The sequence below is a fragment of the Sediminicola sp. 1XM1-17 genome (genome assembly GCF_037203765.1).
Taxonomy (GTDB): Bacteria; Bacteroidota; Bacteroidia; order Flavobacteriales; family Flavobacteriaceae; genus Sediminicola.
The window spans coordinates 1-57671 of the sequence record NZ_JBBCAS010000010.1 but is presented as its reverse complement, the minus strand read 5'-3'; the positions used below and the strand labels follow the sequence as shown (position 1 = coordinate 57671).

58 protein-coding genes and 2 tRNA genes (1 of these 60 running past the window's edge) are annotated in these 57671 nt (G+C 39.8%); 38 read left to right on the top strand and 22 right to left on the bottom strand.

Annotation, left to right across the window (positions count from 1 at the left end; translation table 11 throughout):
• Positions 1-404 carry the 5' portion of a secondary thiamine-phosphate synthase enzyme YjbQ gene (locus WAA86_RS14145; protein WP_337301667.1) on the bottom strand. It extends 19 nt beyond the left edge of the window, so 404 of the gene's 423 nt are visible here — the first part of the coding sequence; the start codon lies at positions 402-404; its stop codon lies beyond the left edge, outside the window.
• 133 nt (positions 405-537) lie between these two features.
• Here WAA86_RS14145 and WAA86_RS14140 point away from each other — a divergent pair, with 133 nt between their 5' ends.
• Positions 538-1338: an HAD family hydrolase gene (locus tag WAA86_RS14140; RefSeq protein ID WP_337301666.1), complete on the top strand. Its 801-nt coding sequence runs from the start codon at positions 538-540 to the stop codon at positions 1336-1338.
• A gap of 2 nt (positions 1339-1340) precedes the next feature.
• On the opposite strand, the gene WAA86_RS14135 is transcribed toward WAA86_RS14140, so the two are convergent.
• From WAA86_RS14135 to tgt, 6 genes are all read right to left on the bottom strand, one after another.
• Entirely contained in the window at positions 1341-2582 is a 1242-nt protein-coding gene (locus tag WAA86_RS14135) for an asparagine synthetase B (protein ID WP_337301680.1), read from the bottom strand.
• Between the two features lie 49 nt (positions 2583-2631).
• Positions 2632-4179, bottom strand: a complete 1548-nt coding sequence (dnaB, locus tag WAA86_RS14130) for a replicative DNA helicase (RefSeq protein WP_337301665.1) — start codon at positions 4177-4179, stop codon at positions 2632-2634.
• Positions 4180-4348: 169 nt separating this feature from the next.
• Entirely contained in the window at positions 4349-5302 is a 954-nt protein-coding gene (locus tag WAA86_RS14125; protein ID WP_337301664.1) for an acetyl-CoA carboxylase carboxyltransferase subunit alpha, read from the bottom strand.
• Positions 5303-5357: 55 nt separating this feature from the next.
• On the bottom strand, positions 5358-6254 hold the full coding sequence (locus WAA86_RS14120) for a DMT family transporter (protein ID WP_337301663.1): 897 nt from the start codon (positions 6252-6254) through the stop codon (positions 5358-5360).
• Positions 6241-7323, bottom strand: coding sequence for an LptF/LptG family permease (locus WAA86_RS14115; RefSeq protein ID WP_337301662.1), 1083 nt, complete (start codon positions 7321-7323; stop codon positions 6241-6243). The genes WAA86_RS14120 and WAA86_RS14115 overlap by 14 nt, the downstream gene beginning before the upstream one ends.
• Positions 7323-8453, bottom strand: coding sequence for a tRNA guanosine(34) transglycosylase Tgt (gene tgt / locus WAA86_RS14110; protein WP_337301661.1), 1131 nt, complete (start codon positions 8451-8453; stop codon positions 7323-7325). The genes WAA86_RS14115 and tgt overlap by 1 nt, the downstream gene beginning before the upstream one ends.
• A gap of 162 nt (positions 8454-8615) precedes the next feature.
• Between tgt and WAA86_RS14105 the strand changes: the two genes are divergently transcribed.
• The 3 genes from WAA86_RS14105 to WAA86_RS14095 all read left to right on the top strand — a co-directional run bounded on the left by WAA86_RS14105 (position 8616) and on the right by WAA86_RS14095 (position 11287).
• Complete coding sequence (locus WAA86_RS14105) at positions 8616-9461, top strand: transketolase (RefSeq protein WP_337301660.1); 846 nt, start codon at positions 8616-8618, stop codon at positions 9459-9461.
• A gap of 62 nt (positions 9462-9523) precedes the next feature.
• A complete protein-coding gene (locus WAA86_RS14100; RefSeq protein WP_337301659.1) occupies positions 9524-10477 on the top strand; it encodes a transketolase family protein in 954 nt (317 codons plus the stop codon).
• Between the two features lie 231 nt (positions 10478-10708).
• Entirely contained in the window at positions 10709-11287 is a 579-nt protein-coding gene (locus WAA86_RS14095) for an outer membrane beta-barrel protein (RefSeq protein WP_337301658.1), read from the top strand.
• 70 nt (positions 11288-11357) lie between these two features.
• On the opposite strand, the gene WAA86_RS14090 is transcribed toward WAA86_RS14095, so the two are convergent.
• Positions 11358-12305 (bottom strand): FKBP-type peptidyl-prolyl cis-trans isomerase, encoded by a 948-nt coding sequence (locus WAA86_RS14090; RefSeq protein WP_337301657.1) that lies wholly within the window; start codon positions 12303-12305, stop codon positions 11358-11360.
• Between the two features lie 78 nt (positions 12306-12383).
• Between WAA86_RS14090 and WAA86_RS14085 the strand changes: the two genes are divergently transcribed.
• From WAA86_RS14085 to WAA86_RS14075, 3 genes are read left to right on the top strand one after another with little or no spacing between them, the layout of a single operon-like run.
• Positions 12384-12755 (top strand): RNA-binding S4 domain-containing protein, encoded by a 372-nt coding sequence (locus WAA86_RS14085; RefSeq protein WP_337301656.1) that lies wholly within the window; start codon positions 12384-12386, stop codon positions 12753-12755.
• On the top strand, positions 12742-13323 hold the full coding sequence (locus WAA86_RS14080) for a methyltransferase domain-containing protein (RefSeq protein ID WP_337301655.1): 582 nt from the start codon (positions 12742-12744) through the stop codon (positions 13321-13323). The genes WAA86_RS14085 and WAA86_RS14080 overlap by 14 nt, the downstream gene beginning before the upstream one ends.
• A gap of 11 nt (positions 13324-13334) precedes the next feature.
• Entirely contained in the window at positions 13335-13832 is a 498-nt protein-coding gene (locus WAA86_RS14075) for a phosphoribosyltransferase domain-containing protein (RefSeq protein ID WP_337301654.1), read from the top strand.
• On the opposite strand, the gene WAA86_RS14070 is transcribed toward WAA86_RS14075, so the two are convergent.
• Positions 13824-14336 carry a shikimate kinase gene (locus tag WAA86_RS14070; RefSeq protein ID WP_337301653.1) on the bottom strand — a complete coding sequence of 171 codons (513 nt, stop codon included), beginning with the start codon at positions 14334-14336 and terminating at the stop codon, positions 13824-13826. The two genes, WAA86_RS14075 and WAA86_RS14070, sit on opposite strands and share 9 nt — an antisense overlap.
• 138 nt (positions 14337-14474) lie before the next feature.
• Between WAA86_RS14070 and WAA86_RS14065 the strand changes: the two genes are divergently transcribed.
• Positions 14475-14547: transfer RNA gene (locus tag WAA86_RS14065), tRNA-Lys, on the top strand.
• Between the two features lie 114 nt (positions 14548-14661).
• On the opposite strand, the gene WAA86_RS14060 is transcribed toward WAA86_RS14065, so the two are convergent.
• On the bottom strand, positions 14662-15069 hold the full coding sequence (locus WAA86_RS14060; RefSeq protein ID WP_337301652.1) for a response regulator: 408 nt from the start codon (positions 15067-15069) through the stop codon (positions 14662-14664).
• A 324-nt stretch (positions 15070-15393) separates the two neighbouring features.
• Between WAA86_RS14060 and WAA86_RS14055 the strand changes: the two genes are divergently transcribed.
• The 7 genes from WAA86_RS14055 to WAA86_RS14025 all read left to right on the top strand — a co-directional run bounded on the left by WAA86_RS14055 (position 15394) and on the right by WAA86_RS14025 (position 23723).
• Entirely contained in the window at positions 15394-16584 is a 1191-nt protein-coding gene (locus WAA86_RS14055; RefSeq protein WP_337301651.1) for a GAF domain-containing sensor histidine kinase, read from the top strand.
• Between the two features lie 531 nt (positions 16585-17115).
• Positions 17116-17619, top strand: a complete 504-nt coding sequence (locus WAA86_RS14050; RefSeq protein WP_337301650.1) for a DUF4402 domain-containing protein — start codon at positions 17116-17118, stop codon at positions 17617-17619.
• A 20-nt stretch (positions 17620-17639) separates the two neighbouring features.
• Positions 17640-18482: a molecular chaperone gene (locus WAA86_RS14045; RefSeq protein ID WP_337301649.1), complete on the top strand. Its 843-nt coding sequence runs from the start codon at positions 17640-17642 to the stop codon at positions 18480-18482.
• A gap of 11 nt (positions 18483-18493) precedes the next feature.
• On the top strand, positions 18494-19018 hold the full coding sequence (locus WAA86_RS14040) for a DUF4402 domain-containing protein (RefSeq protein WP_337301648.1): 525 nt from the start codon (positions 18494-18496) through the stop codon (positions 19016-19018).
• Positions 19018-21630, top strand: coding sequence for a carboxypeptidase-like regulatory domain-containing protein (locus WAA86_RS14035; RefSeq protein ID WP_337301647.1), 2613 nt, complete (start codon positions 19018-19020; stop codon positions 21628-21630). Before WAA86_RS14040 ends, WAA86_RS14035 begins: the two co-directional genes overlap by 1 nt.
• Before the next feature lie 492 nt (positions 21631-22122).
• The gene (locus tag WAA86_RS14030; protein ID WP_337301646.1) at positions 22123-23295 is read left to right on the top strand and encodes a LytR/AlgR family response regulator transcription factor; all 1173 of its coding nucleotides are present in this window, start codon (positions 22123-22125) and stop codon (positions 23293-23295) included.
• A 38-nt stretch (positions 23296-23333) separates the two neighbouring features.
• Positions 23334-23723 carry a response regulator gene (locus WAA86_RS14025; protein ID WP_337301645.1) on the top strand — a complete coding sequence of 130 codons (390 nt, stop codon included), beginning with the start codon at positions 23334-23336 and terminating at the stop codon, positions 23721-23723.
• A gap of 492 nt (positions 23724-24215) precedes the next feature.
• Here the strand turns inward: WAA86_RS14025 and WAA86_RS14020 are convergent, their stop codons facing one another.
• The 5 genes from WAA86_RS14020 to WAA86_RS14000 all read right to left on the bottom strand — a co-directional run bounded on the left by WAA86_RS14020 (position 24216) and on the right by WAA86_RS14000 (position 31623).
• Positions 24216-24650 carry a response regulator gene (locus WAA86_RS14020; RefSeq protein WP_337301644.1) on the bottom strand — a complete coding sequence of 145 codons (435 nt, stop codon included), beginning with the start codon at positions 24648-24650 and terminating at the stop codon, positions 24216-24218.
• 218 nt (positions 24651-24868) lie between these two features.
• Positions 24869-25273, bottom strand: a complete 405-nt coding sequence (locus WAA86_RS14015; RefSeq protein WP_337301643.1) for a response regulator — start codon at positions 25271-25273, stop codon at positions 24869-24871.
• Position 25274: 1 nt separating this feature from the next.
• A complete protein-coding gene (locus WAA86_RS14010; protein WP_337301642.1) occupies positions 25275-26294 on the bottom strand; it encodes a response regulator in 1020 nt (339 codons plus the stop codon).
• Between the two features lie 126 nt (positions 26295-26420).
• Positions 26421-30821, bottom strand: a complete 4401-nt coding sequence (locus WAA86_RS14005) for a PAS domain-containing protein (RefSeq protein ID WP_337301641.1) — start codon at positions 30819-30821, stop codon at positions 26421-26423.
• Between the two features lie 382 nt (positions 30822-31203).
• Positions 31204-31623 carry a response regulator gene (locus WAA86_RS14000; protein WP_337301640.1) on the bottom strand — a complete coding sequence of 140 codons (420 nt, stop codon included), beginning with the start codon at positions 31621-31623 and terminating at the stop codon, positions 31204-31206.
• Between the two features lie 162 nt (positions 31624-31785).
• Between WAA86_RS14000 and WAA86_RS13995 the strand changes: the two genes are divergently transcribed.
• The 8 genes from WAA86_RS13995 (at position 31786) to WAA86_RS13960 (ending at position 40013) form a co-directional block, all read left to right on the top strand.
• Positions 31786-31869 (top strand) — tRNA-Leu (locus tag WAA86_RS13995).
• Positions 31870-32706: 837 nt separating this feature from the next.
• Positions 32707-33957 carry an NAD(P)/FAD-dependent oxidoreductase gene (locus tag WAA86_RS13990; protein WP_337301639.1) on the top strand — a complete coding sequence of 417 codons (1251 nt, stop codon included), beginning with the start codon at positions 32707-32709 and terminating at the stop codon, positions 33955-33957.
• 253 nt (positions 33958-34210) lie between these two features.
• Entirely contained in the window at positions 34211-35110 is a 900-nt protein-coding gene (locus tag WAA86_RS13985) for a MerR family transcriptional regulator (RefSeq protein ID WP_337301679.1), read from the top strand.
• Between the two features lie 29 nt (positions 35111-35139).
• On the top strand, positions 35140-36597 hold the full coding sequence (locus WAA86_RS13980; RefSeq protein ID WP_337301638.1) for a phytoene desaturase family protein: 1458 nt from the start codon (positions 35140-35142) through the stop codon (positions 36595-36597).
• Positions 36598-36607: 10 nt separating this feature from the next.
• Entirely contained in the window at positions 36608-37447 is an 840-nt protein-coding gene (locus tag WAA86_RS13975; RefSeq protein WP_337301637.1) for a phytoene/squalene synthase family protein, read from the top strand.
• Positions 37447-37896, top strand: a complete 450-nt coding sequence (locus WAA86_RS13970; protein WP_337301636.1) for a beta-carotene hydroxylase — start codon at positions 37447-37449, stop codon at positions 37894-37896. Before WAA86_RS13975 ends, WAA86_RS13970 begins: the two co-directional genes overlap by 1 nt.
• A 2-nt stretch (positions 37897-37898) precedes the next feature.
• Positions 37899-39365 (top strand): 1-hydroxycarotenoid 3,4-desaturase CrtD, encoded by a 1467-nt coding sequence (gene crtD, locus WAA86_RS13965; protein WP_337301635.1) that lies wholly within the window; start codon positions 37899-37901, stop codon positions 39363-39365.
• A gap of 3 nt (positions 39366-39368) precedes the next feature.
• A complete protein-coding gene (locus tag WAA86_RS13960) occupies positions 39369-40013 on the top strand; it encodes a carotenoid biosynthesis protein (RefSeq protein ID WP_337301634.1) in 645 nt (214 codons plus the stop codon).
• Here WAA86_RS13960 and WAA86_RS13955 read toward each other — a convergent pair.
• From WAA86_RS13955 to WAA86_RS13925, 7 genes are all read right to left on the bottom strand, one after another.
• Complete coding sequence (locus WAA86_RS13955; RefSeq protein ID WP_337301633.1) at positions 39999-40709, bottom strand: DUF3291 domain-containing protein; 711 nt, start codon at positions 40707-40709, stop codon at positions 39999-40001. The two genes, WAA86_RS13960 and WAA86_RS13955, sit on opposite strands and share 15 nt — an antisense overlap.
• Positions 40710-40713: 4 nt before the next feature.
• A complete protein-coding gene (locus WAA86_RS13950) occupies positions 40714-41280 on the bottom strand; it encodes a TlpA family protein disulfide reductase (protein WP_337301632.1) in 567 nt (188 codons plus the stop codon).
• Positions 41280-41843: a TlpA family protein disulfide reductase gene (locus WAA86_RS13945; protein ID WP_337301631.1), complete on the bottom strand. Its 564-nt coding sequence runs from the start codon at positions 41841-41843 to the stop codon at positions 41280-41282. The genes WAA86_RS13950 and WAA86_RS13945 overlap by 1 nt, the downstream gene beginning before the upstream one ends.
• Positions 41844-41922: 79 nt before the next feature.
• Positions 41923-44190, bottom strand: a complete 2268-nt coding sequence (locus WAA86_RS13940; protein WP_337301630.1) for an aconitate hydratase — start codon at positions 44188-44190, stop codon at positions 41923-41925.
• Positions 44191-44388: 198 nt separating this feature from the next.
• The gene (locus tag WAA86_RS13935) at positions 44389-45342 is read right to left on the bottom strand and encodes an AAA family ATPase (protein WP_337301629.1); all 954 of its coding nucleotides are present in this window, start codon (positions 45340-45342) and stop codon (positions 44389-44391) included.
• Between the two features lie 4 nt (positions 45343-45346).
• Positions 45347-46798, bottom strand: a complete 1452-nt coding sequence (locus WAA86_RS13930) for a peptidylprolyl isomerase (RefSeq protein WP_443217593.1) — start codon at positions 46796-46798, stop codon at positions 45347-45349.
• On the bottom strand, positions 46782-47678 hold the full coding sequence (locus WAA86_RS13925; RefSeq protein WP_337301628.1) for a peptidyl-prolyl cis-trans isomerase: 897 nt from the start codon (positions 47676-47678) through the stop codon (positions 46782-46784). Before WAA86_RS13925 ends, WAA86_RS13930 begins: the two co-directional genes overlap by 17 nt.
• 135 nt (positions 47679-47813) lie before the next feature.
• On the opposite strand from WAA86_RS13925, the gene WAA86_RS13920 reads away from it, so the two are divergent.
• From WAA86_RS13920 to WAA86_RS13850, 15 genes are all read left to right on the top strand, one after another.
• Positions 47814-48056, top strand: coding sequence for a hypothetical protein (locus tag WAA86_RS13920; RefSeq protein ID WP_337301627.1), 243 nt, complete (start codon positions 47814-47816; stop codon positions 48054-48056).
• Between the two features lie 63 nt (positions 48057-48119).
• Positions 48120-49265 (top strand): serine hydrolase, encoded by a 1146-nt coding sequence (locus tag WAA86_RS13915; protein WP_337301626.1) that lies wholly within the window; start codon positions 48120-48122, stop codon positions 49263-49265.
• The gene (locus WAA86_RS13910; RefSeq protein ID WP_337301625.1) at positions 49246-49761 is read left to right on the top strand and encodes an SRPBCC family protein; all 516 of its coding nucleotides are present in this window, start codon (positions 49246-49248) and stop codon (positions 49759-49761) included. The genes WAA86_RS13915 and WAA86_RS13910 overlap by 20 nt, the downstream gene beginning before the upstream one ends.
• A gap of 221 nt (positions 49762-49982) precedes the next feature.
• A complete protein-coding gene (locus WAA86_RS13905; protein WP_337301624.1) occupies positions 49983-50423 on the top strand; it encodes a KTSC domain-containing protein in 441 nt (146 codons plus the stop codon).
• 87 nt (positions 50424-50510) lie between these two features.
• Positions 50511-50705 carry a cold-shock protein gene (locus tag WAA86_RS13900; RefSeq protein ID WP_337301623.1) on the top strand — a complete coding sequence of 65 codons (195 nt, stop codon included), beginning with the start codon at positions 50511-50513 and terminating at the stop codon, positions 50703-50705.
• 132 nt (positions 50706-50837) lie between these two features.
• The gene (locus tag WAA86_RS13895) at positions 50838-51227 is read left to right on the top strand and encodes a hypothetical protein (protein ID WP_337301622.1); all 390 of its coding nucleotides are present in this window, start codon (positions 50838-50840) and stop codon (positions 51225-51227) included.
• Between the two features lie 209 nt (positions 51228-51436).
• Positions 51437-51790, top strand: a complete 354-nt coding sequence (locus tag WAA86_RS13890; protein ID WP_337301621.1) for a hypothetical protein — start codon at positions 51437-51439, stop codon at positions 51788-51790.
• 230 nt (positions 51791-52020) lie between these two features.
• Positions 52021-52467 carry a hypothetical protein gene (locus WAA86_RS13885; RefSeq protein WP_337301620.1) on the top strand — a complete coding sequence of 149 codons (447 nt, stop codon included), beginning with the start codon at positions 52021-52023 and terminating at the stop codon, positions 52465-52467.
• Entirely contained in the window at positions 52464-52901 is a 438-nt protein-coding gene (locus WAA86_RS13880) for an SRPBCC family protein (protein ID WP_337301619.1), read from the top strand. Before WAA86_RS13885 ends, WAA86_RS13880 begins: the two co-directional genes overlap by 4 nt.
• 72 nt (positions 52902-52973) lie before the next feature.
• The gene (locus tag WAA86_RS13875) at positions 52974-53642 is read left to right on the top strand and encodes a dioxygenase family protein (RefSeq protein WP_337301618.1); all 669 of its coding nucleotides are present in this window, start codon (positions 52974-52976) and stop codon (positions 53640-53642) included.
• Between the two features lie 689 nt (positions 53643-54331).
• The gene (locus WAA86_RS13870; protein WP_337301617.1) at positions 54332-54520 is read left to right on the top strand and encodes a hypothetical protein; all 189 of its coding nucleotides are present in this window, start codon (positions 54332-54334) and stop codon (positions 54518-54520) included.
• A gap of 197 nt (positions 54521-54717) precedes the next feature.
• Positions 54718-55359: a VTT domain-containing protein gene (locus WAA86_RS13865; RefSeq protein WP_337301616.1), complete on the top strand. Its 642-nt coding sequence runs from the start codon at positions 54718-54720 to the stop codon at positions 55357-55359.
• A 48-nt stretch (positions 55360-55407) separates the two neighbouring features.
• Entirely contained in the window at positions 55408-56292 is an 885-nt protein-coding gene (locus WAA86_RS13860; protein ID WP_337301615.1) for a hypothetical protein, read from the top strand.
• Positions 56293-56670: 378 nt separating this feature from the next.
• Entirely contained in the window at positions 56671-57186 is a 516-nt protein-coding gene (locus WAA86_RS13855; protein WP_337301614.1) for a RidA family protein, read from the top strand.
• A gap of 37 nt (positions 57187-57223) precedes the next feature.
• Positions 57224-57463 (top strand): DUF1059 domain-containing protein, encoded by a 240-nt coding sequence (locus WAA86_RS13850; RefSeq protein ID WP_337301613.1) that lies wholly within the window; start codon positions 57224-57226, stop codon positions 57461-57463.
• Positions 57464-57671 lie beyond the last annotated feature (208 nt).

The window sequence follows — 57671 nt, the reverse complement described above, 5'->3', positions numbered from 1 at the left end:
ACCACCAACATCCTACCCCCAGCACGGTTCCGATGTTCACAAAGATAGACTCCTTGCCAAATTCCTATATTCAATCTTCCATTGGTAATAGGAATCTGTACCGAAGCCCCCATAAGGGAGGCCTTGATATGAGCAGGCATATCATCGGAACCTTCGTAATCATGCCTGTAATATGGTGCATTTTCCGGTACCATGACATTCATATGGCTTTCAAAATCGATTCGTACCGTAGGATCGGCATTTTCATTGATTGTGAGGCTTGCCGAAGTATGTTTAATGAACACCTGCAACATCCCCATTTTGATTCCTTTTATTTCAGGAATGGCATTGATGATTTCATCCGTGATCAAATGAAAACCCCTCTTATAGGGAGACAAGCGCAATTCTGTTTGATAAAACTCCATCCTATTTTATTTTTCCTATGCCACAAAGATGGCAATGCTCAATGATATTACAAAAATACCACAAACTTAACTTTTCAATTCCCTACAATTACCCATAGAAGAAATACCTTTGCATCCTAAAATGGATATTGCAATGGATTTATCAAAAATAAAAATGGTGGTTACAGATATGGACGGAACACTTTTAAATTCCGACCATCAGGTGAGCGACCGTTTCTTTGAACTTTATGAAGAGTTAAAAAAAAGAAATATCCTTTTTGTTGCCGCAAGTGGAAGACAGTACAACAGTATTGTACACAAGTTGAATCCCATTAAGAATGAAATCATCGTTATTGCGGAAAATGGTGGTTTTGCCATGCAACAAGACCAAGAACTACTTTCCACTCCATTGGAAAAAAAATCGATCGATACCATCTTAAAATCCCTTGACAGTGCCCATGGGGCCCATGCCGTCCTTTGTGGTAAAAAAAATGCCTACCTCAATGGCAATTCTGACAAATTCTTGAGCAAGTTAAAGGAGTATTATTCTGAATATACGGTCATGGATGATATTTCTACCTATGATGGGGAGGTCTTAAAGGTAGCTGTATACCATTTTGAAAGCTCCGAAAAATTCATTTACCCCTCTGTAAAACATTTGGAATCTGATTTAAAAGTCAAGATATCAGGAGAAAACTGGTTGGATCTTTCCCATCTAAACGCCCACAAAGGCTTTGCTCTGGAACAAGTTCAAAAAAGACATAATATATCAAGAGCAGAAACCTTGGTTTTTGGGGATTATAACAATGATCTGGAAATGTTGGCTTTGGCAGATTATAGTTTCGCTATGGCCAATGCGCATCCAAACGTTCTGCAAGCCGCTAATTACAGGACTAAAAGTAATGACGAAAACGGCGTAGAGCACATCTTGGAACAACTACTTGCCCAAAGATAGGATTAGGTTTTCTGTTTCTTTTTCTGGGCGGCAGGAAACAAAACATTGTTCAAGATCAAACGGTAGCCAGGTGAGGTTGGATGCAGTTCCAGTTCCGTTTTGGGATCCCCTACCCTGTGCTGATAATCCTCTGGGTCATGTCCGCCATAAAAAGTAAAAAATCCCTTCCCTTTGATTCCGTGGATGTAGCGGGCTTCTCCATTTATCCTGTTCTCCCCCAAAACCATCACCGTTGGTTTTATTTCATTTCTGGTAAATGCCGTGGTCTGCCCCATAAAACCCTTGACCAGGGAGGTGTGGTTCTGGCACAACATGGTAGGAACCGGGTCCCATTTTGCCGAGAATTCCATCAGTGAAAAATAATCGGATTCCTTGGGCACCATGCCCCTTTTTGTGGTCATATCTATGGAAGAGAATTCGTACTGCAATGGACTCCGTTCCAGCGTAAAATTGGTAAAGGCGAAGGTTCTGCTAAAATCCAATTTACTTTGGTAATTGGCATCAGAAGGGTCACCATCGAACATGGGCTCACAAATATCCACACCGTCTGCCGCAAGGGCTATATCAAAACTATCTGTAGCGGAGCACATGGCAAACATGAATCCGCCCCCAATCACATAATTACGTATGGCATTGGCCACAGCTCTTTTTTCCTCAGAAACCTTGGAGTATCCCAATTTTGCCGCGAGGGCCTCTGCCTGTTCCTTGCCTTCCAAATACCAAGGGGCCGCCCTATATGCTGCGTAAAATTTACCGTATTGGCCCGTAAAATCCTCATGGTGCAGGTGCAGCCAATCGTACAACAACAATTTATTGTTGAGGACCTCTTCATCATAAATGGTTTCGTAGGGAATTTCGGCATAGGTAAGCACCATGGTCACGGCATCGTCCCAGGGCAAATTTTCCTTGGGGGAATAAACGGCAATTTTGGGTGCTTTTTCCAAAATAACGGCTTCTTGATTCTTTGAAGGACTGCTTATTTCATCCAAGATAGCCTCTGCCTGGGCATCCGAAATTATTTCAAAGGAAACCCCCCTAATCTGGCATTCCTTGCGGATATTGTCCCCATCGGGCAACAGAAAAGATCCTCCCCTATAGTTCAACAACCACTGCACCTTTTGTTGTTTGGTGAGCACCCAATAGGTAATTCCGTAAGCTTTTAAATGATTTTTCTGGCTGTCAGCATCCATGGGAATTAGGATATTGGATGCAGAGACGATGAAGGAAAAGAACAAAAAGAACATCAAACACCCTCTCGAGACAAGTCGAGAAGGTATTTTCATGTATTTATTTTTAAAATGGGACCTCACTGTCATCCATATCCATATCATCGTTCATAGAACTTCCAAAGGCTTCATCGGCATTTGGTAAATTTTTGGTTATAAACGGATTATCTTCGTTGGCATTCATTTTTGATTGGAATTCGAAAGGAGAATCGAAATCATCCAGGTTGTCAAATTTACCTAGCTGTCCAATAAATTTCAATCGAATGTTCTCCAGACCACCATTCCTGTGCTTGGCAACAATAAATTCACCTTGCCCAGCGGTTGGGGTACGCTCATCATCATCCCATTCGTCTATCTTGTAATATTCAGGGCGATAGATAAAGGCCACAATATCCGCATCCTGCTCAATAGCTCCAGATTCCCTAAGATCCGAAAGGATTGGTCTCTTACTTCCTCCCCTGGTCTCCACGGCACGGGATAACTGCGATAGTGCAATAACGGGACAGTTCAATTCTTTGGCCAAAGCCTTGAGGTTACGGGAAATGGTAGATATTTCCTGTTCCCTGTTCCCCCCTTTTTGGCTACCTCCTGCGGTCATCAACTGCAAATAATCGATAACGATCATTCGGATGCCGTGCTGGGAGGCCAATCGTCTTGCTTTCGCCCTAAGGTCGAAAATAGAAAGGGACGGGGTATCATCTATAAATAAGGGGGCACTTTCCAATGCCTTAACTTTTACGTTCAATTGCTCCCATTCGTGCTTTTCCAACTTACCGGTTCTCAACTTTTCAGAAGAGAGTCCGGTTTCTGAGGAAATCAGACGGGTGATCAATTGTACCGAGGACATCTCCAAAGAGAAAAAGGCTACGGGAATATTGGAATTTACCGCCATATTCCTTGCCATGGACAAGGTCAGGGCCGTTTTACCCATACCCGGACGGGCTGCCACAATGATCAAATCACTCGGTTGCCATCCAGAGGTCAATTTATCCAATTTATCAAATCCGGAAGGCACGCCACTGAGCCCTTCCTTATTGGCAATCTCTTCAATCCTCTTTTTCGCCTGGATCACCAAATTCTGGGCAGTCTCGGCGGAACGTTTTAAATTTCCTTGGGTAACATCGTATAATTTGGCCTCTGCAGTATCCAAAAGATCAAAAACATCCGTGGCATCTTCATAGGCTTCCTGTATGATCTCACTGGAAATTTTGATCAGACTGCGTTGAATATATTTTTGAAGGATAATACGCGCATGGAACTCAATATGGGCCGAGGAAGCCACCTTTTGCGTAAGTTTCACCAGATAAAAGTCGCCTCCGGCAACCTCCAATTTACCGTCTTTCTTCAATTGGGAAGAAACGGTTAATAAATCCACTGGCTCAGAGGTCTCGAACAGTTTGAAGATGGCCTCGTAGATAAATCGGTGTGCGTCTTTGTAGAACACATCAGGGTGCAGAATGTCTATTACCTCATCGACACCTTTTTTATCTATCATCATCGCTCCGAGAACAACTTCCTCTAAATCAACGGCTTGAGGAGGTATTTTACCTCTCTCCAGGTTGATTAATGCAGACTGGTCTATTTTACGACCGGCAATCGGACTTGGTTTTTCCATGGGTGCTAAAGTATGCTATTTAACCTTTAGTTAACAATGATTAAGGTCATAGGATGTCCACCATTAGTTAACAAAATGGCTGTTGATAAGTTACGAAATTGTGTTGATAACGAAAAAAATCTGGAGTTTGAATCCTCCAGATTTTAAGAAAGTTTTTTAAACGGGCTTATTAGCCGTTAAAGACACCCATATTGGCATATTTATCCATACGGGCATTTACCAAATCTTTTGGTGATAACTTTTTCAACTCCTCATAATGAGAGGCAATTTTATTTTTTACTATTTCAAAAGTCTTCTCCCTATTGGCGTGGGCACCACCTACCGGTTCCTTGACCACCTCATCAATAAGTTTCAACTTTTTCATATCCGTAGAAGTCAATTTTAAGGATTCTGCCGCTTGTTCCTTGTATTCCCAGCTTCTCCATAGGATGGATGAGCACGATTCTGGGGATATTACAGAATACCACGTATTTTCCAACATCAATACCTTATCACCAACACCTATTCCCAAAGCACCACCAGAAGCTCCCTCACCAATAATCAAAACAATGATCGGAACTTTCAAACGGGTCATTTCCAAAATATTCCTGGCAATGGCCTCTCCTTGTCCGCGCTCTTCCGCTTCAATTCCAGGATAGGCACCGGGAGTATCGATCAGACAAACCACAGGTACACCAAATTTTTCTGCAGACTTCATCAATCGCAAAGCCTTTCTATAGCCTTCGGGATTGGCCATCCCAAAGTTCCTGTATTGTCTAGTCTTTGTATTGTATCCTTTTTGTTGGCCAATGAACATAAAACTCTGGTCACCAATTTTTCCAAGACCACCAATCATGGCCTTGTCATCCTTTACCGTTCTATCGCCGTGGAGTTCCAAAAATGAATCACCACAAATGGCATTGATATAATCGAGTGTATAGGGTCTGTTTGGATGTCTGGAAAGTTGTACCCTCTGCCATGCAGTAAGGTTTTTGTAGATTTCTTTTCTGGTTTCGGAAAGCTTTTTCTCTATTTGCTTGCAGGTCTCCGTTACGTCAACGTCGCTCTCCTTACCAATAATCATGCACTTATCTAATTGTTCTTCAAGTTCTTTGATCGGAAGTTCAAAATCCAAATACTCCATGAAACTACAGTTTAAATTATAAAAGCAGACAAATATAAAACTTTAAAGGAGAACCTTAGCGAACTCTTCTACTTTTTAACCTTGTCCAGTTCTTTAAAATGCCATTGGCAATTACCGTGGAAAGAATGACCAATGCTCCAATATAAAACAACGGATCCATTTTCTCACTTTCCCCTAAGATAATAAAAGCCAAGATAATTCCGTACACCGGTTCCAAATTAATGGTCAACATTACCGTATACGGCGTTATGAATTTCATCACCTTGACCGAGGCTATAAAGGCGTAGGCCGTGCAAAAGGAGGCCAAGATAAAAATGTACATCCAATCATTGGAGGAAAGCTGAAAGAACTCTTGGGTAAAGCTTCCACTAAAAAAGAGGTAGATGGACAAGAAAAGCACCCCACTGGCCATTTCGTAAATGGAAATGACGGACGGTCTTTCCTTTTGAATAAGTTTCCCGTTGATCAGGGAGAAGGTGGCCGAAAGGAGTGCGGAAATAAGGGCCAGCACAATGCCTTCAATATAGGTAGCTTCCACATTGAAAATAAGGTAAAGTCCCAACATGACAATAATCCCAAAGAGGATTTCATACCACACAATTTTTCTACCGTACCAGATCGGTTCCAACAGGGCCGTAAAAAAGGCCCCTGTGGACATTGTGGCCAAGGCAACCGAAACATTGGACACTTTGATTGCCTTAAAAAAGGTAATCCAGTGCAGGGTTATGACAACCCCGGCAATGATGAGTATGATCAGGGTCTTGGTGGGCACCCGAAGCGAGAATTTTTTATATGCGATATACAGCATGATCAATCCCGAAGCCATAAACATTCGGTACCACACCAAGGGCAGGGCATCCACGGTAATCAGTTTGCCCAATACGGCCGTAAACCCCCATATAAATACAATAAAATGAAGGTGAAGGTAATTCTTGAGTTTATCGTTTGGCATTCTGCAGCAGATAAAATCCTACAATACCAAAGGCAACATTGGGCAAGACGACGGCCAACAATGGAGAAAAACCCGACTGCTCGGCCAAGGTACCAAAGACCTTATCAAAAAAGATGTAGATAAAGGCTACCCCGATCCCAAAAGCCAGATTAACACCCATACCTCCCCTGCGCTTGGCCGCAGATACCGCAACCGCAATCACCGTCAATATAAATGCCGTGACAGGAAGTGCCCAGCGCTTGTACTTTACCAGAATATAACTATTGATATTGGAGGCCCCCTTTTTACGTTGGTCCTCAATAAAACTGTTCAGCTCAAATAAATTTTTGGTTTCCGCAATGTAGGATACAGGGGTAAGGTCATCTATCTTAAAATTGAAGATGGTATCCAATTTGCGTTTGGTCTCCACGACTTCCTTGTTATTGACCAGTTTTCTTTTCGTATAGGAGGTGAGTTCATAAACACTATCCTTCTCCTTCCATCTGATATTGCCCGCCGATATTTTATACTCCAGCTGATCCTTATCGTTAAAATGTTCCAGAGTGAAGTTATACCCGCGTTGTCTGGCAGGATCAAAACTGCTCACGTAAATAAAATCATTTTCATTCAATTGATTGAAAATATTACTGGTGATCCTATCCTGTTTGCCCTTTTTGAGGTATTTGTATTTAAACTCGTTAAAACCCTTACTGGCGTTGGGAACTATAAACATCCCCATTACGAACATGATGACCGCAATAATGGTAGCTCCAATAAAATAGGGCCTCAGGAACCTACCATAGGAAACCCCCGAACTGAGAATGGCCACAATTTCTGTGTTATTGGCCAATTTTGAGGTAAAGAAGATGACGGATAAAAATAAAAAGATCGGAAACAAAAGACTCCCAATGTAGATGGTAAAGTTTAGATAATAAAAAGCGATCTCGTTCAAGGGCGCCTCGTTATCTATCATCTTACCAATCTGTTCCGCAAGGTTGGCCATGATCCCAATGGGAATAAAAAGCAACAACATTACGGTAAAGGTTGCCAGATATCGCTTCAATATGTATTTATCCAGTATGGTCAACATTACAGTCTCTTATCCATTTGTTTTACCATGATATTTTTCCACTCATAAAAATCCCCTGCTAAAATATGCTTTCTCGCCTCACGGGTCAACCAAAGATAAAATCCTAGGTTGTGTATTGTGGCTATTTGTTTTCCCAAATATTCATTGGCAGCAAACAAATGTCTCAAATAGGCCTTGGTGTATTCGGTATCCACAAAGGTGATCCCCATTTCGTCTATTGGGGAAAAATCAGCCTCCCATTTTTTATTCTTTATATTGATGGTACCATGGGCGGTAAACAACATACCGTTACGGGCATTTCGCGTGGGCATCACACAATCGAACATATCAATTCCCAAAGCTATATTCTCCAAAATATTGATGGGAGTGCCCACGCCCATAAGATAACGGGGCTTATCTTCCGGCAAAATTTCGGTAACCACCTCTGTCATGGCATACATTTCCTCGGCAGGCTCACCAACCGACAGGCCACCAATGGCATTCCCGACTGCTCCTACTCCGGCAATATACTCTGCCGACTGTCTCCTGAGGTCCTTATAGGTAGACCCCTGGACAATAGGAAAAAATGCTTGTGAGTATCCATATTTGAAAGGGATTTTATCCAAATGAGTCAAACAACGCTCCAACCACCTATGGGTCATGTGCATGGACCTTTTGGCGTAATTGTAATCACAGGGATAAGGTGTGCACTCGTCAAAGGCCATAATAATGTCTGCCCCAATGGTGCGCTGTATTTCCATGACGTTTTCTGGGGTAAACACATGGTAAGAACCATCTATGTGCGACTTAAATTTAACTCCTTCCTCTTTGATCTTGCGATTATCGGAAAGGGAATATACCTGGTATCCGCCGCTATCGGTCAAAATATTCCTGTCCCAATTCATAAATTTGTGCAAGCCACCGGCCTGTTCCAGAATTTGTGTCTTGGGTCTTAGATATAAATGATAGGTGTTTCCAAGAATGATATCCGGATTGATCTCCTCCTTTAATTCCCTTTGATGGACTCCTTTAACAGAGGCTACCGTACCAACGGGCATAAAAATGGGTGTCTCAATAGTTCCATGGTCTGTCACCATCTTACCGGCACGTGCCTTACTCTTGGGGTCTGTATGTAATAATGTAAATTCCAAATCTTCGTTTAAGACGGCAAATATAATCAACTAAGCCTCAAATGTCCTTAACAAAAAAATAAAGTTCACCCATGGTCCTGACGGTTAACAAAATATAACAATTCATACTTGTATACGCAAAAGATAGCGTTTACTTTTGGAAACTATAAAACAACATAAGAAATGCCAACAACACAAGAATTACAGGATATTACGGTACAAACACGTAGGGACATTGTACGGATGGTACATAAAGTGAACTCAGGACACCCTGGAGGCTCTTTGGGATGCACGGAATTTTTCGTGGCTTTGTACCATGAGATTATGGAATTGAAACCAGGGTTTGATATGAATGGAATTGGGGAAGATCTTTTCTTTTTATCCAATGGGCATATTTCTCCTGTGTATTACAGTGTGTTGGCACGAAAGGGATATTTTCCCGTGGACGAATTGAACACATTTAGATTGATCGATTCCCGTTTGCAGGGCCATCCTACCACCCATGAAGGACTCCCAGGAGTACGGATTGCCTCAGGTTCTCTAGGTCAGGGTATGTCGGTTGCCTTGGGTGCCGCACAAGCCAAAAAATTGAACAAGGATTCCAAATTGGTTTATACCCTACACGGGGACGGCGAACTTCAGGAAGGTCAGAACTGGGAAGCCATCATGTATGCCGCAGGCAAGAAGGTGGACAATATCATTGCCACCATTGATTACAATGGACAACAGATCGATGGGGCTACCGATGATGTAATGCCCATGGGCGACCTTAAGAAAAAGTTTGAGGCTTTTGGATGGGATGTGTTGGAAGTTAAGGAAGGGAACAACTTGGAAGCCATTATCAACGGCTTAAAGGACGCGAAGAGTAGAACAGGCAAAGGAAAACCTGTTTGTATTCTTTTACACACCATTATGGGTCATGGCGTAGATTTTATGATGTACACCCATGCGTGGCACGGGAAGGCACCCAATGACGAACAGTTGGCAACGGCCCTTGCACAGAACCCTGAAACTTTGGGGGACTATTAATCTTATCCAAACTTTTACACAAACAGGTGACCATATGGCACCATTCTAAAGAAAAAACTACGATGAAAAAATATATAGATCAAGGAAAAAACGATACAAGAAGCGGATTCGGTGCCGGGTTGACAGAGTTGGGAAGAACAAACCCCAATGTGGTTGCCCTTTGTGCGGATTTGGTGGGCTCTTTAAAAATGGAGACATTCATTGAGGAGAATCCTGAGCGTTTTTTTCAAATCGGAATTGCCGAAGCCAATATGATGGGAATCGCTGCTGGATTGACGATCGGGGGAAAAATACCTTTTACAGGTACCTTCGCCAACTTTTCCACAGGTAGGGTTTATGACCAGATCAGACAATCCATTGCCTATTCGGACAAGAACGTAAAAATCTGTGCTTCCCATGCCGGGGTAACCCTTGGAGAAGATGGAGCCACGCACCAAATATTGGAAGATATCGGTTTAATGAAAATGCTACCCGGAATGGTGGTCATCAACCCATGTGATTACAACCAGACCAAAGCAGCGACCATAGCCATAGCCGAACATGAAGGCCCGGTATATTTGAGATTCGGGAGACCCAAAGTAGCCAATTTCACCCCGGCCGACCAGAAATTTGAAATAGGAAAAGCCTTAATGCTCAATGAGGGTACCGATGTTACCATTATTGCAACGGGCCATTTGGTCTGGGAAGCCCTAATTGCCGCTGAAGCATTAGAGGCCCAGGGCATTTCTGCCGAGGTAATCAACATCCATACGATAAAGCCGTTGGATGAAGAGGCCATTTTAAAATCCGTCAAAAAAACAGGATGTGTCGTTACCTGTGAAGAGCACAATTTCTTGGGCGGACTGGGAGAAAGTGTTGCCAGAACCCTGACTCTTAACCATCCCGCACCTCAAGAGTTTGTGGCCACCCAGGATACCTTTGGCGAAAGTGGTACGCCAGAAGAATTGATGGAAAAATACGGATTGAACAATAAAGCCATTGAAAAAGCCGTTGTAGGTGTGTTAAAAAGAAAATAATCAAATGCCCCTATAGGGAGAAGAGGATTCCAAACATGGAAAACGGCGAAAACTGTGGAACATAAAACAACTAAACTGCTATGATCACCAACTAGAAATAGAGGGATTATTTAGCGGTTTTTTTGTGCCATCAACACACTTTTTCGTGTTAAGATAAATTCTTTTTAAGTCAAACTATTAACAGAGTTGTGCCTTAATTGCGCAACGTATTCTAATTAAAAAGGACACATTATGAAAAAAACAGTTTTAGTTGCATTTTTTGCTTTGATCGGAGCTACAGCATTAGCCCAAAACGGACCAGGATTTGGTATCAAAGGGGGTCTTAACTACGCCGGTAACGGAGATTATTTTGATTCCACGGCAGACGCCTATGAGAATCCGGACAAAAATGTGGGTTATCATTTAGGGATCTTTGGTAAAATTGGAGATAAAATCTATTTCAGACCCGAGTTGGTTTATACCAAAACCAAATCTGACTACGACAACAACAGCTTGGACATGAGCAAATTGGACGCTCCCCTGTTGATTGGCTTGAACATTGTTGGCCCTTTGAATGTTTTTGCCGGACCTGCATTTCAGTATATTTTGGACACTGATTTTGATGGGGTTACCATTGGTGACGTAGAAAACGATGTAACTGTTGGCCTGAACATTGGTGCCGGACTGAGCTTTGGCAATTTTGGCTTGGACCTTAGATACGAAAGAGGTTTCAGCGAAAATGAGGTGACTGTTCTTTCTGCTGAAAGATTTAATGATAGAATAGACACAAGACCAGACCAACTTATTTTGAGTTTATCCTTTAAAATGTAATTACAAGTATCAACCATAAAAAAAGCCCGCTAGTGTTAGCGGGCTTTTTTTATATGATCTATATGCCATTCTATTTTGTATCCTTGTCCAGATAATCAGGAATACCATCCCCATCGGTATCGGGGAAAGTGATATTGCCATTGGCATCGATAATAATTTCCTCTCTCGTTGGAGTGCCATCACCATCATCGTCCTGATCCTGATGGTTTGGGATCAAACCGGTCCTGGCCTTTACCTCGGCCTCTCTATCGGTATTGTCATTGTTCAGATTGCCATCGCCATTTAAATCTTCCAAAATGGACGGAATTCCATCATTGTCATAATCCGTATCCGGCACCATTAAACCTACATCCAATTTGAATATAAGGGGAGAGTATTGTGAAATTCCTCCCTGTATCTGATTGAAATAACCAAGACCCGAAGGCATAATTACCATGCCTATGCCGCTATTCGTGATCCTTGTAGTACCATCATTGTTCACTACAATATTATCTCCCGCTTTCATTTGACTGATCCCTCTGGAATAGCCCCTAAGAAAAAAGGGAAGGTATTGCCAAGAGTAATCCGCGGTCCCATCAAATACGGTACCGTTCAATAGGGATCCTTCATATCTGATATAGGTAGAATCCGCTACGGTAGGCCGCTCCCCTTCTCCTTCTCTTGCGATAAGGTAGTAGTAGGTATGTTGAACGCTTTGTTCGCTCTCCAGACCAAGATCGGTATTGGTCACCGTAACCGTTTCAGATTGCACTTGTTGCATCAAGGGTGTTTTGTTGGCATTCTCCCCAGCGATAGTGTCTATTTTAATTTTATAATCGAAATCTGCGGATGGATTGGCGAACTCCTCATAGTTGTAAAAATGGGTCGCCAAAAATTCTTTAATGGATGCATCATTCTCCAAGGCCACTTCATCCAAAGCCCTAGGTGGTATAGTCTCAAAACCAGGATCATCATCCTTTTTACAGGACCACACCATTCCTATCAATAAAAACAGTAAAAATATTCTGTTTACTCTCATGAATCTCTTTTTAAGGTCCGCAAGATACAATTTTCCCTTATTTTTGTAGAAGTCAACAATAAAGAATTTCAATAGTTTATGCGCGTAGATAAATTCCTTTGGAGCGTACGGTATTTCAAGACCAGGAACATCGCTACAGAGGCCTGCAAAAAAGGTCACATCAAAATAAATGGACAGGCGGTTAAGCCCTCACGGGAGGTTTATCCCACAGACAAGTTCGTGGTGCGCAAGGACCAGATCAATTACGAATTTACGGTTCTTGACATCCCTCCCAACCGCGTGGGGGCCAAACTTGTGGACATCTACAGGGTTGATACCACCCCTAAGGAAGCATTTGCCCAAAACGACCTCTTAAAATACTCCAAAGACTATTACCGTAAAAAAGGCACTGGAAGGCCTACCAAAAAAGACCGCAGGGACATAGACGACTATATAGATGAAACTGACTAAAGATTTCTGGGAGGAAAAATACCGGTATGGCGAATTAAAATGGGACATAGGCCATGTTTCCACGCCATTAAAAGCATATATCGACCAACTGGGAAACAAAGAGATCAAAATTTTGGTCCCTGGTGCAGGGAATGGCTATGAGGTCATCTACCTGCATGGATCTGGATTTCGGAATGTATATGTGGTTGATCTGGCAGAACAGCCCTTGGCTCATATTGCCAAAGCCTGTCCCGAATTTCCAAGGGATCGATTGATCCAGGCCGATTTCTTTGATCTGGAAGAGTCCAATTTTGATCTGGTGCTGGAACAGACCTTTTTTTGTGCCCTGCACCCGGAACAACGCCCAGAATATGTCAGAAAAATGACAGAGCTTCTAAAGCCGGGTGGTAAAATCGCCGGCTTGTTCTTTGATTTCCCATTGACCGACGTTGGACCGCCTTTTGGAGGAAACAAAAAAGAATACCATGCCCTATTTAGACCCTTTTTCCAAATTAAAATATTGGAAAGGGCCCATAATTCCATTCAACCCAGAAAAGATAAAGAACTGTTCTTTATCTTTGAAAAGTAAACAAGCACCAAATGCAGAACCAGATATTATCCCACGCCCAGATTCAGCACAAGATCAAACGCATTGCCTATCAAATCTATGAGGCCAATGTGGAAGAGCCGGAAATAATTTTGGCCGGAATTGAAGGTGGTGGACTGTTGTTCGCAAAAAAGATCAGGACGGTACTCCAGAAAATAACCGAGGCAGAAATTACACTTTGCAAGGTTTCCATGGACAAGAAGAATCCCGTAGCCAGTGGTGTAACGACCTCCATGCCCGAAGAGGAGTATGCCAATAAATCGGTGGTTTTGGTAGATGATGTCCTAAACTCAGGAACTACACTGATCTATGGGGTGCACCATTTTCTAAGGGTCCCATTAAAACAATTGAAGACCGCTGTACTGGTCAACAGGAACCATAAGAAATATCCCGTCAAAGCAGATTATAAGGGCATTTCCCTGTCTACTTCCCTACAAGAGCATATCAAGGTTGAGTTTAAGGCCAAGAACGACTCCGTTTCTTTAGCGTAACAGCGATTTTATCTCCTTTGCAATGTCCTCAGGGCTCCCATCGCCAGCAATGGTATGCGTGGCCATGGAATAGAATGGGGAACGTTCAAAAAGGTGCTTCCCGAAAAATTCTGGAAGATCCGCATCCTCTATATGGGCAATCAATGGCCTTTCTGATTTTTCTTTGGAAAGTCGTTTTACCAATTCCGGAATGGACACCCGTAGGTAAAAAACATGATCGGTAAACTTGGAAATAGCATCCATATTTCCGCTATAACATGGAGTGCCTCCACCGGTGGAAAGAATAATTTCAGAATTTTTTTCCAATACTTCCAATAAATATTGATGCTCCAATTTTCTAAAAAAAAGTTCTCCTTTTTCCTTGAAAATGGTTGAAATTTTCATCCCTGTCTTATCCTCAATAAAACTGTCCAAGTCTAAAAACCTGAAACCCAAATATTTGGACAACTCCTTACCTACTGTGGTCTTACCACTACCCATGTACCCAACCAAAACAATTTTCATGCTAATATTTTGGGTAAAAATGATTCAAATAAAGGGGATTTCAAAAAAAAATAAATTTATTCGAAAAAAGCCTTGTGAAATAAAATAATGCCCTTATATTTGCACCCGCAAACAGCAATATGCTAGCGCTGAAATAATGACCTGGTAGCTCAGTTGGTAGAGCATCTCCCTTTTAAGGAGAGGGTCCTGGGTTCGAGCCCCAGCCCGGTCACAAGATCTTAATTGATTAAAAAAAAAGCCCATAAACATTACGTTTTTGGGCTTTTTTGCTTCTACTATCTATTTATCTCGGGTTTAATTCAATTCGCGTGCTCCTTTAACTGGTTCAATGGGCCTTCTTTTCTGCAACCAATAACAATTGCTTCAGTTTGTTTGGGGTTAGTGGCTTTCCTATAAAATCTATCACCATATCATACTCCTTTGATTTTTCTTGATCCTCATGGTCAATGGAGGCACTTACAACATAAACCCCGACCCTGTTCCCTAGATCCATTTTTTTTAATTGGTCCAAAAATTCCCACCCGTTCATTACCGGCATGTTCAGATCCAAAAATATGACCTCAGGCAATGCCTCATTGGTTTTTACCATGAACCTTAGATCATCCAAAGCTTCCTTCCCATTTTCATATACAATTATGTTGGAACAAAAACTTCTGTTATAGTTCAGCAACACCTTGGTACCGTAAACGAATATCGGGTCATCGTCGATGATACATACTGTATTATGCTTCATAATATTGAATATAAGTAATAAAGTACAAAAATAATTTTGCAAAACTAAGAAAATTCTTACAAAAATTAATTTGACCACAAAATACTGTTTCCATTGCTCAATGTTTACATTTTGCTAATTGATTAAATTTAAATTACTTGAAGTTTAAAGTCTTCAAATATTTCAAAATACTTAAGAATATTACTAGATTGTAGTTGACATATTCCACAATAGACCAAATCTAATATTTAAATGACCTTATATCTCCTCAAAATATTGATTAAGGTCCTGTTCTATTAAAATTAAAGTCAATAGTTTTGTACCCAATTTAAAAACGTACCCCCAATGACATCTAGCAATGAAATCCTACGACAGAAGGTCATAGAATCCTATGATATTTTAGATACCCCTCCGGAAGAAATGTTTGATGATATTACATCTATTGCTGCTTCCATATGCAATACTCCCATAGCATTAATAAATATTTTGGCTGAAGACAAACAGTTTTTTAAATCCCATTTGGGAATAGATATAAATTCAACATCCTTAGAACATTCCATATGTAAACATGCTATTGCATCTGATGGAGTTTATTTTGAAGTACCCGACTTGAGTATAGACGAAAGGTTTAAGGAAAATCCTTATGTTTCCAATGACCCAAGTTATAGATTTTATTTTGGCGTGCCACTTACCGCACATAGCGGTGTTACCGTTGGAACCCTATGCGTATTAGGAAATAAACCAAAATCCTTAACAGAGAAACAAAAAAACAGCCTACAGAAGTTATCGAAGCAAGTGGTTTATTTAATGGAGTTAAGAAATAAAAATAAACTGTTAGAACTTTACCAATCTAAAGTGGAAGAATATTCTAAAAATATGGAAGAATTCTCCTATACCGCCGCACATGACTTAAAAGCACCTCTTAGAGGCATTGATTCATTCTTGAAGCTTATCATTAAAAAAAATGAAGGACAATGGGATGAAAAGGATAAAAAGTACCTTAATATCATGAATGAGAGCTGTGAGCGCATGAAAAGTCTTATTGAAGACCTCTTAAGTTTTGCAAGTAGTGGTACTTTAGATCAAGACAAAGAACAAATAAAACTCAAGGATCTTGTTGAAGAAATATTTGAAGGAATCACATCACACTCCATTAATAACTCCCCTAAACTAAACGTCCCTCATTTACCTATTATTAGTTCCTACAGAGTGCCCATCACAATTCTTTTTCAGAATTTAATGGAAAACGCATTAAAATATCAGCCAAATGATCAAACCCCTGAGTTACACATTTCATTCTCTGAGTCTTTAACAACTTGGACCTTTGAAATTAAGGACAATGGAATTGGAATTGAAGAAGAATATCTTGAACGCATCTTTAAGCCCTTCAAAAGACTGCACAATCAAACAACATACTCCGGAAGTGGCCTAGGTTTGGCAACCTGTAAAAAAATTGTTCAAAATCTAGAAGGCCAAATTTGGGTTCGTTCGGAAGTTGGAAACGGAAGCACATTTGGTTTCAAAATTCCAAAATAAATTATTAGTCTTATTTAATCCCATTGGTACCTACTCCATAGGGAGGCCGCTTTGAATACACGTCATAAAACTTGGGCATGTTTTGATGTGTCTACTCATTTTTACATACCTCATCTTAATTACCTTTACAGCACTTACAGTTCGATAAAAAATAGTTAGGTGTTCCCGTTCTGACCAAATATAGCTTTTAATCTATATCAAACACATGCCTCTCCCTCGAATAGCAATCTGCTACTAGATCACTTATGACCTAATTTGATACACTTATTTTATCAATCCACCGTCTACTAAGAGAATGTCCAAAATTTAAAAATGCACTTTGTAATGAATTACTTTTGAAATGCAACAACCACTTATATGAGGTAGCAGCACATGAATTTACTCTTTGAAAAGTATCCTGAGGTTTCATTAAAAGTAAAGAATTCGAAGCCCAAGTATACCTCTATGAGTACCTATACAGGCAATCCCCTGTTGCATGTGCCAGCCTCCGCCATATAAGGATATAATTAATATTAACCAAAACGAATACCTATGAACAAACATTCCCGAATCTTATCATTTGCTTTATTTTTAGCTGCTACAGCCGCTAGTGCGCAAGACTCTGCAACAGCCTCCACGACGGCCGAAATTATCACTCCAATCAGTATAGTTAATGCTGCAGACATGAATTTTGGAACTTTGGCTGCCGCACCCACCACAGGTACCGTTGTACTAGGGACAGACGGCAGTAGGAGCTCAACTGGAGGTGTTACCCTCTCCACTAGCGGAACAGCTTCGACGGCTGCATCATTTACCGTAACCGGTGAAGCTAATAGCACCTATTCCTTAACGCTGCCTTCTTCAATCACATTGTCTGGCCCAACGTCAACTATGACCGTAGATACCTTTATAAGTAGTCCAGCTACTCAAGGTACCTTGAATGGTAGTGGTTCTTCCACGGTAAATATAGGTGCTACTTTAAATGTGGGAGCCAATCAGGCGGACGAAGTCTATACAAATGCAGCTGACTTAACTGTTACCGTAAATTATAATTAAGCCTTTTTAAACACCTAACTATGATCCCCCATCCTTCCAAAAATATAATATTAGATAATCATCTGATTATTTTTGTATTGATCTTTCTTCTACAATCGGCCATTGGCCGTGCGCAAGGTGAATTGTTGGTATATCCAAAAAGGATTGTTTTTGGCAACCACAAACAATTTGAAAAATTGAATATTACAAATACGGGAATGGATACCACTTACTATACCATTTCTACATTAAATATTAAAATGGAAAAGGATGGGGGATTTCATATCATAGATAGCTCAGAAGCTGGTCATCAATTTGCAGATTCTAATTTCCGTTTCTTTCCAAGAGAAATAGTTCTGGCTCCAAAAGAATCACAAACAGTTAAACTGCAATTAATCAGAAGTGCGGAGTTAACACCAGGAGAATACAGATCTCACTTATACTTTCGTCATGACCCCAACAGAAATGGCAACCAAAAACCCAAAGCCTCAACAAATGCAAATAATGTTTCTATAAAGCTTACCCCCATATATGGAGTAACCATTCCCATAATTATACGTAAAGGCACTGTCAATGCAACGGTGAATATAGACAACTTTACCTTAGATACTTCAACAGAAGGATCACCTGTCGCAACCTTTCAACTAAATCGAAGCGGAAATAGATCTGTATATGGCAATATCGAAGTGACGCACATAGGTAGTAATCTTAAAAAAACAGTGGTGGGAAAAATTAACGGAGTATCTGTTTATACCCCTAATACAGAACGGATCATAAAACTTCCACTTTACATGAATACTGGAGTTGATCTTACCACTGGATTGTTACGTATTTCTTTTAAAGAAGGGGACCAACAGTTATTGGAAGAAGTGTATAAACTATAAATCTTCCAGTTATGCGGTGTAACACACTTATGAAAATTAGGGTAAAAGGTATTCTTATTAAGCTAAAAGCACTCGTTCTTAGTAATTGGATACTTTGCATCCTATTAACCTCTTCCCTAAATGCCCAAATTATTGGCGTCGAAACCATTCAAAATTTTAGTTTCGGAATGCTTACACAACAAGGCTCTGGAGGAACTTTGATCATGGATTCTACAGGTACTATTACCAACACTGGTAACGTTTATCATTTGGAAAGTTATGCTCCTTATCATACCGCATTGATAGATATTGAAGCATATTCAGGAACCAATATTTCTATAATAAATCAAGGTCCAAGTACCCTAACAGGTAGTAATGGTGGTAGCATTACCTTTGAAATTGGAGAAACAGACCCTCATATCCCCTTTGTAGTCAATACGGTTTCTCCGAATAAGACACGATTGAGACTTGGTGGCACGCTCACCGTGCAAGACAATGTCAACTCACCCCCAGGCACATACAGTGGATCCTTCCTCATTACCTTTAATTATGAATAATGCCCAAGGGGTTAAAAAGCATAATTCAAAGCACATTCATTGGAATTATAAAGTTTCCCAATGAGGCATTGTATTTCCTGCACATCCTTTTATTTTTCTTTATAGGCTTACAGACTTCCGCTGCTCAGCAAAAAGAAATAGAAATAGTCCCGATTAGTTTAGAAATATCAAAATTAGGCAGTTACAACATACTTTGTATTGTGGATAATTACAAGGTCTATGTCCCGGTAATTGAATTTTTTGAGCTCTTAAAAATCAAAAATAAACATACCTCAAATTTCGAAGAAATTTCTGGATTTATAATTCAAGAAGAAAATAATTATAACCTGAACAGTCTTACCAATGAGATATATTTTGAAGGTAAGACAACTGCTATTGCACCAGACGATATTAAGATTACAGGTGAGGCCGTATATCTTGAGGCTTCTAATTTTGGTCCTATTTTTGGTCTGCAGCTAAATTTCAATTATCGTAAAATGTCCCTTGGTTTAAAAACCAATCTGAAACTACCGTTTATAAGATCATTGGAAAGGGAACAGATATATAAAAAACTGGGGATAACAGCACCTACTATTTCTGCAGACACCCTTATACCTGGTCATTTAAGAATCAATGAAGGAGCCATAATGGACTGGGCAGTCACGAGCACCCAAATTAGTGAAAGAAAAAGTAGGTATACAGCTACACTAGGAATAGGCGCCGGAGTACTAGGAGGAGAAACACAGCTAAACCTTTATTATAATAATCAAAGTCCTGTTGAATTTTCACACCAATCCTTTCGATGGCGATATGTAAACAATTCCGCTAGATCATTAAAAGAAGTGGTTTTTGGACGAATTACCCCCTCAACTATCTCTTCCGTTTTTAATCCAATTTATGGTGCAAGTTTAAGCAGCTCCCCTTCAATCAGAAGAACTATGTTCGGTACTTATAAGATACAAGACAAAACAGAACCGGATTGGTTGGTGGAACTATATGTAAATGATAATCTTCTTGATTACCAAAGGGCTGATAAGAATGGAGCCTATTCATTTGACATACCTCTTATTTATGGAAATTCTAAAATAACCTTTGTATTTATTGGCCCATGGGGAGAGGAAAGAACCCAGGAAAAACGCATTAATATTCCATATGACTTTATTCCAAAAGGCACCTTGGAATACACGATGCACGGGGGTAAAGTCTTAGATGATGGCGATAACTATGTTTTCAAAGGACAGTTCTTTTATGGATTAGGAAACCGAATTACCATTGGAGCAGGGCTGGAATACCTAAGCGAAGGAAATGAGGGGAAACCAATACCTTTTACCACTTCCTCTGTAAGGCTTGGTTCCAATTTATTGTTTTCTGCAGCTCGTTATTTTGGGGTACTCTCGCAATTTAGTCTAAATGTAAACATGCCTCTTAACGCCCAGCTCCAAATAGATTACAATGCCTATGAAAGAGATCAGAAGGCTGTTCTCCATTCCGTTCTACAAAAGCAAAAAGTAGTTTTACAACTACCATTAAAAATCAATAAATTCTCATCATTACACAGGTTTACTTTTGCCAAACTAAAACTGCCACAATATGATGTTGCCAATTTAGACTGGCATACTTCCTTATTTTTGTACGGGGTCAATGCCAATTTTTCCACCACGGCTATTCTAAGAGATAGTGAACAGATAAGCCTATATAGCAACTTATCTATGCAGCTCCAACATTTACCAGAAATTGCCATTATTCCAGAATTAAAATATGAACACAATAGCCAAACCATAAGATCCGTAAAACTAGCCGTTGAAAAGAGAATCATAAACTTAGGAGCAGCCCGATTGTTCTATGAGCGTGACCTGGCAAGTAATCAAAACTACTTAGGTTTTAGTGCTAGATTCAATGTAAATCACCTTCAATTTTCAGTTTCGGAGCGGCACTCAAAGAAATATTTTTCTACTACCCAAGCAGCAAGTGGTAGCATTTTGTACCATACAAAATCGGATCGTATTCAATTTAACAATATGCATAGTATGGGCCAAGGCGTATTAACATTGTTGCCCTTTCTAGACCTTAACGCCAATGGTGTACAAGATAAAAAAGAACCACTCCTCCATGGATTAAAATACTCCCTCGATGGAGGTCATAGAAAACGAAAGAATCGCAACGGAAGTATTAGTCTTTTAAACCTAGTACCCTACAAACGATACCTACTTCGGGTGAATCCTGGGAGTTTCGACCAAATTGCTTGGGTAATTAAAGACCCCGTTATTGCCATTGATGTGGTTCCCAATCAAAACCAGCAGATATACATTCCCGTCTCGGTAATGGGAGAAATTGAAGGGCATATCAATAACCCAACTACCAAATCAGGCAAATTAATAGGAGGCATTCCCATAACAATCCACGATGTGCATGGAAAATTAGTGGCTACTATCATCTCAGAAAATGATGGTTATTTTGGATACTTTGGACTTTTGCCAGGGCAATATGAACTACGTATAGATAAAACCTATATAAAAAATTTAGGTATGGCTCCAAAAGTATCGGTCCTTCCTTTTCAGATCAAGGGTTCTGCCGACGGAGACTTCTTAGATGGATTTAATTTTGAATTACTCCCAATAGCCAATATTCCATAAGCCATTATTCTATTTGATCCTTTTTATGCTAAAAAATTATATCAAAAAACTATACTTATAAATTCAGATCAAAACGCTTATGCAACTCCGAGATACACTTATCGTTTGAGGTCCACACTTACTAAGTGTAGTAGGAATTCTTATGAAACAATCATTTTTGAGCGTAAATTTGATAAAAGTCACCTGTCCTAAAACAGTAAGCTGTGTTCAGTGGAATAGATTGTAAGTATAGCATCACTTTAAATAATAAAAGAGAGGTTAAGTCATTTAATTTTAATAGATAAGCCGCAAAAAAAACTATCTTACTTGGTTATGTATACAATGGGTGATCTTGTAAGATGGATAAAGAATTATCTCCCTGAAAACAGGGTAAAATCTATTTTTGGTTTTTGGTTCCCCCAAAAATTCTTGGTTACTTCGGTTTCCGAGAATTTTAAATATTTTTTTAGGGAATTAAGCCCAAATCGACCCCATAGGCTAATCGTACCTATTATGAGTCAAACAAAAACACCCTTTCTTCAGCCCATTGATATAAATGCTAGTGTAAAACCAACTTTATATTTGGATATAGAAGTTAAACTAATCTTAGCTGTTATATCTATGATCATTAAAAACTACATGGGCATTTTTACTTTTATAAAATTTTTTTTTAATACAATTACCAATATCAATATTCCTATATGTACACCAAGGCATAAAGGATGTGTTTTTCTTTTAACTTCTTTAAGTTTTTTATATATTATAAAAGCGCTTACTCTTAAGATTAGTAAGATGCAGGTGCGACTTATCAAATCAATCGCACCTTCTAAGTGTGCCCTATTTCTAGGTCATATCTCAAAGATCGTAAATAAAATTTTTTGTAAGGTTTACGACATATTAAACTCATTCTTTAAAGTTCAAAAAACACTTATGAAGACCATCTACGCGATGATTATATCACAGGAAAAAGAAACACTTCAAATATTGAGCAAATTTGCAAAAGAAAACTCAATGATCGTGACTATTGATGAAGGAGGATCTAATCTAAAAGAAGGAATTTCAATAATTAAAGAACGAAAACCTCAAGTAGTATTTTTAACGACCTCAACAGATAACCTAGCACAATTTGATTTACTACATACCTTGGATTTTAATATTCCCAAATTTATATTTATATCCGATGATAAGACTATGGCATACAATGCTTTTAAACTGAATGCTGTTGACTTTCTTTTAAAGCCAATGAATTTTAATGACATCATCATTGCTCTTTATAAAGCGATTAAAGTAATTGAAATGGAAATCAGTTATCAGAATGAAAAAGTAAAGGATATCGATACGATTAATTTAAAATTTCAAAATGATGAGTACCTCGCTATTTCTTCCATGGATAAAATTGAATTGGTGAAAATAGAGGATATCGTTTATTGTAAGGCTGATGGCAAGTACACTGAGTTTATATTACTAGGGAATAAGAAAATACTATCAAGCAAAAATTTAGGAGAATATAAAAATATACTTGACCACAACTATTTCTTTAGAATACATCATTCTTATATTGTCAACATCAAACAAATTGTAGGTATTTCTAAGAAAGATGGGCTTTACTGTGAATTTTCTAATGGTGCGCTACTACCCGTAGCCAAAAGAAGGCAAGAAGGTTTTGCAAAATTCATTCGACTTTAAATGTCATCCTTAATCTCTTTAATTAATTTCAAATCAATATGAACACAAAATATGATAAGGTAATGGTGGTTGACGATAACCAATTCGACATATATATCACCTCCAAATTAATTACAAGTAATGGTTTAGCCAAAGAAGTATTAGAATTTGATTCTTCCATCCTTGCCCTTGAATATTTAACAAATCATAAAGAGGACTACGACAAGCTCCCTCAACTAATTTTTCTGGACATATACATGCCAAGAATAGATGGCTTTGAGTTTATAGAAAAATTGAGAGGCCTAGGAAAGGCTATAAATGAATACTGTACCCTTTGCATAGTATCTAGTACTGTGAATGATTACTATATTCACAAAGCTAAAATTGATGAAGGGATCACACTTTTTACGAATAAACCTATTACCAAAGAGTTTATCAAGAGCTTGTAAGAATATGATAATATAATCATCGTTAAGTAAATACCAATGCTTGAAATTTAGGGTTCAAGATTTAATTAATTTAACCTAATCTAAGTATATAACTTGATATGTACCCAACCCTGCTATAAAATCATATGGAAATGATGACCTTATAATTCACCAAATATTAACTTCCGTTTTCAAATATTCATTAACGGATGATAAAACCCTTAACCAAAACTAAAATCAAGGAATTCATACCAATATTGTGATAGAAACATATAATTAAAATAACGGTATAGACTCATTGGAAGATTGGAAATTAGATTTACCAATCTTTTAACGATTTTCACTTTCAAGAAGAATATTTAGTTACTACACCAATTGTTTAAAAAAAAAATTGGCTACAAAGAAGAAATGATTGGGGTTATATCATTATAAAATTTTGCGATACATTTTATCAAGTCTTTTAACAAAAACCTAATATGAATAGTGGATCCTTTGAATGATTGTTTTGAACATCTACCTTTGATGCTCTCCTATGAAATTCTCCTGTAATAGTTTGGAGTAGTTGATCCAAAACTGAACAGCTTTGGTCACCAATTGCTCAAAATCATCAAAATTAACAGGTTTAGTTAAAAACACAGAAGCATCACCTTTATAAGATTTCATCACATCTTCTATTGAGGAAGATGTACTGAACACTATAACGGGAATGTTCTTTAACATCAATTCATTTCTAATGAATTCCAAGACTTCATAACCATTCTTCTTTGGCAAATTAATATCCAAGAAAACTAATTCTGGAATACAACTGTTGTCATTAAAAAAATCCAATGCCTCTTGTCCGTCTTTTATAATGGTTGACTCGGCCACCACAATGCGCTCTAAGACCTCATTCATTAAGAATAGATCCCCTTCATTGTCGTCTATTAACATAATATGGTAATGCTTCATTATTAGGGGGAATTTTGAGTAAAATTAAAAGTGATCTATTCGATCACACTTTACTAAAAGCATTAGTCCATATAATTGGTCTATAATGTTTTAATTATTTAATTAGTTCACAAAAGTCAACATAAATTAATTCTAAAGCGACTAAAATTAACTCTAAAAGATAATTTTTATCAATTTACATGTATTTAGAACAATAGTCCGTGCAATTCCTTTTCTTTTTAATCCTTTTTATGAAATGGTGACAAAAAATGATACTGTTCAAAACTCTCAATATCTTCCAGCTTTACTGGTTTAATGAGGAAGTCAAAAATATATTCGTAACCTTCGGCCTTTTCCTTATCTGTTTGATTAATTGACGACGTTATTATTGAAACATAAATATTTGATTTTAAACTTTTATCATTCAATGCGTCTAAAAATTCCCAACCACTCATTACCGGCATATTAATATCTAAGAATATTAGGTAATGATTTAGTTCTGAATCATTATCTATTAGTAACTGCAAAGCTTCTGTTGCTTGGTTAAAGATCATGGCTTTCGAAAGCTTAGATTTATCTAGAAGTTTATTGATCAACATGCAAATAACCTTATCATCATCAATAATTATAGTCCGATAATTCATATTAGTCATTTTCAATTTTAACCTCAGAGGCTTGTAATGAAATTTCCTTTATAATACTGTCCAATTCATTGGCGGAATTTAATATTTCATTCAGGTAAAAGGACTGATCTTCCGTAAAACTTGGAATATCATCCTTTATTAAGTTCATCAAACCCATTAATCTAGCCAATGGGGCCCTTACAATATGAGATTGTATCCAAGCAATTTCCTGTAATTTTTCGTTCTGATCTTCAATCGCTTTAATATACAACGTACGCTCTGTGACATTATTCGCTAATACTACCTGTGATTTTTTATCATCTAACATAAGGGGCTTACTGTGAACTTCGACGTCAATTATTTTTCCATTCTTTAATTGATGTTGGCCAAATAAACTCCTGTAAGAATCTTTACTCCCTTGTACCTTCTTTAGGTGTTCCAATAAAATATGAAGTTTTTCTTTGGGGAAGAGTTCGGTAACAGTCATCTCTAAGAATTCCTCTAAAGAGTAGCCGTATTCGTTCACTGCAGATTCATTGACATCTAAAAACTTTAAGGTTTCCGTATCATACACCCACATAGGTTGAGGACTTAATTGGAACAGATCGTTGTACCTTTTTTTGGATTGCTTGAGATCGGTTATGAATTTTTTTCGATCAATATTGTGTAAAATACTTTGATACAAGGCCAATGGACTCAGAATATCTTTTACAAGATAGTCCGATATGCCCAATTGTATGGAACGGACACTGAACGGCATATCTGTATAACCTGTCAAAATAATTATTGGGATTTCCGCACTAATAAGCAACATCTCCCGAACCAATTCTTCCCCGTTTTTATCCGGTAAAGATAGATCCAATAGAATAACATCGAAAGTTTGTTTACGAGTAACAAGTATGTCTTTGGCTTCCTTAAAATTCTCCGCATTCGTTATTTTCGGATCTAGGATATGCTCGTCCAAGTATTCCTCTACCAGCACCAAATCTCCCGGGTTATCTTCTATGACCAAGAGATTGTATTTTCTTTTGTCTTTATCCATTCGATTTTGTTTTTTAAGAACTTGTGCTTGGCTGCACAATAACGCTTTATCTTTTTTGTGTTATAATTTAAATTGGTTTTAATGTAGATAATACCTGATAAAATATATTAAGATTAGTGTAGTTGCCTATTCATTTTTTTTGATGGTAAACACAAACGTACTTCCTTGACCTTCATCACTGTTAACCCATATTTTACCTCCTAGGTTATTCACTATCTTTTTTGTGATTGCCAGTCCCATGCCCACTCCTCCAAATTCATTCTGAGTATGCAGACGTTGAAAAATTATAAATATTTTTTCAAAATATTCTGGAGCAATGCCTATACCATTATCCTTAACGCTAAATTTCCAAAATAATTTTTCCTCTTCACAGGTGATTACAATTTCAGGTACAGTTCCGGGCTTTTTATACTTTAAACCATTACCAATTAGGTTAAGAAAGATTTGTCGTAAAGGCGACTTAAAGCTCACTATTTGAGGCATTTCTCCAATAGTAATTATTGCTTTTGATTCAGTAATTTGTTTTTTATGTAATAGTAACACTTCGTTTAACAAAGCATGAATAGCAATGGTTTCTAATTTCTCCGAAGAATTACCCACCCTAGAATAATCCAAAAGTTCCAGAATAATCTCTCGCATTCTTTTGGCACCATCTACGGCATAATGGATATATTTTCTCCCTTTATCATCAATAGAATCTTTGTACTTACTTTCTAAAAGCGATAGAAAACTCGTGATCATTCTCAACGGCTCTTGAAGGTCGTGTGAAGTTACATAGGCAAACTGCTCTAATTCTGAATTTGAAATTTCAAGTTGTTTTGCCTTGTTTTTTAATTTTCTATTCAATTTTTTTAGAGAATCTTCATATAATTTTCTGTCGCTTATATCTTGTAAAGCGCCTATTACTCGTATAGGTCTACCTTCATCATCCCTCAAAATTCGGGCATGGTCTATGACATAAGCATAGGTCCCATCACTCTTCTGAAAACGATACTTATTTTGATAATTGGCAACTTCAACTTCCTTTAAAGAATCTGTTGCCATCTTAAAAACTCTTTCCTGATCATCTTTATGGACCAAAAGAGACCATGTTTTTATAGAAATCGTATCACTATCTATGTCATGCCCAAAGCGTTCGAAGAATCCATTACCCCAAAACACCTTATTGTTTATCACATCCCAATCCCAAATAGCATCTTGTGTAGCCTCCACTACCTTTGAAAACCGTTCATTTGAAATTTTCATTTTCTCTATTGCCTCTTTTGAGGAAGTAATATCCTTACCCACACAATAGGCAATACCATGTTCAACAGCCGGCGTTATAGTCCAAGAGACCCATACAATATTACCCTCAACATCTACACACCGTAATTCCAACAGTATAGATTCTTCACTGTCAATAAGATTTTGCAATGAAGAAAGTGCTTTTTCTTTGTCATCTTCATGAATGACATCAATAAACTTAAGTTGTGATTTAGGCTTGCTGCCTTTATTTATTATAGCATTTAATGCTGGATTTATACGCTTAAAAACTCCATTTTGATCTAGACTGCAAATAAAATCCGGCGTAAAGTTAATTATCTGATTTAGCTCTTCTTCTAATTGTTTTCGGGCAATTTCTGAACCAAAATAGGAACCAAATTCTGTTAAATGTGCGTGTCGATTGCTTATGGTTTTTTGAGCATCATCCAAATAAAGGATAACAGCTCCAATAACTTGATCATTAAATAATATAGGGATTCCAAAGGCTGTTTCAAGTCCTGATCTTTTTGCCTCCAATTGCCCATTAAATTCCTCAATCTCTGCCAAATTAGGCCAAAACTGTAATTCTTCCTTTTCCCAAGTCAACCCGGCAAGACCCATCCCTTTGTCCAAACTGTTTATTTTGGCTTTATGACCATAACAATGGTCAAATTTCAGATCGGAAGTACAACCGCGAACTAAATTTATTTTATTCTTCTCTGAATTTACCAACCAAGCTTCCGCCACGTTAAAATGGCCGAATTCTAGTAAGAGTTGTAATACGCTATCCAGAGAGGTTTTAAGATCCAATTCCAAAGTAAACACCTTAGAGACTTCATGAACCAAATTTTGATAGAGTTCCTTATTCTTAGTTTCCGTAATATCTTTTTGAATAGAGATCCAATGTGTAAACCATCCTTTCTCATCTGCTACAGGGGCCATGGATAAGTTCACCCAAAATTCCTCCCTATCTTTTGTGTAGTTTAAAACATCCACGTCAATTTTCTTCCAGGCACGTAAATCTTTACCCAGTTGCTTTAAAACCTTTTTATCTGATTTGGGGCCCTGCAGCATTCTTGGTGTATTACCGACTACCTCTTCCTTAGAATACCCGGTATGTCTAGTAAACGCCTCATTGACATAAATTATTTTTGGACCGTTTGGCGCATCGAAAGGTTCTGCTTCTGTGATAATGACCGTATCATTTGTTTTTTCGATGACCGACTCGAAAAGCCTTAACTGTTGTTCCCTATTTTTCTGTTGGGTAATGTCTTGCATGGCACCCACCATTCTTATAGCGGTTCCCACACTGTCCCTTACGATAAAGGCCCTATCCATCACTTGAAGATAATCTCCATCAGATTTTTTAAAACGGTATTCTTCTATCCAAGTGCTCCCCGATCCTTCAAGAGCTTCATGAAGTCCATTTACAGCCCTTTCATGATCATCGGGATGTAATTGTTTTTCCCAAAACTTATTAGATTCTTCATAAAGCTCGTCAATTTTATATCCGAAATTCACTTCAAAATTTTCACCTCTTACAACCTTATCTGCTTTTATGTCCCAATCCCATAAGGTATCGGATGTAGCTTTTGATGCCAGTTTGAATCGTTCATTATATTCAAGAATAGCCGCTTCATTCAAATAATTATCGGTCACATCGATCACCGTGGAAATCATTAAATTTTGATCTGGCAAAGGGATGTTTTTTGCATTTATAATTCGTTCCTCTCCATCCTTTCTTCTTATTTTAATGCCTTCCCAGACCATTTTGTCCATGTCTCCACTTAAAATATCTGTGGTGATACGTTCTTTTATTTCTTTTCTGATCGTTTTATCCGGATAAATTTTTTCGAAAAAGGCTTCAATGTCAGAAAGTTCTTCCACTGGCCAGCCATAAATCTCGCTGAATTTCTTATTCATGATGGTAGCTTTCCCACTATCTACCTTATTTACTGCAATACCAATAGGTAAGTTATCTAAGGTTTTTTCTATAAAATGGTTGCGTTCTCTTAAGGATTCCAGAATTAGCTTTTCTTCGGTTATATCCAAGATGATGGCATCCCACGAAACACGTCCTTTTTTATACTCATTAGGCTTTCCTATCCCTCTATGCCATTTAATAGTTCCGTCCTCAAGACGCATTCTCCAATCTACCTTCCAATTGGACATTTCTGCTGCAGATCTTTTTAAAGATTCTTTAACCCGGGGCACATCTTCATCTAAAACATAATTCCAGATAAGGCTGTTATCTTTCATAGCCTTTTCTGCTAACGTCCCCCAAATATCCAAATACCCCTTGCTTGCGTAACTGAGTATATACCCTTCATCCTTGTCCTGTTTGAAACTGAACACAACTCCAGGGATATTATCTGTTAGCGCAGATAATTTTTGTTCAATAAGCTTGCGACGGGTAATATCTGCATGGGTACCAATCATCATTAATGGTTCTTTCTCTGGAGTCCAACTGCCAATTTTCCCTTTGTCGTGGATCCATACCCAAGAATCATTCTTGTGTTTCATTCTATATTCAAGATCAAAGTGATCAGACTTTTTTTTGAAGTATTTTTTTAATTCATGATTAAAATTCCTTTTATCATCTGGATGTATTCGATCTTTCCATTCCTTTACACTTAAGTTACCTGACTCGTTTATATCCAAACCAATCAATTCTCCCCAGGTTTTGTTTAAGGTAATTTCATTGGTCTGTACGTTCCATTCATAGGTCCCAGCATTTGTACTTTCAATAATATTTTCTAGCCGTTTTGTTTTTAGGGTTATTTCCTCCTTGCTTTTTAAGAGGTCTATCCTATTTTTTCGTAGTTCCAACAAATGGGATACCTGATTGGAGAGCGACTTTAATGCAGTAACCTGACCTTCACTTAACTCTTTTGGTTGATGATCAATAACACATATACTTGCTATTACGACCCCATTAGCATCGGTGATTGGATGTCCAGCATAAAAAATAATATTAGCATCATTCGTTACGAACGGATTATCTTTAAAACGATCATCTTCTAATGCATTTGGCACCACAAAAAGTTCATCAACATGTTTATGGACGTGTTTACAAAATGAATATTCCAAGGGTGTTTCGGAAATGTTGAGCCCATGATGCGATTTAAAAAATTGCTTTTTTTTGTTGATAAAAGTTAAAAGTGAAATAGGGGTATCACAAATGAACGAAGCTAATTGTGTGATTTCATCATACTCCTTTTCTGGCAATGAATTAAATATTTCGTAGGATTCCACAACACTAATTCGTTCTTGTTCAATATCCATGGGTATGAGTTCATTTTAAGTTAGGTTAACTGTCCATTGGAAGATAGAAAAATAACTTTAAAAGCATAAATTTATTGCTAATTAAAGCTTACATTTTTCAACAAATCTCATGTTTTATGGAGTTCTTCATTAGATATCTAGCATACATTTTTCATTGTACTTAAAGGAGCTTATTATAAATATATGCTTCTTTAACAAATAGGAAGTAATGCCCTTCTAAGCGCAAAAAAAACAATCTTGTGTCATGAAGCAATGCACCTGGATAAATGAAGTATTCTATAAGCTACAATTGGGCTAAAAAATTAGCATTGTAGATCTCATACTGTTAGGAGAAATGCCTTGGAATTTTTAAAATAGATCTATTTTTGTTTTTCCGGTAAAATTATAATTTGTTGGAGTTCGACTTAGAACTAAACTCAGTCAAAACCTCTTTCAACCTTTCATCGGTTAATGGTTTGGAAATAAAATTTGCCACCAGATCATATTTTTTTGATTCCTGAATGTCTTTAGGATTAATTGATGAACTCACTATAAATACTTTGGTCTTTTTGCCTAGAGAGAGCTTGCTAAATTCATCTAAAAATTCCCACCCGTCCATTAGAGGCATATTCAGATCAAGAAATATTACTTCAGGAAATTTTTCATTTGATTTAAGTAAGGAACTCAAATTACTTAAAGCTTCCTTACCATTTTCAAACACTATAATATTATCACCAAAACTGCGGTTATAATTAAGTAGTACCTTAGTTCCATACACAAAGATTGGGTCATCATCAATTATACACACCGTATTCACTTGCATTTTTAAAGTCTTAATTTAGATTAAGCGTTGTTTAATATAGATTATTAGCATACTATACTAAACCATATTTATTTCCTTAGGTTGGGCAAAAATAAACAAAACAAGAAGGAAATATAAGGTTGTAAACAAAAAACATATTTATATTTGCAAACTCTTACGTGAGCCCACGTGGTGAAATTGGTAGACACGCCACCTTGAGGGGGTGGTGTTCGCAAGGATGTGCTGGTTCGAATCCAGTCGTGGGCACAAAACCGCTTTTATAGCGGTTTTTTTATGCCCTCTGATCATCTGTTTAGACAAGATACCCGAACACCTTGAATTTAATAAAAGACACTTTGCTGGTTCTCCCGAAGCCTCGGGACAGTCGTGGGCACAAAACCGCTTTTATAGCGGTTTTTTTATGCCCTCTGATCATCTGTTTAGACCACATCCGCGAACACCTTGAATTTAAAAAAAGACACTTTGCTGGTTCTCCCAAAGCCTCGGGACAGTCGTGGGCACAAAACACGCTTTTATAGCGGTTTTTTTTATGCCCTATTATTATCTGTTTAGACAACATCCGCGAACACCTTGAATATAATAAAAGACACTTTGCTGGTTCTCCCGAAGCCTCGGGACAGGCGTGGGCACAAAACCGCTTTTATAGCGGTTTTTTTATGCCCTATTATTATCTGTTTAGACAAGATACCCGAACACCTTGAATTTAAAAAAGGACACTTTGCTGGTTCTCCCGAAGCCTCGGGACAGTCGTGGGCACAAAACCGCTTTTATAGCGGTTTTTTTATGCCTTCTGATCATCTGTTTAGACCACATCCGCGAACACCTTGAATATAAAAAAACACTTTGCTGGTTCTCCCGAAGTCTCGGGACAGTCGTGGGCACAAAACCGCTTTTATAGCGGTTTTATAATTTCCTATAATTGCTGTTGCAGCCGACGATAGGATTCCACCACCTGAGACCCCGCGTTTGGGCGCATATTACCATTAAAAAGATTATTTCGGTTATAATCCACATAATCCAATTCTTTGTATTTTAGTTTCTTTACCGGTCCTTTAGGGATACTGTAAAAAATATACTTTTAATATGGGAAAGAACATCATTATTATCGGGGGAGGAATCATTGGACTCAGCAGTGCCTATTACTTACAAAAAGAGGGACATCATGTTACCATCATTGACAAATCTGACCTTACCAAAGGTGCTTCATTTGTAAACGCCGGGTATATTACCCCCAGCCATATTATCCCTTTGGCTTCCCCAGGAATGATGGCGAAGGGCATCAAGATGATGTTCAATAGCAGCAGTCCTTTTTATATCAGACCCAGATGGGATCTTGACTTCCTAAAATGGACATGGAGCTTTAATGCCTCGTCTACCAAAAAAAATGTGGAAAAGGCCATTCCCCTAATTAAAGATATCAATCTATTAAGTAGGGAGCTTTATACCGACATTTACCATTCTGGTGATCTGGGAGAATTCCATCTTGAAAAGAAGGGGTTGCTGATGCTCTATAAAACGGCCAAAGAAGGCAAGCATGAAGCTGAAGTTGCCAAAAGGGCCCAGGATGAAGGTTTGGAAGTAAAAACACTGTCCTTAAAGGAGCTGAATACCTTACAACCTAATCTCAACAAGGATATTTTAGGAGCCATACATTATGAATGTGATGCACATACCACCCCAACGGAATTGATGCCCAAATTGGTAGCATATCTAAAGCGTATGGGGGTGGTTATCAAGACGGAGGAAGAAGTGTTGGATTTCACCCTTGACAAGGACAATATAACTGCCGTCACAACTGCCGAGAACACTTATAAAGGCGATCAGTTTGTTTTGGCCTCCGGATCATGGAGTGAGGGAATGGCCAAAAAATTGAAATTGAACCTGAAGGTGCAACCGGGAAAAGGATACCGTATCAACGTGCATCGTAAAACAGGAATACTCCTTCCAGCAATTTTAATGGAAGCAAAAGTAGCCGTGACCCCAATGCAGGGTTTTACCAGATTTGCCGGTACCATGGAACTTTCCGGCATCAACCATAACATCAGATCAGAAAGGGTTCATGCCATAGCCAAGGCAGCTTCATCGTACTACGATGGCCTAACGATCACACAAAACGAGATTCGTGACGCTCAGTGTGGGCTAAGGCCCGTGTCACCCGATGGTCTTCCCTACATTGGAAAAACTTCGTCCTACGACAATTTGACCATAGCAACGGGGCATGCCATGATGGGTTGGAGCTTGGGACCCGCCACTGGAAAATTGGTTGCCGAAATAATTTCAGAGCAAAAGTTATCCATGGATATCCAAGGATTTCACCCTGAAAGAAAATTTTAAGATACTATTACTTCCTTTCCAATGCCATCTTACATACAAGTTGCAATCTTCTTGCTAATACTGATTAAAAGCGAGGGTTAAATGTAGAATGGAAATTTTCAAAGTCCCACGATTACCCATCGAATGGCAATAAAACGCCACCGTTGAAACAGCTATATCACATGGAATTCAACAATCTTCTTAAAATTTAACGGATTATTTAACCTTTGATTGAGATTTTCTTGTAAATTTGTTTAACCATTTTTACCAAATGATGAACAACGTAAAGAAAATTTTTAGCATTAGAGACTTAGAAAACCTTTCAGGTATAAAGGCTCATACCATTCGAATTTGGGAAAAAAGGTACAACTTACTATCCCCAGAAAGAACTTCAACAAACATAAGAAATTACAGTTTGGCAAGTCTCCAAAAATTGCTGAACATAACCCTTTTGTACAACAACGGCTATAAAATTTCCAAAATAGCGAAGGTTCCAGAAGGAGAAATCCCGATGTTGGTCAAGGAAATTGTTGCGAGGAACAGTTTTAAAAACCATGCTATCAATGCATTTAAACTGGCTATGGTGAATTTTGACCAGACCATGTTTTTCAATACCTACAACAGATTATTGACCGATAAATCGTTCAGGGAAATTTTTAACGATGTGTTTATTCCGTTGCTCAATGAGCTCGGACTTTTATGGCAAACAGATACCATCAGTCCTTCCCATGAGCATTTTATAACCAATTTGATCAAGCAGAAGATCATTGTCAATACAGAAAAATTACAGAGTACCGAGCCTACCCGAAAGGATAAAATCTTTGTGCTCTTCCTGCCCGAGAACGAAATTCACGAATTGGGCCTCCTGTTTGTAAACTATGAAATCACCCTCAGGGGATACAAGACCATATATTTGGGACCCACCGTGCCAACCGAATGCCTGACCGACCTGACCAAATATTATGAAAATTTACATTTTGTATCCTATTTCACCGTAGAGCCCTCCAAGGATAAGATTGATAAATATATTGAAGAGTTTACTGCCAATGTAAACCATGATGGTAAATCCAAATTATGGATTCTAGGATATCAGATTCAGAATTTGAACAAAAATAGTCTACCCCCCCATATTCGTACCTTCAATGCTATTGAACAATTGGTACAAGAAATTTAAAAGTTAAAGCCTCCCAATTGCAGTCCTCCATGAGTAAAAAAATAATTGTCATAGGTTCCGGATTTTCCGCCTTGTCCGCTTCTTGCTATTTGGCCAAGGCAGGTCACGACGTATCCATTTATGAAAAGAACGATACTGTTGGTGGTAGGGCCAGGCAACTCGTCCGGGACGGGTTTACTTTTGACATTGGACCCAGTTGGTATTGGATGCCCGATATTTTTGATAAATTTTTCAATGATTTCCAGAAAAAACCCACGGACTACTACCAATTGGACAAATTAAGTCCGGCCTATAAAATATTCTTTTCCGATGATGTCATCACCATTGGGGACCATATGGACAAAATTTGTGAGGAATTTGAACGTATTGAAAAAGGAAGTTCTACCCGCTTGCGAAAGTTTATCAAGACAGCTCAGGAAAATTACGATATTGCCATCAATAAAATTGTACTGAGACCAGGACTATCCCCATTTGAATTGGTCACCAAAGAAACGGTCATGAGGGTTGATCAATTCTTTAAAACCATCAGCCAGCAGGTGCGCAAGGATTTTAAGAATCCCAAACTGGTTTCCACCTTGGAATTTCCGGTGCTGTTCTTAGGGGCCAAACCCAACAAAACCCCTTCATTCTATAATTTCATGAATTTTGCCGATTTCGGATTGGGAACCTGGCATCCCAAAGGAGGCATGTACGAAATTATTAAGGCGATGCGAAGTCTAGCTGAAGAACTCGGCGTAAAAATCCATACCCATAGTCCTGTAGAAAAAATTATCGTGGACAACAATAAGGCCATAGGTGTACAGGTAGGTGGTGAACAGGTAACTGCCGATGTAGTTTTGAGCGGAGCCGATTATCACCATTCGGAAACCTTGCTGGACAAAGAACACAGGCAATATTCCGAAGCGTATTGGGAAAGCAAGACATTTGCTCCCTCTTCCCTTTTGTTCTATGTGGGATTTGATAGAAAAATAAGCAATATTGAACACCACAACCTCTTTTTTGATACCGATTTTGAAAAGCACGCCCAAGAGATCTATGATGAGCCGCAGTGGCCCAGTGATCCCTTGTTTTATGTGAATTTTCCGTCCATTACCGATGCCAGTATGGCTCCTGAAGGATGTGAAACCGGTTTTTTCTTGGTACCCATTGCTCCGGGATTGGAAGATACCCCAGCGCTGAGGGAACAGTATTTTGACTTGATCATAAAGCGATTCGAAAAGCGAACTGGCGAAAAAGTGGAAAAAAATATTATATTTCAGGAATCGTTCTGTGTGAAAGATTTTAAGGAAGCGTACAACTCCTATAAGGGAAATGCCTATGGCATGGCAAACACCCTGTTGCAGACCGCTTTTCTAAGACCAAAGTTGAAAAGTAAAAAGGTAGAGAATCTTTATTTTACAGGGCAACTTACAGTCCCTGGACCAGGAGTGCCCCCGGCCCTGATCTCCGGAAAACTCGTATCTGAACTCATTGCTATGAAAAATTAATAATCGGACTATGAAAGCCATTTTTGATAACGTCTCTTTTCAATGTAGCAAGGCTGTAACGGAATCCTACAGTACTTCCTTTGCGCTTGCCACCAAGATGTTGGCCACTTCCATCAGAGGTGATATTTACAACATCTACGGCTTTGTAAGGTTTGCAGATGAAATTGTTGACACCTTCCACGATTATGACAAGCCAGCGTTGTTCAATAAATTTGAAGAGGACCTTGAACATGCCCTTACCCATAGAATAAGCCTTAACCCGATCTTAAACTCCTTTCAACATACCTATCACAAATACAAGATACCTAGGCATCTTGTTACTTCCTTTATGAAGAGTATGCGTATGGACCTGACCAAAAACGTGTACCGTACAGATGAGGAATACAAAGAATACATCTACGGATCTGCCGATGTTGTTGGCCTTATGTGCCTTATGGTCTTTGTAAAGGGCGATGAGCGGGAATACGAACGTCTAAAGGTATCGGCCATGGCACTGGGCAGTGCATTTCAAAAGGTCAATTTCCTACGTGATCTAAAGGCCGATTTTGAAACCTTGAACCGGACCTATTTTCCAAATACCAATTTGAACGAGCTCAATGAGACTTCCAAATCGCGAATTGTTGCGGAAATAAGGGCCGATTTTGATCTTGGATATTCTGGAATAGTACAATTACCGGTGGAAGCCAAATTTGGGGTGTATACGGCCTATAGGTATTATTCCAAATTATTACAAAAACTCCAGAAGACGCCCCCCTTGGAGATTAAAAATGCCAGAATAAGCGTTCCAAACTATCAGAAATTTCAATTATTGGCCAAATCATATGTCAATTGTAAATTAAAATTAGTGTAATGGACATTTTTATTGGAATACTCATCTTTTTAGGGACCTTCGCCATTATGGAATTTATGGCTTGGTTTACCCATAAATATGTAATGCACGGATTTCTATGGGTTCTCCATAAAGACCATCACAAAAAGGACCATAATTCGTGGTTTGAAAGAAACGACGCCTTTTTTATTTTCTATGCGGTCATCAGTATGAGTTGCTTCTATATTGCCGCAAATACTGCCTTTTGGTATGCTTTACCCATTGGCTTTGGCATTATGGCATATGGTGCTGCTTATTTTCTGGTACATGACATTTTTATCCATCAAAGGTTTAAAATTTTTAGGAATGCCAATAACTGGTATGCCAAAGGCGTGAGAAGAGCACATAAAATGCACCATAAACATTTGGGCAAAGGAGATGGTGAATGTTTTGGGATGTTGTTTGTTCCCTTCAAATATTTTAAAAAATAACAATGCCCAACGCCATTGTTATCGGTGCGGGAATTGGCGGTATTGCCACCGCCCTACGTTTGAAAAAAAATGGCTATGATGTAACCGTATTGGAAGCCAACGGTTATCCCGGGGGAAAACTGCATACCAAAAAGGTCAATGGCTACCGCTTTGATCTGGGGCCTTCCCTCTTTACCATGCCACATCTGGTGGACGAATTGTTCCAACTGTTCCAGATTGATCCCAGCCCCTATTTTCAATATTCCAAAAAAAATGTGATCTGCAATTATTTTTGGGAAGATGGCACTAGATTTTCTGCCAACGCCAAACCAGAGACCTTTATCCAAGAAGCCTCCCAAATATTTGGAGAGGGTGAAGTCCGACTAAAAAAGTATATCCAGGGCAACGCCAAAAAATACGACCTTACAGCATCCCTTTTTTTGGAAAAATCCCTACATAAGGCCAGTACATACTTATCCAAGGATACGATCAAGGCCATATTTCAGATAGGAAAATTGGATGTGGATACCACCCTGAATTCCATCAACGAAAAGTCATTCCAAAATCAAAAACTGATACAGCTCTTCAATAGATTTGCTACCTATAATGGATCGTCACCCTACCAGACCCCGGGAATCATGTCCATGATCCCCCATTTGGAAATGCATTATGGCACGTTCTTTCCCAAGGGCGGCATGTACCAGATTAGCAGGAGCCTTTATGAACTGGCAGTAAGGCAGGGGGTTATTTTTAAGTTCAACGAAAAGGTCCATGAAATAAAGGTGGAAGCCAAAAAAGCCATTGGGGCAACCTCCAACAAGCGTGAATATTTGGCCGATATCACGGTATCCAATATGGATATTTTTCCCACCTATAAAAATTTGCTCAAAGATCAGCCCCAACCCAACAAGGTTTTGGAACAGGAACGATCAAGTTCCGCTTTGATTTTTTATTGGGGCATTTCACGGGAATTCCCGGAACTGGACCTGCACAACATTCTTTTCAGTGAAGATTACCAAGAGGAGTTCTCCGCTATCTTTAAGAAAAGGACCATCCATCATGATCCAACCATTTATATCAACATTACCAGCAAAGAGGAACAGGATGACGCCCCCATAGGTCACGAAAATTGGTTTGTCATGATCAATGTTCCCGGAAATTATGGACAGGACTGGGAAGACCTTAAAAAGGAAGCCCGTAGGAGGATTGTTTCAAAGATCAATAGAATCCTTGGAGTGGACTTGGAGCGCCTGATATCTGCAGAACACATCTTGGATCCCATGGGAATAGAGCGTGACACCAGTTCCTATAGGGGAGCCCTGTACGGGGCCGCAAGCAACAGCAAATTTGCCGCCTTTCTGCGTCACCCCAATTTTAGCAACAACATAAAAAACCTTTACTTCTGTGGCGGATCCGTTCATCCCGGCGGAGGCATTCCCTTATGTTTGTTATCGGCAAAAATAGTAGGGGATTTGGTTCCAAAAGTATAACCTATGCGAGACAAGATCATCCAAAATAAAGTTACTGTGGCCATTGGGATTGTTTGGCTGTTCCATATTACGGCCCTCATAGGGATCAGTATCGGATATCAAGATTGGTTCGTATCCAAGACCTCATTAAACCTCTTTATCTGCCTTCTTTTATTTTTTTGGGTATACCCCATGGACAACTTAAAAAAATATGCCGCTTTTGCCATTTTCTTCACCGGAGGCATGATTGCCGAATGGCTGGGTGTCAATTACGGAGTCCTGTTCGGAACGTACAGCTACGGTAACAATTTTGGCCCCAAATTGGATGGTGTACCTTATCTCATTGGGATCTACTGGGGCATTCTGACCTTTATTTCGGCTACGCTGGCGACTTATGTCGCGTCCAACGCCCTTATAAAAATAATATTGGCAGCAGGACTAATGGTTTTCCTAGATTTCTTTATGGAGCACAGTGCCCCTATTTTTGATTTTTGGAGTTTTGATGGCGGCTCGGCCCCCATTGAAAATTACACTACCTGGTTTGCTATTGCCGTGATCTTCCAGATGATCCTACATTTTTTAAGGCAAGAAGGGAATACCAGGTTTTCCCTTCATTTATATATGGCCCAATTGATCTTTTTCGGATATGGCTTGTTATTTCTCCGTTAAAGCAGGCAACTGCTGTAATCCGTTCCAAGTACCAATGGAGCGGTAGGGCTGAAAACGGGAAAACAATTCCTCCTTATACCATTGCAATTGCCGGGTCTGTTGTATGGCATGCTGATGTTCTTTACTGGCATATGCAAACTCCATTAGGGATTCCTTGTCTTTCCATAAGCTGAAAGTAGCCATCTGCGTAATGGGTACTTCCCCTATTCCTTTGGTATAGATCAATCCCCTATTACCTTGTAAAGAGGCTTGGGAAGTGGGTACATATTTCCAAAACTTGTACAACATTCCCTTCTTGATCGTTGCCCTGGTGATTACCGCTATAAACGGATTCTCCTTATCCAAGGTATGGGCTTTTTCGAAGGGATTTTTCCCAGACCACTCCCCTTTGGCTGCAAAATTTTTCATGTAAAGGGTCCAACATTCCGAGCTGTGCTGCTTGTACTTTTTTATCAATTCAGAGGAACCAAAAAATTGATTTGCGGAAGCTTCATCATCCCAAATTTGCAAAAGGGCGTAAACGGACCAATCTGGAAAAGGGTCAAAACCTTCTTTTCCGCTGCCCATCAATTTATAGAATTGAAGTCCGGCTACCCTAGACATAGGCCTATGGGCAAATTGCATCATCCCAAATGCCCACAGCTTCTCCCGAAAACCGTGATACCTAAAAAATGTAAGGGTTGTAATCTGCGACATAACGCTACTCTTCCAAAAGGGAATCCAATAGGTTGCGCGTACTAGTGCTATTCCAATCAGCGGCCCCTGTTTCAGCCACCATGATCTTTCCCGATTTATTAATAATATAGGTTGTTGGAAGCAATTTGTAACTCAATATTTTTGGTTCTTTGGACTGTGGGAAGTATACCGGTAGCTCATAACCTTTTTTTTCCAGGAAATCCAGTACTTTTTGCTCCTTCTCATTGGTCACGAACATAAATGCAACCCTATCTCCATAATCATTGTAAAGCTTTTGCATGCTTGGCATTTCTGCTATGCACGGACCACACCAAGTGGCCCAAAAGTTAACGAGAATCACCTTTCCTTTTTGGGTTTCCAAATTAAAAGGTTGCATGTCTGTATCTTTCAATTCCCATTTATAGGAATCCAAGGGCACTTGCATTTCGGCCTTTACCATAGCCGCACTGCTGGAGAGCAGCCTACTGGCCAATACCTTGACCTTAAAACCGATAGGCGTAAACAACAGTAGTACGATCCCCAAGATCAGGGCGGCATTCAACCATTGTTTTTTACCTATTTTAATTGACATTATTCCTCCTGTATCAGTCCGTCCAAAATAGTGTGCACCTTATCACTGTCCCAATCTGCAATACCTTCCTTATGGATCACGATATTTCCAGATTTATCCAAAAGGTAGGATGCGGGAACAACTTCATCGTTTATGGGCATTTTCTCCCCTATGATCAAATAGGTTACAGGAAAGGTAAAGCCGTGTTCCTCCATAAAGGCCTCCACAGGCTCGCGCTCCTCATTGGTAATGATATAGAAATCCATCTTGTCCTTGTACTCATCGTAAAGGTCTTGAATACTCGCCAATTCCGCTACACAGGGCAACTTCCATGAAGCCCATAGATTGATGAGCACCACATTTCCCTTGGATTTTTTAAAATTGAAAAAATTCCATTGCTCATCCTTCAATTTCCAATCGTAATCCGTTATTCGTTCCCTGTCAGAAACTTCGGTTACCTCTGGACTGAAAGAAAATATTTTATTCAACATAACCTTTCCGTAATACCCTAAAGGCGTTACAAAAAACGACACGATAAAGGCTATAAGCAATATATTTAGAATGGTCTTTTTACTAATTTTCATGATTCTTTTTATTTCCCATCAAAACTAAAAAACTCCTGATTATAATCAGGAGTTTTTAGTAACTATTTAAAAAATGAATTTAGGAAGCGTTTTCCCTTTTTATAACATTTAATGCAGAACCTTCATTGAACCAATCTATTTGTGATTGATTGTATGTATGGTTCACTTTTATAGTATCCTTGCTACCATCTTTATGTACCAATTCTATGGTCAATTGCTTGTCCGGTGTAAATTTAGCTATATCCAAGAAGTTGAAGGTATCATCTTCCTGAATAAGGTCGTAATCTGCTTCATTGGCAAATGTCAATCCCAACATACCTTGTTTTTTAAGGTTTGTTTCGTGGATACGTGCAAAAGATTTCACCAGAACTGCCGCTACCCCAAGGTGTCTCGGTTGCATGGCCGCGTGTTCCCTTGAAGAACCTTCACCATAGTTATGATCACCTACCACAATGGTCTTGATACCTGCAGCTTTATAGGCTCTTTGTGCATCAGGCACACCAACATACTCTCCAGTCAACTGGTTCTTTACAAAATTCGTCTTCTTGTTGAATGCGTTGACAGCACCGATCAAGGTATTGTTCGCTATATTGTCCAAATGACCTCTGTAACGCAACCATGGTCCTGCCATAGAAATGTGGTCTGTGGTACATTTTCCATATGCTTTGATCAACAATTTGACCCCTTGCAATTCTTCGGACTTGATAGGCAAGAAAGGATCCAATAATTGAAGTCTTTCTGATTTTGGATCTACTTTTACAACCACACTGGATCCGTCCTCTTTAGGCGCCAAATATCCGGCATCCTCTACGTCAAATCCCAATGGTGGAAGTTCTATTCCCAATGGTTCGTCCAATTTCACCTCTTCCCCATTCTCGTTCAATAGGGTATCGGTCATTGGATTAAAATCCAATCGACCAGAAATTGCGATTGCCGCTACCATTTCCGGTGAACCTACAAAGGCGTGTGTGTTAGGATTACCATCTGCTCTTTTAGAAAAGTTCCTATTGAAAGAATGCACAATGGTATTCTTCTCATCCCCTTTCAGATCACTTCTGTCCCACTGTCCGATACATGGTCCACAGGCGTTTGTAAACACGGTGGCTCCCAAATTTTCGAAGATCTGCAATAGACCATCTCTTTCGGCAGTAAACCTGATCTGCTCGGAACCTGGATTGATTCCAAAATCAGATTTTGGTTTAATTTTCTTATCAACGGCTTGTTTGGCAATAGAGGCGGCACGTGTCAAATCTTCATACGAAGAGTTGGTACAAGAACCTATCAATCCCCAATCTACCTTTACTGGCCAACCATTTTCTTTGGCCTTTACTCCCAATTCACCTACTGGCGTGGCCAAATCCGGCGTAAAAGGACCGTTCAAATGAGGTCTCAACTCATCTAGGTTGATCTCAATCAATTCATCGAAATACTTTTCTGGATTGGCATATACCTCGGCATCTGCAGTAAGATATTCCTTAACCTCATTGGCCGCATCTGCTACATCACTACGATCTGTAGCTCTCAAATAACGTTCCATAGAGGCATCATAACCAAAGGTAGATGTTGTGGCCCCTACTTCTGCACCCATATTGCAGATGGTACCTTTTCCAGTACAAGATAGGTTTTCTGCACCATCTCCAAAATATTCTATAATAGCTCCAGTTCCTCCTTTTACGGTAAGGATCCCGGCCACTTTTAATATTACATCCTTGGCAGAGGTCCACCCAGAAATATTTCCAGTCAATTTAACCCCTATCAATTTTGGGAATTTCAATTCCCACGCCATTCCGGCCATTACATCCACGGCGTCAGCACCACCAACTCCGATGGCTACCATTCCCAATCCTCCAGCATTTACGGTATGGGAATCCGTTCCGATCATCATACCCCCTGGGAAGGCATAGTTTTCCAATACTACTTGGTGGATAATACCTGCTCCCGGCTTCCAAAATCCGATTCCATATTTATTGGATACAGATTCCAAGAAATCAAAAACCTCGGCACTTGTGGTATTGGCTACCTTTAAATCGGCAGCTGCGCCACTCTTCGCTTGGATCAAGTGATCACAGTGTACGGTTGTAGGCACTGCAACTTGAGGCTTTCCAGCCTGCATAAATTGCAATAAGGCCATTTGTGCGGTTGCATCCTGACATGCTATGCGGTCCGGTGCAAAGTCAACGTAGTCCTTGCCCCTTTTAAATTCTTTAGTAGGATTTCCATCCCATAAATGGGAATATAAAATTTTCTCCGAAAGGGTCAGTGGTCTCCCAACGATCTCGCGTGCCTTATCAACGCGCTCGGCCATATTGGAATACAATCCCTTGATCATATCGATGTCAAATGCCATTATATTGTTTTGTGTTTAAGTTATTGCAATTCAACAAAAATAATAAAATAGTAGGGGCTTATGAAATTTTAAGGCCACGATTCATATCATTTTCATTGAAAAATCAACGAAAAGATCACAAAAAAATGAATTTGTTATTTTTTTGGATAAAAATAAGCGGAATTGCTTACGACAACGATTGAAATAAGGGTGTTTTAACTAGAGTAAACGGGTTATAATATCGTCTTCGGAGATCCCTTCGGCCTCGGCTTTGTAGTTTTTGATGATCCTATGCCGCAAAATACCCCAAGCCACGGCTTTTACATCTTCAATATCCGGGGAGAATTTACCGTTTATAGCGGCATTGGCCTTGGCTGCCAGAATTAGGTTCTGGGATGCCCTTGGACCTGCCCCCCAATCAATATATTGTTTTACATAATCGGAAGCGGAGGTCAGATTGGGCCTGGTACTGTTCACCAAACGCACAGCATACTCCACAACATTGTCCGGAACCGGGATCCTACGGATCAAATGTTGCACCTCTATGATTTCCTTGGCGCTAAATAGGGAGTTCAAGGTCGCCGTATGGTCAGAAGTTGTTGTTTTCACCACTTCCATTTCTTCCTCAACCGAGGGATACTTCAGTTCTATGGCAAACATAAATCTATCCAATTGCGCTTCAGGCAGTGGATAGGTCCCTTCCTGCTCTATGGGATTCTGTGTGGCAAGAACAAAATAAGGTTCTGCCAATTTATACTGCGTCCCGGCTATGGTCACCGACCTTTCCTGCATGGCCTCCAAAAGAGCAGCCTGTGTTTTTGGTGGGGTACGGTTAATCTCATCCGCCAGAACAATGTTGGAAAATATAGGGCCTTTGATAAACTTGAAATTCCTGTTCTGGTCCAAAATCTCACTTCCAAGAATATCACTGGGCATTAGGTCCGGGGTAAACTGAATCCGCTTAAAATCCAACCCCAAGGTTTGGGCAATGGTATGTACCATTAAGGTTTTTGCCAGTCCTGGCACACCTATAAGCAGGGAATGTCCTCCAGTATATATGGACAATAGAATTTGACTGACCACATCGTCCTGGCCAATGATCACCTTGGCAATTTCTTGCTTTAGGGCCTTGTGCTTTTCTACTAACCTATTGATGGAAGCAACGTCTGACATGCACTTACTCCTTTACCCAATTATTCGCAAAATCGCAATCCCTGTTGTCTTTGTTTACACTGATATAGGTTTCATCTATATGCTCTGCCATCCATTTTTCAATGGCCTTAAACTGCTTGTCGCGCAATGCCAGCTCTTGGATCTTCATGTAATCCTTTGCAAAATTCGCCTCATGCTCATCATACCTATTGGTAATCTTCATGATCTTATATTTTGGGGCTCCCCCTCTTGGGTCTTCCTCCAATATAGGCTGGGAAATCTCATTGTCCTTCAGGTTGCGCACCTGGTTGTAGAGGGTAGGGTCCATTTTGGTGAGTTCAAAACGGGAATCAAAATTGGTAGGATTCCGCAATAGTCCCCCATCAAATTTGGTCTCTTTTTCGTCCGAGAAATTTTGTGCTGCCTCCGCAAAGGTATATTTCCCATCCATTACATTCTGTCGTATACTGTCCAATTCCACTTTGGCGGCATCCAAAGCTGCCTGTGGAATCTCTGGCGCAATCAAGATGTGGCGCAAATCCAGTTCCTGACCCCTTATCTTTTCAATATAAATAATATGGTACCCAAAAACAGTCTCAAAAGGTTCCGACACTTCTCCTTCCCTTAAACTGAAAGCTACATCCTTGAATTCTTTTACAAACCCAGTTTGTCTTGTCATACTGTAAAACCCACCTTTGGATTTGGATCCCGGGTCTTGGGAGTACAGGATAGCCTTTACACTAAAGCTGGCGCCATTGTCTTCCACATCGGCTTTAATGGCTCTTAACTTGTCTATCACCTTCTGCTTCTCTACTTCTGGAGCTTTAGGCTGTTTCACTATTTGCGCTATTTCCAGTTCGGCTCCAAATACCGGACGCTCATCTTCAGGAATCTTGTTAAAGAACTGACGTACCTCTTCTGGGGTAATCTCTATTTCCCCAACAATCTTTTGCTGCATTTTTTCGGACAGCATCCTCAATTTATTGATTTTAAAAAGCTCATCCCTAAAACTCTCCTCATCATCCTTGCGGTAGAACTTCAAAACCTTTTCAATGGATCCCACTTGGGCAATAAGGGATTGCAACTGCCTATCACTGGTGGCATTTACCTCATCATCGGAAACCAGGATACTATCCTGAACGGCCTGATGGGCATACAGACGGTCCTCCATTAATTTTCCCAACAACCCACAACGGGTAATATCCTCTGTAGAGGCCCCTTGACTGCGCAGGTCGATCAAGGTTTTTTCGATGTCGGATTCCAAAATAACATAATCGCCCACTACTGCGGCAACGCCGTCCAATTTCACCCTTTTAAAGTTGCTCACGGAATCTTTCTTATACCCTACATTGGCCTCCACAGTGGTATCCTGTGGCTCTACCTGGGTATCGGGCATTTTATCGTTTTCCTGTGCATACCCCAGTACTGTAAAAAGTAAAGCGGTTAAAAAAGTGATTGTCCTATTCATCTTGTTCATATATCTCAAATTCTTTTTCTTTTACGGCCTCATCTATGATTTCGGTCTCTAGCTTTCTCATGTAATCCAACCTTCTCCTGTTCAAAAGCACCTGCCTTATTGTGGGCCTAATAAATGGTAAGGGGGCAACATCATTGACGTTCAGTACATCAATTACCTTGCCCAAATATACCCCTAATGAATCCTGTATTTCAAAAAATTGTGATTTTTTTAAATATTGGTCCTCATTCTCAAGGCTTAAGGGAGGGATTTCCTTCACCACTCTAGACACCTTTACCCAAACAGAATCATTCAGGTTCAATTTTCTAAACTGCACGCTGACCGAGTCCAAATAGGCTTTATCCCTTTTATTGAATCGTCTTAACCTATCGGCCACGGCATCCTTTTTCAAAAATTGTGGAGGCAATTCCACAAAACGGATCATCAACAGTTTCTCCTGCAACTTAAAATTCTCCTTTTCATTTTCATAAAAGGCGTACAGTTCCTCTTCATTAACGGTAGTATCCAGCGCCTGCTGCACCAGAGCTTCTTTGTATGCCCTCGTGTACAGGTCTATTCGGTAATCGTCTACCAACTTATCAAATTCGGCCAGTTTGTCCACCGGCAAGTTTATCTTTGATTTGGAAAGCAACAATTGTTTGGAGGCCCAGGTATTGATAAAATTGGACACCACAGAAGCGCTATCCTCCTTGGACATGATATCCGTTATCAGTGGTGCGATATCCTCTTCATATAGATATACATCCCCAACACGGGCAATGGCCTTGTTTTCCTTCTCCTTTTTCCATAATCCGTCACATGAAGCACCTAAAAGCAGTAGTGCCACTACAAATAAAAGAGAGAAGATTTTAGAGATATGTCGCGCTAATAAAAACATCATGCAAAAGTAACAAATAACCAACGCTGTGCAAGTTCTCATTTTCTGCCAAAAATCAACTATTTTTAACAAATGTTTAGAAACAGTAGCACATTGCAAACCGATAAAAAAACCAAAGGAGCTATGTCCTTATAACCTATGAGCAATAGAAGAATAAAATTGATTTGGGACTTCAGGGGTCCCGCCGCGTCCAAAACTGCGGAACACCACGAGAGACACTTGACAGATTACATTATTGCCGAAAAGCTGGATATTGGAATCACAGGTTGCAAAACGTACAGCGAAATGCACAGTATCGCTTTTTTGGTGGTGGATGAATCCAAAATGATAGAGGTCCGGGATGCGTTGAAGCCCCACCGAGGGGAAGTGTACGAGGACTGATCTACTATTTTGAAAATTAATTTCACTTAAAAATAAATACCCTTGCATACCAAATATTACTACATGTTATTGGTCCTCCTTTTGGTTGTCAGTTGCCAAGAGGACGTACCTCCCCCAGCAGATCCATTGGCCCATGTGCTGCGATCTAACAAACCCAACATAAAAAGGGTGATGGACAGTATTGGCCAGTATGAGGTGCAGATCCGTTTTACCACCGTTACCCGTAGAAACGACAGTATCATCTTGGATGATTTTGATTTTCAGGTAGATCCCGATAATTATTTTTACCCTGCCAGCACTGTCAAATTCCCTATTGCCGTTTTGGCCTTGGAAAAACTGAACGAGAACGACACCCTTACCATGGACTCCCGTTTTTTTGTGGAGGGAGATACCATAACTACCACTTTTGCTGAAGAACTGACCAAAATATTTGCAGTAAGTGACAATAGCGCCTATAACCGTCTGTATGAGTTTTTGGGTGCGGATGAGATCAATAGCCGCTTGAAAAAAAGAGGAATCGCACCAATTAGAATCGCCCACCGTTTGTCCGTTGATCATGCAGACCGGACCACCACCAGGCCACTGGTCGTTTATCTGAACGATAGCACACTGATCAACCGAAGGCGTTCCTATAACAAAGTTCCAAAACCACTGAACCTAAATGGGATCAAAAAAGGAAGGGGATACTATGAGGAAGGAGAACTTATATTGCAACCCTTTGATTTTTCGCTCAAGAACTATTATCCAATAAGCGCACAACACGCCCTTTTGAAGCGAATCATTTTTCCTGAACTCTTCTCCAAAAAAGAACAGTTCAACATCAGCCAGGAACAGCGGGAACGTCTCCTAAAAGCAATGAGGGTACTTCCTAAGGAAGTAGGTTATCATGCCAATGAATTCTACGACAGCTATGGCAAATTCTTTATGTTTGGAGATAGCGAGGAGCCTATGCCCAAGGCTATAGAAATCTACAACAAAGTAGGATATGCCTATGGCACTCTGATAGATTGTGCGTATATTAAGGATACAGAAAACGATATTGAATTTATGATCTCGGCCACAATTATGGTCAACGAAGACGGCATCCTCAATGATGACCAATACGAATACGAGACGGTGGGCATCCCTTTCCTCGCCGAGTTGGGCAGGGAGCTGTATCAATTGCAATTATCCATTAAAAATGGAACCTATGGCACCAATGACCTTTGATTCCTTTACCAAAAAAATATTCATCAAGGCTTCCTTGGAAAAAATATACTGGTGCTGGGGCACTACGGAAGGAATCTTGTCTTGGTTCCTGAGAACGGCCGAATACCAAAAAGAGAACGGAACCCCAAGAGCACCCTCTGCGTTTATATCACAAGGGGATACCTACACTTGGCAATGGCACAATTGGGACGGTCAGGAAAAAGGCAAGGTTTTAAAGGCCAATGGCATTGATCACTTAGAACTGAGCTTTGCTGGGGAGTGTATAGTCTCCATAACCATGGAAGAAAAAGGTTCGGCCACCTTGCTTACCCTAAAACAATACAACATCCCCACGGATGAAAAGAGCAAAATGCAAATCCATTATGCGTGCAGTAATGGCTGGACCTTTTGGTTGGCCAACCTCAAAGCATATCTGGAACACGGCATCCTTTTGAACGAAACGGATCACGATTTGCGCCAAGTGCCAAATGCAGGTTTTGAATTTGTGAACATGTGACCCATGCCATGGCAGACGTAACCGCCCAAAACCATGGGTGACGCAATGCCGTACAGATCGCCGATCAAAGAAAAAGAATCTTTCCGCAAATAAATCTTCACCTAGCCATAGGCCAGACCGATTATTAGGAGTAGCTTTGCGCCCAGTTTCAAAAAATGGGACTATTCCACTCATAACCAATATTTTATATGCGGCTGATTGGATATTTAAAATCAAGAAGCATGAAGCGTATAAACGAATACAAGAAACTGTTCAATGTTGAAAAGGATATAGACCTAAAACAACTGAAAACAACCTACAGAAATTTGGTAAAGGAATGGCATCCAGATAAGTTCCAGAAGGAAGATGCCCTTTTTGAGGAAGCACAATTGAAGAGCCAGAAAATTATTGACGGCTATCATTTCTTGGTCAGTATTGCACCTGAAACCAAGGAGGCCAATTTGGAGGAATACAGAATAACCACCAATGAATCTGGCATAGCCGATTTTACCCATAAGGGATTGCTCATGGAGATCACCTTTTTGGATGGCACCACCTATGAATATTTTGGGGTCACCAGAAATGTTTACATCAAGATGATCAATTCTGATAAGCAGATGCGTTTTGCCAAAAGGAACATTTTTAATTCTTACCTATACCGCAAATCAAAAAAGAGCGCTTAATAACAAACTCTTTACCATAAGATAAGATGGAATCCATTTTTTGTAGCCATCTTTGACCACAAATAAGTAATTAATTTAATTTTTATAATGAACACAGGAACAGTAAAATTTTTCAACGATTCCAAAGGATTTGGATTTATCACGGAAGAAGGAACCAACAAGGAACATTTTGTACACGTATCAGGTCTAATTGACGAAATCCGTGAGGGTGACGAAGTGGAATTTGAATTGGAACAAGGAAAAAAAGGATTGAACGCAGTTAATGTAAAAGTAATCGACTAATTACAATCCCATACGAAAAAAAAGGCCCATCATTCGATGGGCCTTTTTTTTGGCCAAAATTGAAATCCTGGCCTGTCATATCCAAACGTAATAGCCCGGATTTCATTATATTGGCAGCAAACCAATCAATCTATGGTAATACTGGCAAAATGGATCCTTATCCTATTTGGAACCTTCCTGATCGCTATTGGATTTCTTATGCTCCTCTTGCCCAGTAAGGTCAGGCAACTTATAAAAATGGCCGGAAGCACTCCAGTGATCAACTACACAGAGATCACGGTTCGCATGATTCCCGCAGCCGCATTGGTCCTGTATGCCGAGTATGCAAAATACGCCTTTGCATTCCAAGTATTGGGTTGGTTTATGCTGGCCACCTCTCTGATCCTCTTTTTTGTGCCCATACGGATACACCATCAATATGCCCTAACGTGCGCTGCTATTTTAAAGCCGCTATTCATCAGATGTATCTCTCCCCTATCCTTCCTTTTTGGCCTATTTATCATTTACGGGACTTTGGGCTAGGGCAATCTTATTCGGTAAAAATTTCATTTACAGCAAAATATATGTGATCTACCTACTGTTCTACCCTTGCGCTACAAGATCAATCCTTTATCTACCAAATACATATATACCTTATATCATCTCTTCAAGCAACACCTCATCTATAAAGTGTTCATTTTAACATTACTCTGATACCAACAAAGATGTCATAAAAATTTAAACCCTGATCATTGAAAAAAAATGCCAAATTGTATAAAACAGAGAGCATTGGACCGCAGGTACACAAGATCAAATCTGCCGTGATCAATCTTGTCCAAATCTTAGATGACCTTCTTCCCATGGGAAAAATTGAAGGAGAAAAAATACCCTCCCAAGAAATTTCCGACAATATCAAAAAGCCCACCAAAGTCGGACCAAAGTTCAATTACCATCATCAAGGGAATACGGACATTCATATTGAAACAAACCAATATGGAGGAATTTTCCTCCACCTCATCACGAACACCATAAATTATCCGGAAACAGACTTCACGATAAAAACCAAACGGCAAGATCAGGATCTGTTTAGCTCCGTAGAGGGTTAAGGGATAGGCATACCCTTGACCGACCAAAAAAAAATATTCGGCAATTATTTAGGGAGTAATTTTACCCATAATGCAGTTACAGGGCTTGGTCTCACCACCATCTTTGAAAATGTACCATTATGAAAAGGGAAGATAGAAATTACCAGAATACCGGACAAAGGCACTATCTTTAAAGTGGCGCTGCCCTCTCAACCATGAACAAACCAATCGTCTAACCAAAAACAATTTTTATGAAAAAAGCAATCAGAAATATTTTAGCCATACTCTTGGGACTGGTCATCGGTAGTGTGGTCAACATGGGACTTATCATGACCGGAGCCGATCTTATCCCCCCTCCCGAAGGTGCCGATGTCACCTCTATGGAAGGACTAAGAGCCTCCATGCACCTTTTTGAAGCCAAAAATTTTGTCTTTCCCTTTTTGGCACATGCCTTAGGGACTTTTGTGGGGGCTTTGATTACCGCCTTGATCGCAGCCAGTTTTAAAATGAGGTTCGCTTTTGGAATAGGGGCCGCATTTATGTTGGGTGGCATCATAAATAGTTTTTTATTGCCAGCCCCATCCTGGTTCATTGTATTGGATCTGGTAGCAGCCTATATCCCCATGGCCTGGTTGGGCGGGAAATTGGCGATGGAAATACCGAGAAAAAAGATTAACCTAACCCGAAAGAAACCATGAAATACAACGTATCCATTGACATCGACAAACCCATTGATAGGGTCATTGAACTTTTTGACAATCCGGAAAACTTAAAGGAATGGATGGAAGGTCTGCAGCATTTTGAACATCTGAGCGGTACCCCGGGACAAGTGGGGGCCAGATCCAAATTGATCTATAAAATGGGCAAAAAAGATGTGGAGATGATAGAGACCATTACCGTCCGCAAACTACCCAAAGAATTCAGCGGCACCTACGAGGCAGACGGCGTGTTCAATATCGTAAAAAATAAGTTCGAGAAAATCTCGGATACCAAAACCAGATACATTTCTGAACAGGAATTTGAGTTCAAGGGCATGATGAAATTCGTAGCCTTTCTGATGCCCTGGGCCTTTAAAAAACAATCCATGAAGTATCTGAAAGCCTTTAAACAATTTGTAGAAAGACAGGCATAATATTCAAATGCTGTAAATTAGAGGGTATTTTTTCTCCTTTGGCTGCAGTACAATGAACCAAAACTTCCATCCATGAAACTATCGGCTTCCTTTTATATCCTCCTTATTTTCCTGACCTCCCTTTGCAGTTGCAATGGGCAGCCCAAAAGGAATGCCCAGACTCCCCTCCCATCCCAAAGCCAGGGAATTGTTGGTGGAGGTTGCGATGGTTGTGAGCTGATGTACATAGGGATGCCCAAAAATATCGCTTCGGTTGACACCAGTGCAGGATGGACAGAAAAAGGCCAGAAATTGCTTATCACAGGTACTGTTTATAAACTTGGCGGGAAGATTCCGGCCCCTGACGTAATTATCTATTACTGGCAAACCGATGCCGATGGATACTACTCCCCGGTTGAGGGGATGGACCCCAGAGCGCGAAGACATGGATATCTAAGGGGCTGGGTAAAAACCGATGAGAAGGGACAGTATGCCATCTATACGATAAGGCCCGCGCCTTACCCTAAGGATGTAATGCCCGCCCATATCCATACGGCCATCAAAGAGCCCAATATCGCCGATGAATACTATATAGACGAATTTGTATTTGATGATGACCCTTTGCTGCTCCCTGCCTGGAAAAAGAATCCACCAGAGAATAGAGGTGGTAGTGGTAGACTAAGGGTTATGATTTCCGACGACTTACAGATCGCAGAAAGCAATATTGTCCTGGGGCTGAATATTCCCAATTATCCAAAATAAAATGACCTTTGGATTTTGCTTTTTTGTCTCGACATACTCCGGATGCATGGGGATTGTCCCCACCAGCGGGGTCAAGAGGGCAGGGCAAACCTTCTTTTACTTACCTACCCGTATCAATGTGGTTTTGACACATCCTGTCTTGAGCGGAGTCGAAAGGCTCAACCCGACCGTGGTACCAGTGTATCACCCTTTAGTTTGTCCCCTCGAGCGGAGTCGAGAGGTCAGGGCAAACCTTCTTTTACCTACCTACCCGTACCAAAGTGGTTTTGACGGCGCTCATCCTGTCTTGAGCGGAGTCGAAAGGCTCTACCCGACCGTGGTACCAGTGTATCACCCTTTAGTTTGTCCCCTCGAGCGGAGTCGAGAGGTCTGGACAGTGGCACCGCCACCATTTTTGTCACCTCGGGCGGGCTTGAAAGGTCAACCCGACAACGAAACATTTTACAGTTGTCCCCTCGAGCGGAGTCGAGAGGTCAGGGCAAACCTTCTTTTACTTACCTACCCGTACCAAAGTGGTTTTGAAGGCGCTCATTCTGTTACGATGACCAATATCATCATTAGGAAACTCTACAAAGTCCAGCATACTAAAAAAGGTGGCTTTGATCCTCTTTAGGATTTTGTAGATTTAGTAACTTGTAACAATGGGTGTATCGTGGAGCGAGCCCGGTATTACAACAATATAACTTTTTATGAGGCACAAAAGAACCAGATTGTTATTGATCATTATCAGTGTTGGCTTGATCTTTTTTGGCGCAAACATTGTTTTTGGATTTATCGAATTCACCAATCCAAAAGTTAATCCTGTCATTGGCAGTATCCTGATCTTGGCCCTGGTGTACCAGGTCATCAAGATCACCAAGGAGCAGGGCATACAGTAAATCATCATTTTCCGTATTTACCAACTAATTCCTAGGACCAAAAGTCATCATGATACCTTAAAAAATTCTACAGCCCTCCCATTTTATATTTATAAAACACACATATCCAACCAATTAGTCATCCGCAAAAAAAATCGAACAATCATTAGGAATAGCTCGTCTATTTTGTACTTTTCCTTCGATTTAGAATCACTTTCATGGACCAACTTATAGATTTCATCCTTCATACAGATGATGCTTTACTCTCCCTTGTGGCAGATAATATTTACAAGGCCTATTTTATCCTCTTTTTGATCATCATGCTGGAAACGGGCCTGATCGTATTTCCTTTTTTACCGGGAGACGGATTGCTGTTTTCTGCCGGAGTGGTCGCCGCCTCAACGGATATGAACGTTTGGGTATTATTGGTATTGCTCATCATAGCCGCAATTACAGGTAATATCATCAACTATTACGTGGGACTAACCTTGGGGGCTGGACTAAAACAGAGTAACAATTACATCATTAAGAACTATATCATGTCGCACGTGCCCAAGGCCGAAGAATTTTACGCCAAGCACGGGGGACGTGCCATTATTATAGGAAGGTTTTTTCCTATCGTCCGCACCTATATTCCATTTTTAGCCGGTATCGTTCGCATGGAACGACCTATTTTTATGAAATATACGGTGTCGGGAGCTATCATATGGATCATGTTGTTTCTCTTGACCGGATTCTTTGTTGGGGAAATACCTTGGGTGAAAAACAACTATGGGCTTATTTTTGTCTGCCTAGCCATAGTCACCGTTCTTCCTTTGTTGTTCTCGTTGTTGAGAAAACTCTTTAAAAAGAAAAAATAGGCTGAAAAATTTAAATTGCCATTATTTTAGCATTCTCAAACACGTACAATGCCCCATATTTTAAAAAATGAGCTCATAACGGTTCAAATAGACCTTCCACAAGAACAATATCAAGGCTCCCGCTTCGATTGGACGGGAAAAATAACTGCTGTGACCTACCAAAACAAATCGGTTACAGGGATTGAAAGAACAGATCTTGAGGAAAGTCAACACTGCGGAAAAGGGTTTTACAATGAATTTGGGATAGACCAGCCTTTGGGTTTTGAGGAGACAGTCATTGGGGATTGGTTCCATAAGATTGGAGTGGGACTCTTAAAAAAGGATAGTCACTCCTATGACTTCCAAAAGGCTTACGAGGTTCAACCTGCTGCATTTAAAATTGACTCCCACCCTACCAAGATAAATATTGGTTGTACCTCCGCAATCCACAATGGCATTGGGTATTTTTTACACAAGACCATAGCCCTATTGGACAGCGGTTTTATGATCCACTACCGTTTGACGAATACCGGTGACAAAACCATTGAGACCAATGAATACTGCCATAACTTTTTGGCTATAGACCAAGAGTTGATGGGTGCCCATTATCATTTGAAATTTCCTTTCCAATTACAGCCCCATCTTTTTGGGGAAACCGTAAATCCAGAGCAGAAAGTGACCTTGGGAGCAAAAGACTTTTCTTTTACAGGAACACCCCAAGATCAATTCTTTTTCAGCAACCTTTCGGGAAGCAAAGCAGTTACGGCCCAATGGGAATTATTCAATCTAAAAACCAAGATCGGGATTCGGGAAACGGGTAGTTTTCCTACCTCTAGTATCAATCTATGGGGATGGACGCATGTGATCAGTCCGGAACTGTTCCACAGTATTTCCCTCCCTGCTGGGCAGACCACGGAATGGTCCAGAACCTATGAGGTTTTTACTACTACCTAAATCCATAGCTACCTTGTCAATTAGCTTTCGACACAGCCTGTCTTGAGCGATGTTGAAAGGCTCAACCTGAGGATACCACCACCATTTCTGGTCCCATTGAACAGAGCCGAGTGGATGCTCATCTTTTCTTCCTTAAACTAAAACCTACACCTATAAAACACTCACAAATAGCACTTTAGTAAATTTTTTTGGAAAATATTCGCTATATTTAATCAATTAAAATCCCCTCCATTTAAGAAAATCCTTCAATCATCAGCGAATCACTTCGCATGGTTGCTTTATGGCTATGTTATAAAAGTTCCAAAATCCTTGGTCTTTAATGGATAAACGGGGAAGCCGAAAACCGAAAGAGTAGGCAATAGCTAATCTACCAATATTATGAAAAAAGTGAATCTCGATTTTCATCAACTGATCTTGATGATGATCATTAGTGCAGTATGTATTGCACTCCAAGGGTGTAAAGAAGCGGAAAAAGAAGTAGAAGAGGAAGTAACGGAAGTAATAGAACACCCTGAATATTTCAACCTACGTCCCGAAATCGAAAAATCTTATGGGTATACGCATGCCATAAAAGTTGGCAATGACATCAAAATATCTGGGGCCGTAAGCATGGATAATGATGGTAATCCTACAGCTGTGGGTGATTTTGAACAGCAAATGAAAAATTGCTATGCCGATCTGGATAAAATATTGAAACATTATGGCTGCACCTTTGATGATGTGATCGTGGAAAACATTTTCACCACCAATATGCCCTTATTGTTGGAGTACGGCGCATACAGAGGTACTATTTATACCAAAAATTTCCCTACAGGATCTTGGATTGGGGTCAAAGAACTGGCGCTACCAGAATTTATGATCGAAATTGAGATGGAGGTACATAAAATGGATTGATTATTTATAACTTGAAGGGAATCGGTAAAAATCTAGTATGAAAACAATGACCTGCAATCAACTGGGAGGGGCCTGTGACAAAGAATTTAAGGCCAATACCTTTGAGGAAATAGAGGAAATGAGCAAAAGACACGGGATGGAAATGTTCCAAAAAGGGGATGAGGCACATCTGAATGCCATGAAAAAAATGAGACAACTTATGACAACCCCGGACGTCTTAAAAGAATGGTTCGATTCTAAAAGAAGAGAATTTGAAGCCCTGTCCGAGGACGAATAAAGGTAAACCTGAGTGTGAAAATTGAAAAGAGGAAGCTATATAGTTTCGTTTGGCCAATTCCTATCCCCTCGAGCGGAGTCGAGAGGTCTGGACAGTGACACCGCCACCAATTTTGACCCCGCGAGCGGGCCTGAAAGGCTCAACCCGACAACGAAACATTTTACAGCTGTCCCCTCGAGCGGAGTCGAGAGGTCTGGACAGTGACACC

What these genes read in the sequence shown, in the direction of transcription:
- WAA86_RS14035 (WP_337301647.1), top strand. Translation starts at nt 19,018, where the DNA reads ATGCCCAAGGGGTTAAAAAGCATAATTCAAAGCACATTCATTGGAATT.
- WAA86_RS13940 (WP_337301630.1), bottom strand. Translation starts at nt 44,190, where the DNA reads ATGGCATTTGACATCGATATGATCAAGGGATTGTATTCCAATATGGCC.
- WAA86_RS14045 (WP_337301649.1), top strand. Translation starts at nt 17,640, where the DNA reads ATGATCCCCCATCCTTCCAAAAATATAATATTAGATAATCATCTGATT.
- WAA86_RS14135 (WP_337301680.1), bottom strand. Translation starts at nt 2,582, where the DNA reads ATGTTCTTTTTGTTCTTTTCCTTCATCGTCTCTGCATCCAATATCCTA.
- WAA86_RS14095 (WP_337301658.1), top strand. Translation starts at nt 10,709, where the DNA reads ATGAAAAAAACAGTTTTAGTTGCATTTTTTGCTTTGATCGGAGCTACA.
- WAA86_RS14115 (WP_337301662.1), bottom strand. Translation starts at nt 7,323, where the DNA reads ATGTTGACCATACTGGATAAATACATATTGAAGCGATATCTGGCAACC.
- WAA86_RS14100 (WP_337301659.1), top strand. Translation starts at nt 9,524, where the DNA reads ATGAAAAAATATATAGATCAAGGAAAAAACGATACAAGAAGCGGATTC.
- WAA86_RS14090 (WP_337301657.1), bottom strand. Translation starts at nt 12,305, where the DNA reads ATGAGAGTAAACAGAATATTTTTACTGTTTTTATTGATAGGAATGGTG.
- WAA86_RS13930 (WP_443217593.1), bottom strand. Translation starts at nt 46,798, where the DNA reads ATGAACAAGATGAATAGGACAATCACTTTTTTAACCGCTTTACTTTTT.
- WAA86_RS14080 (WP_337301655.1), top strand. Translation starts at nt 12,742, where the DNA reads ATGAAACTGACTAAAGATTTCTGGGAGGAAAAATACCGGTATGGCGAA.
- WAA86_RS13980 (WP_337301638.1), top strand. Translation starts at nt 35,140, where the DNA reads ATGAGTAAAAAAATAATTGTCATAGGTTCCGGATTTTCCGCCTTGTCC.
- WAA86_RS14125 (WP_337301664.1), bottom strand. Translation starts at nt 5,302, where the DNA reads ATGGAGTATTTGGATTTTGAACTTCCGATCAAAGAACTTGAAGAACAA.
- WAA86_RS13990 (WP_337301639.1), top strand. Translation starts at nt 32,707, where the DNA reads ATGGGAAAGAACATCATTATTATCGGGGGAGGAATCATTGGACTCAGC.
- WAA86_RS13855 (WP_337301614.1), top strand. Translation starts at nt 56,671, where the DNA reads ATGAAAAAAGTGAATCTCGATTTTCATCAACTGATCTTGATGATGATC.
- WAA86_RS14075 (WP_337301654.1), top strand. Translation starts at nt 13,335, where the DNA reads ATGCAGAACCAGATATTATCCCACGCCCAGATTCAGCACAAGATCAAA.
- WAA86_RS14020 (WP_337301644.1), bottom strand. Translation starts at nt 24,650, where the DNA reads ATGAAGCATTACCATATTATGTTAATAGACGACAATGAAGGGGATCTA.
- WAA86_RS14010 (WP_337301642.1), bottom strand. Translation starts at nt 26,294, where the DNA reads ATGGATAAAGACAAAAGAAAATACAATCTCTTGGTCATAGAAGATAAC.
- WAA86_RS13860 (WP_337301615.1), top strand. Translation starts at nt 55,408, where the DNA reads ATGCCCCATATTTTAAAAAATGAGCTCATAACGGTTCAAATAGACCTT.
- WAA86_RS13960 (WP_337301634.1), top strand. Translation starts at nt 39,369, where the DNA reads ATGCGAGACAAGATCATCCAAAATAAAGTTACTGTGGCCATTGGGATT.
- WAA86_RS14055 (WP_337301651.1), top strand. Translation starts at nt 15,394, where the DNA reads ATGACATCTAGCAATGAAATCCTACGACAGAAGGTCATAGAATCCTAT.
- dnaB (WP_337301665.1), bottom strand. Translation starts at nt 4,179, where the DNA reads ATGGAAAAACCAAGTCCGATTGCCGGTCGTAAAATAGACCAGTCTGCA.
- WAA86_RS13875 (WP_337301618.1), top strand. Translation starts at nt 52,974, where the DNA reads ATGAAACTATCGGCTTCCTTTTATATCCTCCTTATTTTCCTGACCTCC.
- WAA86_RS13895 (WP_337301622.1), top strand. Translation starts at nt 50,838, where the DNA reads ATGGTAATACTGGCAAAATGGATCCTTATCCTATTTGGAACCTTCCTG.
- WAA86_RS14005 (WP_337301641.1), bottom strand. Translation starts at nt 30,821, where the DNA reads ATGGATATTGAACAAGAACGAATTAGTGTTGTGGAATCCTACGAAATA.
- WAA86_RS13925 (WP_337301628.1), bottom strand. Translation starts at nt 47,678, where the DNA reads ATGATGTTTTTATTAGCGCGACATATCTCTAAAATCTTCTCTCTTTTA.
- WAA86_RS13920 (WP_337301627.1), top strand. Translation starts at nt 47,814, where the DNA reads ATGAGCAATAGAAGAATAAAATTGATTTGGGACTTCAGGGGTCCCGCC.
- WAA86_RS14140 (WP_337301666.1), top strand. Translation starts at nt 538, where the DNA reads ATGGATTTATCAAAAATAAAAATGGTGGTTACAGATATGGACGGAACA.
- WAA86_RS13900 (WP_337301623.1), top strand. Translation starts at nt 50,511, where the DNA reads ATGAACACAGGAACAGTAAAATTTTTCAACGATTCCAAAGGATTTGGA.
- WAA86_RS14120 (WP_337301663.1), bottom strand. Translation starts at nt 6,254, where the DNA reads ATGCCAAACGATAAACTCAAGAATTACCTTCACCTTCATTTTATTGTA.
- WAA86_RS13945 (WP_337301631.1), bottom strand. Translation starts at nt 41,843, where the DNA reads ATGAAAATTAGTAAAAAGACCATTCTAAATATATTGCTTATAGCCTTT.
- WAA86_RS13865 (WP_337301616.1), top strand. Translation starts at nt 54,718, where the DNA reads ATGGACCAACTTATAGATTTCATCCTTCATACAGATGATGCTTTACTC.
- WAA86_RS13885 (WP_337301620.1), top strand. Translation starts at nt 52,021, where the DNA reads ATGAAAAAAGCAATCAGAAATATTTTAGCCATACTCTTGGGACTGGTC.
- WAA86_RS13880 (WP_337301619.1), top strand. Translation starts at nt 52,464, where the DNA reads ATGAAATACAACGTATCCATTGACATCGACAAACCCATTGATAGGGTC.
- WAA86_RS14070 (WP_337301653.1), bottom strand. Translation starts at nt 14,336, where the DNA reads ATGAAAATTGTTTTGGTTGGGTACATGGGTAGTGGTAAGACCACAGTA.
- WAA86_RS14025 (WP_337301645.1), top strand. Translation starts at nt 23,334, where the DNA reads ATGAACACAAAATATGATAAGGTAATGGTGGTTGACGATAACCAATTC.
- WAA86_RS13985 (WP_337301679.1), top strand. Translation starts at nt 34,211, where the DNA reads ATGAACAACGTAAAGAAAATTTTTAGCATTAGAGACTTAGAAAACCTT.
- WAA86_RS14050 (WP_337301650.1), top strand. Translation starts at nt 17,116, where the DNA reads ATGAACAAACATTCCCGAATCTTATCATTTGCTTTATTTTTAGCTGCT.
- WAA86_RS13935 (WP_337301629.1), bottom strand. Translation starts at nt 45,342, where the DNA reads ATGTCAGACGTTGCTTCCATCAATAGGTTAGTAGAAAAGCACAAGGCC.
- WAA86_RS13915 (WP_337301626.1), top strand. Translation starts at nt 48,120, where the DNA reads ATGTTATTGGTCCTCCTTTTGGTTGTCAGTTGCCAAGAGGACGTACCT.
- WAA86_RS14060 (WP_337301652.1), bottom strand. Translation starts at nt 15,069, where the DNA reads ATGAAGCATAATACAGTATGTATCATCGACGATGACCCGATATTCGTT.
- WAA86_RS13950 (WP_337301632.1), bottom strand. Translation starts at nt 41,280, where the DNA reads ATGTCAATTAAAATAGGTAAAAAACAATGGTTGAATGCCGCCCTGATC.
- WAA86_RS14015 (WP_337301643.1), bottom strand. Translation starts at nt 25,273, where the DNA reads ATGAATTATCGGACTATAATTATTGATGATGATAAGGTTATTTGCATG.
- crtD (WP_337301635.1), top strand. Translation starts at nt 37,899, where the DNA reads ATGCCCAACGCCATTGTTATCGGTGCGGGAATTGGCGGTATTGCCACC.
- WAA86_RS14000 (WP_337301640.1), bottom strand. Translation starts at nt 31,623, where the DNA reads ATGCAAGTGAATACGGTGTGTATAATTGATGATGACCCAATCTTTGTG.
- WAA86_RS13970 (WP_337301636.1), top strand. Translation starts at nt 37,447, where the DNA reads ATGGACATTTTTATTGGAATACTCATCTTTTTAGGGACCTTCGCCATT.
- WAA86_RS14040 (WP_337301648.1), top strand. Translation starts at nt 18,494, where the DNA reads ATGCGGTGTAACACACTTATGAAAATTAGGGTAAAAGGTATTCTTATT.
- WAA86_RS13975 (WP_337301637.1), top strand. Translation starts at nt 36,608, where the DNA reads ATGAAAGCCATTTTTGATAACGTCTCTTTTCAATGTAGCAAGGCTGTA.
- WAA86_RS13910 (WP_337301625.1), top strand. Translation starts at nt 49,246, where the DNA reads ATGGCACCAATGACCTTTGATTCCTTTACCAAAAAAATATTCATCAAG.
- WAA86_RS13955 (WP_337301633.1), bottom strand. Translation starts at nt 40,709, where the DNA reads ATGTCGCAGATTACAACCCTTACATTTTTTAGGTATCACGGTTTTCGG.
- WAA86_RS14085 (WP_337301656.1), top strand. Translation starts at nt 12,384, where the DNA reads ATGCGCGTAGATAAATTCCTTTGGAGCGTACGGTATTTCAAGACCAGG.
- WAA86_RS14105 (WP_337301660.1), top strand. Translation starts at nt 8,616, where the DNA reads ATGCCAACAACACAAGAATTACAGGATATTACGGTACAAACACGTAGG.
- WAA86_RS13905 (WP_337301624.1), top strand. Translation starts at nt 49,983, where the DNA reads ATGAAGCGTATAAACGAATACAAGAAACTGTTCAATGTTGAAAAGGAT.
- WAA86_RS13870 (WP_337301617.1), top strand. Translation starts at nt 54,332, where the DNA reads ATGAGGCACAAAAGAACCAGATTGTTATTGATCATTATCAGTGTTGGC.
- WAA86_RS14030 (WP_337301646.1), top strand. Translation starts at nt 22,123, where the DNA reads ATGAGTCAAACAAAAACACCCTTTCTTCAGCCCATTGATATAAATGCT.
- WAA86_RS13850 (WP_337301613.1), top strand. Translation starts at nt 57,224, where the DNA reads ATGAAAACAATGACCTGCAATCAACTGGGAGGGGCCTGTGACAAAGAA.